This window comes from Streptomyces sp. NPDC046860 (assembly GCF_040645115.1).
Taxonomy (GTDB): Bacteria; Actinomycetota; Actinomycetes; order Streptomycetales; family Streptomycetaceae; genus Streptomyces.
This window is the reverse complement of the sequence record NZ_JBEYXQ010000030.1, coordinates 1-53,498: the sequence shown is the minus strand read 5'-3', so window position 1 is coordinate 53,498 and position 53,498 is coordinate 1. Positions and strand designations below refer to the sequence as shown.

49 protein-coding genes and 1 pseudogene are annotated in these 53,498 nt (G+C 73.0%); 25 read left to right on the top strand and 25 right to left on the bottom strand.

What is annotated here, in order from left to right; genetic code table 11:
• The 6 genes and pseudogenes from ABZ898_RS28615 to ABZ898_RS28590 all read left to right on the top strand — a co-directional run.
• Positions 1 to 111: pseudogene (locus tag ABZ898_RS28615) on the top strand (sulfate adenylyltransferase small subunit); the annotation flags it as partial.
• Positions 112 to 113: 2 nt separating this feature from the next.
• Positions 114 to 1,445, top strand: a complete 1,332-nt coding sequence (locus ABZ898_RS28610) for a GTP-binding protein (protein WP_361665001.1) — start codon at positions 114 to 116, stop codon at positions 1,443 to 1,445.
• A gap of 254 nt (positions 1,446 to 1,699) precedes the next feature.
• Positions 1,700 to 2,812: an aliphatic sulfonate ABC transporter substrate-binding protein gene (locus ABZ898_RS28605; RefSeq protein ID WP_361664998.1), complete on the top strand. Its 1,113-nt coding sequence runs from the start codon at positions 1,700 to 1,702 to the stop codon at positions 2,810 to 2,812.
• A 37-nt stretch (positions 2,813 to 2,849) separates the two neighbouring features.
• Positions 2,850 to 3,629 (top strand): ABC transporter ATP-binding protein, encoded by a 780-nt coding sequence (locus ABZ898_RS28600; RefSeq protein ID WP_361664995.1) that lies wholly within the window; start codon positions 2,850 to 2,852, stop codon positions 3,627 to 3,629.
• A complete protein-coding gene (locus tag ABZ898_RS28595) occupies positions 3,616 to 4,500 on the top strand; it encodes an ABC transporter permease (protein WP_361664992.1) in 885 nt (294 codons plus the stop codon). The genes ABZ898_RS28600 and ABZ898_RS28595 overlap by 14 nt, the downstream gene beginning before the upstream one ends.
• A gap of 6 nt (positions 4,501 to 4,506) precedes the next feature.
• A complete protein-coding gene (locus tag ABZ898_RS28590) occupies positions 4,507 to 5,247 on the top strand; it encodes a sirohydrochlorin chelatase (protein WP_361664989.1) in 741 nt (246 codons plus the stop codon).
• A 25-nt stretch (positions 5,248 to 5,272) separates the two neighbouring features.
• Here ABZ898_RS28590 and ABZ898_RS28585 read toward each other — a convergent pair whose 3' ends face one another.
• The 6 genes from ABZ898_RS28585 to ABZ898_RS28560 all read right to left on the bottom strand — a co-directional run bounded on the left by ABZ898_RS28585 (position 5,273) and on the right by ABZ898_RS28560 (position 10,738).
• Positions 5,273 to 5,575 (bottom strand): hypothetical protein, encoded by a 303-nt coding sequence (locus tag ABZ898_RS28585; protein WP_361664986.1) that lies wholly within the window; start codon positions 5,573 to 5,575, stop codon positions 5,273 to 5,275.
• 175 nt (positions 5,576 to 5,750) lie between these two features.
• The gene (locus tag ABZ898_RS28580; protein ID WP_361664983.1) at positions 5,751 to 6,296 is read right to left on the bottom strand and encodes a DUF1697 domain-containing protein; all 546 of its coding nucleotides are present in this window, start codon (positions 6,294 to 6,296) and stop codon (positions 5,751 to 5,753) included.
• Between the two features lie 156 nt (positions 6,297 to 6,452).
• The gene (mgt, locus tag ABZ898_RS28575; protein WP_361664981.1) at positions 6,453 to 7,655 is read right to left on the bottom strand and encodes a macrolide-inactivating glycosyltransferase; all 1,203 of its coding nucleotides are present in this window, start codon (positions 7,653 to 7,655) and stop codon (positions 6,453 to 6,455) included.
• A gap of 55 nt (positions 7,656 to 7,710) precedes the next feature.
• Entirely contained in the window at positions 7,711 to 8,991 is a 1,281-nt protein-coding gene (locus ABZ898_RS28570) for an extracellular solute-binding protein (protein ID WP_361664978.1), read from the bottom strand.
• Positions 8,991 to 9,824 carry a carbohydrate ABC transporter permease gene (locus tag ABZ898_RS28565; RefSeq protein WP_361664975.1) on the bottom strand — a complete coding sequence of 278 codons (834 nt, stop codon included), beginning with the start codon at positions 9,822 to 9,824 and terminating at the stop codon, positions 8,991 to 8,993. The genes ABZ898_RS28570 and ABZ898_RS28565 overlap by 1 nt, the downstream gene beginning before the upstream one ends.
• A complete protein-coding gene (locus ABZ898_RS28560; protein ID WP_361664972.1) occupies positions 9,821 to 10,738 on the bottom strand; it encodes a sugar ABC transporter permease in 918 nt (305 codons plus the stop codon). The genes ABZ898_RS28565 and ABZ898_RS28560 overlap by 4 nt, the downstream gene beginning before the upstream one ends.
• Positions 10,739 to 10,895: 157 nt before the next feature.
• Between ABZ898_RS28560 and ABZ898_RS28555 the strand changes: the two genes are divergently transcribed.
• Entirely contained in the window at positions 10,896 to 11,756 is an 861-nt protein-coding gene (locus ABZ898_RS28555) for an aminoglycoside phosphotransferase family protein (RefSeq protein ID WP_361664970.1), read from the top strand.
• On the opposite strand, the gene ABZ898_RS28550 is transcribed toward ABZ898_RS28555, so the two are convergent.
• Complete coding sequence (locus ABZ898_RS28550) at positions 11,716 to 12,516, bottom strand: exonuclease domain-containing protein (RefSeq protein WP_361664967.1); 801 nt, start codon at positions 12,514 to 12,516, stop codon at positions 11,716 to 11,718. The genes ABZ898_RS28555 and ABZ898_RS28550 overlap by 41 nt on opposite strands.
• A 95-nt stretch (positions 12,517 to 12,611) precedes the next feature.
• On the bottom strand, positions 12,612 to 13,853 hold the full coding sequence (locus ABZ898_RS28545) for an SAV2148 family HEPN domain-containing protein (RefSeq protein WP_361664964.1): 1,242 nt from the start codon (positions 13,851 to 13,853) through the stop codon (positions 12,612 to 12,614).
• Positions 13,854 to 14,286: 433 nt separating this feature from the next.
• Between ABZ898_RS28545 and glgX the strand changes: the two genes are divergently transcribed.
• Both glgX and treY read left to right on the top strand, forming a co-directional pair.
• Positions 14,287 to 16,404: a glycogen debranching protein GlgX gene (glgX, locus tag ABZ898_RS28540; RefSeq protein WP_361664961.1), complete on the top strand. Its 2,118-nt coding sequence runs from the start codon at positions 14,287 to 14,289 to the stop codon at positions 16,402 to 16,404.
• Positions 16,405 to 16,514: 110 nt separating this feature from the next.
• Positions 16,515 to 18,869 carry a malto-oligosyltrehalose synthase gene (gene treY, locus ABZ898_RS28535; RefSeq protein WP_361664959.1) on the top strand — a complete coding sequence of 785 codons (2,355 nt, stop codon included), beginning with the start codon at positions 16,515 to 16,517 and terminating at the stop codon, positions 18,867 to 18,869.
• A gap of 48 nt (positions 18,870 to 18,917) precedes the next feature.
• Here treY and ABZ898_RS28530 read toward each other — a convergent pair whose 3' ends face one another.
• Both ABZ898_RS28530 and ABZ898_RS28525 read right to left on the bottom strand, forming a co-directional pair.
• Complete coding sequence (locus ABZ898_RS28530; protein WP_361664956.1) at positions 18,918 to 19,325, bottom strand: SSI family serine proteinase inhibitor; 408 nt, start codon at positions 19,323 to 19,325, stop codon at positions 18,918 to 18,920.
• Between the two features lie 97 nt (positions 19,326 to 19,422).
• Positions 19,423 to 19,974 carry a DUF1707 and FHA domain-containing protein gene (locus ABZ898_RS28525; protein ID WP_361664953.1) on the bottom strand — a complete coding sequence of 184 codons (552 nt, stop codon included), beginning with the start codon at positions 19,972 to 19,974 and terminating at the stop codon, positions 19,423 to 19,425.
• 173 nt (positions 19,975 to 20,147) lie between these two features.
• Here ABZ898_RS28525 and treZ point away from each other — a divergent pair, with 173 nt between their 5' ends.
• Complete coding sequence (gene treZ, locus ABZ898_RS28520) at positions 20,148 to 21,896, top strand: malto-oligosyltrehalose trehalohydrolase (protein ID WP_361664950.1); 1,749 nt, start codon at positions 20,148 to 20,150, stop codon at positions 21,894 to 21,896.
• 64 nt (positions 21,897 to 21,960) lie between these two features.
• Here the strand turns inward: treZ and ABZ898_RS28515 are convergent, their stop codons facing one another.
• The 3 genes from ABZ898_RS28515 to cyc2 all read right to left on the bottom strand — a co-directional run bounded on the left by ABZ898_RS28515 (position 21,961) and on the right by cyc2 (position 26,392).
• Positions 21,961 to 22,866: an aminoglycoside phosphotransferase family protein gene (locus tag ABZ898_RS28515; RefSeq protein WP_361664948.1), complete on the bottom strand. Its 906-nt coding sequence runs from the start codon at positions 22,864 to 22,866 to the stop codon at positions 21,961 to 21,963.
• A gap of 55 nt (positions 22,867 to 22,921) precedes the next feature.
• Positions 22,922 to 24,049 (bottom strand): aminopeptidase P family protein, encoded by a 1,128-nt coding sequence (locus ABZ898_RS28510; protein ID WP_361664945.1) that lies wholly within the window; start codon positions 24,047 to 24,049, stop codon positions 22,922 to 22,924.
• 183 nt (positions 24,050 to 24,232) lie between these two features.
• Positions 24,233 to 26,392, bottom strand: coding sequence for a germacradienol/geosmin synthase Cyc2 (gene cyc2 / locus ABZ898_RS28505; RefSeq protein ID WP_361664942.1), 2,160 nt, complete (start codon positions 26,390 to 26,392; stop codon positions 24,233 to 24,235).
• 235 nt (positions 26,393 to 26,627) lie between these two features.
• Between cyc2 and ABZ898_RS28500 the strand changes: the two genes are divergently transcribed.
• Positions 26,628 to 27,728 (top strand): cytochrome P450, encoded by a 1,101-nt coding sequence (locus ABZ898_RS28500; RefSeq protein ID WP_361664939.1) that lies wholly within the window; start codon positions 26,628 to 26,630, stop codon positions 27,726 to 27,728.
• Here ABZ898_RS28500 and ABZ898_RS28495 read toward each other — a convergent pair.
• Positions 27,705 to 28,907 (bottom strand): damage-control phosphatase ARMT1 family protein, encoded by a 1,203-nt coding sequence (locus tag ABZ898_RS28495; RefSeq protein ID WP_361664935.1) that lies wholly within the window; start codon positions 28,905 to 28,907, stop codon positions 27,705 to 27,707. The two genes, ABZ898_RS28500 and ABZ898_RS28495, sit on opposite strands and share 24 nt — an antisense overlap.
• Positions 28,908 to 28,928: 21 nt before the next feature.
• A complete protein-coding gene (locus tag ABZ898_RS28490) occupies positions 28,929 to 29,576 on the bottom strand; it encodes a ScbR family autoregulator-binding transcription factor (protein ID WP_361664932.1) in 648 nt (215 codons plus the stop codon).
• 368 nt (positions 29,577 to 29,944) lie between these two features.
• On the opposite strand from ABZ898_RS28490, the gene ABZ898_RS28485 reads away from it, so the two are divergent.
• Positions 29,945 to 30,904 (top strand): lytic polysaccharide monooxygenase, encoded by a 960-nt coding sequence (locus ABZ898_RS28485; protein ID WP_361664929.1) that lies wholly within the window; start codon positions 29,945 to 29,947, stop codon positions 30,902 to 30,904.
• 18 nt (positions 30,905 to 30,922) lie between these two features.
• On the opposite strand, the gene ABZ898_RS28480 is transcribed toward ABZ898_RS28485, so the two are convergent.
• On the bottom strand, positions 30,923 to 31,570 hold the full coding sequence (locus ABZ898_RS28480; RefSeq protein ID WP_361664926.1) for a Tat pathway signal sequence domain protein: 648 nt from the start codon (positions 31,568 to 31,570) through the stop codon (positions 30,923 to 30,925).
• 364 nt (positions 31,571 to 31,934) lie between these two features.
• Here ABZ898_RS28480 and ABZ898_RS28475 point away from each other — a divergent pair, with 364 nt between their 5' ends.
• The 3 genes from ABZ898_RS28475 to ABZ898_RS28465 all read left to right on the top strand — a co-directional run bounded on the left by ABZ898_RS28475 (position 31,935) and on the right by ABZ898_RS28465 (position 34,777).
• Positions 31,935 to 32,609, top strand: a complete 675-nt coding sequence (locus ABZ898_RS28475; RefSeq protein ID WP_361664923.1) for a DUF6230 family protein — start codon at positions 31,935 to 31,937, stop codon at positions 32,607 to 32,609.
• Between the two features lie 4 nt (positions 32,610 to 32,613).
• A complete protein-coding gene (locus ABZ898_RS28470) occupies positions 32,614 to 33,027 on the top strand; it encodes a DUF6114 domain-containing protein (protein ID WP_361664920.1) in 414 nt (137 codons plus the stop codon).
• A gap of 196 nt (positions 33,028 to 33,223) precedes the next feature.
• Positions 33,224 to 34,777: an LCP family protein gene (locus ABZ898_RS28465; RefSeq protein WP_361664917.1), complete on the top strand. Its 1,554-nt coding sequence runs from the start codon at positions 33,224 to 33,226 to the stop codon at positions 34,775 to 34,777.
• Positions 34,778 to 34,783: 6 nt separating this feature from the next.
• Here ABZ898_RS28465 and ABZ898_RS28460 read toward each other — a convergent pair whose 3' ends face one another.
• The 9 genes from ABZ898_RS28460 to ABZ898_RS28420 form a co-directional block, all read right to left on the bottom strand.
• Positions 34,784 to 35,146 (bottom strand): metalloregulator ArsR/SmtB family transcription factor, encoded by a 363-nt coding sequence (locus tag ABZ898_RS28460; RefSeq protein WP_361664914.1) that lies wholly within the window; start codon positions 35,144 to 35,146, stop codon positions 34,784 to 34,786.
• A 136-nt stretch (positions 35,147 to 35,282) separates the two neighbouring features.
• On the bottom strand, positions 35,283 to 36,242 hold the full coding sequence (locus tag ABZ898_RS28455; RefSeq protein WP_361664911.1) for an ABC transporter substrate-binding protein: 960 nt from the start codon (positions 36,240 to 36,242) through the stop codon (positions 35,283 to 35,285).
• Between the two features lie 109 nt (positions 36,243 to 36,351).
• Positions 36,352 to 37,020 carry an ABC transporter permease gene (locus ABZ898_RS28450; RefSeq protein ID WP_361664908.1) on the bottom strand — a complete coding sequence of 223 codons (669 nt, stop codon included), beginning with the start codon at positions 37,018 to 37,020 and terminating at the stop codon, positions 36,352 to 36,354.
• A complete protein-coding gene (locus tag ABZ898_RS28445; RefSeq protein ID WP_361664905.1) occupies positions 37,017 to 37,670 on the bottom strand; it encodes an ABC transporter permease subunit in 654 nt (217 codons plus the stop codon). Before ABZ898_RS28445 ends, ABZ898_RS28450 begins: the two co-directional genes overlap by 4 nt.
• Positions 37,667 to 38,791 carry an ABC transporter ATP-binding protein gene (locus ABZ898_RS28440; RefSeq protein WP_361664902.1) on the bottom strand — a complete coding sequence of 375 codons (1,125 nt, stop codon included), beginning with the start codon at positions 38,789 to 38,791 and terminating at the stop codon, positions 37,667 to 37,669. The genes ABZ898_RS28445 and ABZ898_RS28440 overlap by 4 nt, the downstream gene beginning before the upstream one ends.
• A gap of 254 nt (positions 38,792 to 39,045) precedes the next feature.
• Positions 39,046 to 39,453, bottom strand: a complete 408-nt coding sequence (gene msrB, locus ABZ898_RS28435; protein WP_361664899.1) for a peptide-methionine (R)-S-oxide reductase MsrB — start codon at positions 39,451 to 39,453, stop codon at positions 39,046 to 39,048.
• Between the two features lie 13 nt (positions 39,454 to 39,466).
• Positions 39,467 to 40,858, bottom strand: coding sequence for a UDP-N-acetylmuramate--L-alanine ligase (gene murC, locus ABZ898_RS28430; RefSeq protein WP_361664896.1), 1,392 nt, complete (start codon positions 40,856 to 40,858; stop codon positions 39,467 to 39,469).
• A gap of 260 nt (positions 40,859 to 41,118) precedes the next feature.
• Complete coding sequence (locus ABZ898_RS28425; RefSeq protein WP_361664893.1) at positions 41,119 to 41,574, bottom strand: indole-3-glycerol phosphate synthase; 456 nt, start codon at positions 41,572 to 41,574, stop codon at positions 41,119 to 41,121.
• Positions 41,575 to 41,748: 174 nt separating this feature from the next.
• Positions 41,749 to 42,555: a pyrimidine reductase family protein gene (locus tag ABZ898_RS28420; protein WP_361664890.1), complete on the bottom strand. Its 807-nt coding sequence runs from the start codon at positions 42,553 to 42,555 to the stop codon at positions 41,749 to 41,751.
• A gap of 36 nt (positions 42,556 to 42,591) precedes the next feature.
• On the opposite strand from ABZ898_RS28420, the gene zapE reads away from it, so the two are divergent.
• The 10 genes from zapE (at position 42,592) to ABZ898_RS28370 (ending at position 53,358) form a co-directional block, all read left to right on the top strand.
• On the top strand, positions 42,592 to 43,686 hold the full coding sequence (zapE, locus tag ABZ898_RS28415; protein WP_361664887.1) for a cell division protein ZapE: 1,095 nt from the start codon (positions 42,592 to 42,594) through the stop codon (positions 43,684 to 43,686).
• Positions 43,687 to 43,895: 209 nt separating this feature from the next.
• Positions 43,896 to 44,294, top strand: coding sequence for a hypothetical protein (locus ABZ898_RS28410; RefSeq protein WP_361664884.1), 399 nt, complete (start codon positions 43,896 to 43,898; stop codon positions 44,292 to 44,294).
• Between the two features lie 78 nt (positions 44,295 to 44,372).
• Positions 44,373 to 44,951: a carbonic anhydrase gene (locus ABZ898_RS28405; protein ID WP_361664882.1), complete on the top strand. Its 579-nt coding sequence runs from the start codon at positions 44,373 to 44,375 to the stop codon at positions 44,949 to 44,951.
• A gap of 8 nt (positions 44,952 to 44,959) precedes the next feature.
• Complete coding sequence (locus ABZ898_RS28400) at positions 44,960 to 46,456, top strand: SulP family inorganic anion transporter (RefSeq protein ID WP_361664879.1); 1,497 nt, start codon at positions 44,960 to 44,962, stop codon at positions 46,454 to 46,456.
• A gap of 146 nt (positions 46,457 to 46,602) precedes the next feature.
• A complete protein-coding gene (locus tag ABZ898_RS28395; RefSeq protein ID WP_361664877.1) occupies positions 46,603 to 47,589 on the top strand; it encodes a slipin family protein in 987 nt (328 codons plus the stop codon).
• Between the two features lie 113 nt (positions 47,590 to 47,702).
• Positions 47,703 to 48,563: a polysaccharide deacetylase family protein gene (locus ABZ898_RS28390; RefSeq protein WP_361664874.1), complete on the top strand. Its 861-nt coding sequence runs from the start codon at positions 47,703 to 47,705 to the stop codon at positions 48,561 to 48,563.
• A gap of 44 nt (positions 48,564 to 48,607) precedes the next feature.
• Positions 48,608 to 49,324, top strand: coding sequence for a peptidyl-tRNA hydrolase (locus ABZ898_RS28385; RefSeq protein WP_361664871.1), 717 nt, complete (start codon positions 48,608 to 48,610; stop codon positions 49,322 to 49,324).
• 109 nt (positions 49,325 to 49,433) lie between these two features.
• Entirely contained in the window at positions 49,434 to 50,723 is a 1,290-nt protein-coding gene (locus ABZ898_RS28380) for a DUF692 domain-containing protein (RefSeq protein WP_361664868.1), read from the top strand.
• Between the two features lie 109 nt (positions 50,724 to 50,832).
• A complete protein-coding gene (locus ABZ898_RS28375) occupies positions 50,833 to 51,627 on the top strand; it encodes a TIGR04222 domain-containing membrane protein (RefSeq protein ID WP_361664865.1) in 795 nt (264 codons plus the stop codon).
• A 117-nt stretch (positions 51,628 to 51,744) separates the two neighbouring features.
• Positions 51,745 to 53,358 (top strand): alpha/beta hydrolase, encoded by a 1,614-nt coding sequence (locus tag ABZ898_RS28370; protein WP_361664862.1) that lies wholly within the window; start codon positions 51,745 to 51,747, stop codon positions 53,356 to 53,358.
• Positions 53,359 to 53,498 lie beyond the last annotated feature (140 nt).

Here is a 53,498-nt window from a genome sequence, read left to right as displayed (position 1 = left end):
GTCATCACCGAGATCGCCGCCTCCCGCCTCACCGAACGCGGCGCCACCCGCGCCGACGACAAGCTCTCCGAGGCCGCCATGGAAGACCGCAAGCGCGAGGGGTACTTCTGACCATGAGCACGATCACCGCCGAGGCGCTGTCGGCCACCACCCTGCTCCGGTTCGCCACCGCGGGCTCCGTCGACGACGGCAAGTCCACCCTGGTCGGACGGCTGCTGCACGACTCCAAGTCGGTCCTGGTGGACCAGTTGGAGGCCGTGGAGCGGGCGTCGGCGAGCCGGGGCCAGGAGGCGCCGGACCTGGCGCTGCTCACCGACGGCCTGCGGGCCGAGCGGGAGCAGGGCATCACGATCGACGTGGCCTACCGCTACTTCGCCACCCCGCGCCGCCGCTTCATCCTGGCCGACACCCCGGGGCATGTGCAGTACACCCGGAACATGGTCACCGGCGCCTCCACCGCCGAACTGACCGTGGTCCTGGTCGACGCCCGCAACGGCGTGGTCGAGCAGACCCGCCGCCACGCGGCCATCGCCGCCCTGCTCCGCGTCCCGCACGTCGTCCTCGCCGTGAACAAGATGGACCTGGTCGGCTACGAGGAGAGCGTCTTCGCCGCCATCGCCGAGGAGTTCACGGCGTACGCGACGGAGCTGGGCGTCCCCGAGGTCACCGCGATCCCGATCTCGGCGCTCGCCGGGGACAACGTGGTCGACGCCTCCGCCCGCATGGACTGGTACGGCGGCCCGACCGTGCTGGAGCACCTGGAGACGGTTCCGGTCAGCCACGACCTGTCGCACTGCCACGCCCGGCTGCCCGTGCAGTACGTCATCCGCCCGCAGACCGCCGAACTCCCCGACTACCGCGGGTACGCCGGGCAGATCGCGGCCGGCTCCTTCCGGGTCGGCGAGGAGGTCACGGTGCTGCCGTCCGGCCGCACCAGCCGGATCGCCGGGATCGACCTGCTGGGCGAGCCGGTGGACGTCGCCTGGACCACCCAGTCGGTGACCGTGCTGCTGGCCGACGACGTGGACGTCTCGCGCGGCGACCTGATCGTGCCGAGCAAGGACGCGCCCGCGACCACGCAGGACGTGGAGGCGACCGTCTGCCATGTCGCCGACCAGCCGCTGACCGTCGGCCACCGGGTGCTGCTCAAGCACGGCACCCGCACGGTGAAGGCGATCGTCAAGGACATCCCGTCCCGGCTCACCCTGGACGACCTGTCCCTGCACCCGCATCCGGGCACGCTGGCCGCCAACGACATCGGCCGGGTGAAGATCCGCACCGCCGAGCCGCTGCCGGTCGACTCCTACGCCGACTCGCGCCGCACCGGTTCCTTCATCCTGATCGATCCCGGCGACGGCACCACCCTCACCGCGGGCATGGTCGGCGAGTCCTTCGCCGCGCCCGAGCCCGTGACGGAGGCCGACGACGACGGGTGGGACTTCTGACCATGCGGACCACCGAGGTCTTCTCGACGTTCGCCAAGGAGGGCGGCCGCATCGGCAGCGGCGCGCTGGGCTCCGGACAGGGCGGGGTCGCACGATGTGCGCGCTGACGTACGCGCACCGCTCGCGCGCCCCGTACCCCCACGCGACGCCCTCCCCCCACCCGACGACGTCCCGGTTGCGACGACGAAGACCCATCGACCTCCCGGCCACGGCCTGATCCGTGACCGCCGGGCCGACGAGAGGAAACGCCTCCCGTGTCTGCCACCCGATCGCCGCTGCCGCGCCGCGGCCTCAGCGTCCTCGCCGTACTCCCGCTGCTGGCCCTCGCGGCCTGCGGTTACGGGTCCGAGGCCAAGAACGACGCCGCCAACCAGAAGGTCGCCGCCGGGGCGAAGAAGATCGACGGCCTGGACTCCGTCAAGATCGGCTACTTCGGCAACCTCACCCACGCCACCGCGCTCGTCGGCCGCGAACAGGGCCTGTTCCAGAAGGAACTGGGCGCCACGAAGGCCGACTACGCCACCTTCAACGCGGGCCCCTCCGAGATCGAGGCGCTCAACTCCGGCTCCATCGACATCGGCTGGATCGGCCCCTCCCCCGCGATCAACGGATACACCAAGTCCGGCGGCCGCAGCCTGAAGATCATCGGCGGTTCGGCGTCCGGCGGGGTCAAGCTCGTCGTGAACCCGAAGAAGATCAAGTCCGTCGGGGACGTGAAGGGCAAACGGATCGCCACGCCCCAGCTCGGCAACACCCAGGACGTCGCCTTCCTCAACTGGGCGGCGGAGCGTGGCTGGAAGGTCGACGCGCAGAGCGGCAAGGGGGATGTCACGGTCGTCCGCAGCGACAACAAGGTGACCCCGGACGCCTTCAAGGCCGGTTCCGTGGACGGCGCCTGGGTTCCGGAGCCGACCGCGTCCAAGCTGGTCGCCGAGGGCGGCAAGGTGCTGCTGGACGAGGCCGGCCTGTGGCCGGACAAGAAGTTCGTGATCACCAACGTGATCGTGTCGCAGAAGTTCCTCAAGGAGCACCCGAAGGCCGTCGAGGCGGTCCTGCGGGCCTCGGTGCGCACCAACAAGTGGATCAAGGCCAACCCGGAGGAGGCGAAGGCGTCGGCGAACAAGCAGCTCCGGGCCGACTCCGGCAAGGCGCTGCCCCCCGCCGTGCTGGACCCGGCGTGGAAGTCGATCCAGACCACCGACGACCCGCTGGCCGCGACGCTGAACACCGAGGCCGCGCACGCGGTCAAGGCGGGCCTGCTGGCCGAGCCCGACCTCAAGGGCATCTACGACCTGACCCTGCTCAACAAGGTCCTCGGCTCCGAGGGCGCTCCCGAGGTCGACGCCGCCGGGCTCGGCACCGACTGACCGACGCGAACGATTGAGTCCCCAGGAGGTGACGACCATGGCCACCACCCTCGCCGAGGCCGGCCCGGCGGTCGACTACGCCGCCCGCCTCGACCACGTCTCGAAGTCCTTTCCGGGACCGGGCGGGCAGCAGCTCGTGCTGGACGACATCAGCCTCGATGTCGCGCCCGGCGAGTTCGTCACCCTCCTGGGGGCCTCGGGCTGCGGCAAGTCGACCCTGCTCAACCTGGTGGCCGGCCTGGAACGGCCGACCACCGGGTCGATCGGCACCGACGGCCGCCCGGCCCTGATGTTCCAGGAGCACGCCCTCTTCCCGTGGCTGACCGCGGGCAAGAACATCGAACTCGCCCTGCGGCTGCGGGGCGTGCCGAAGGCCGACCGCCGCGAGAAGACCGAGTCCCTGCTCGAACTGGTCCGGCTGAAGGGCGCGTACGGGAAGCGGGTGCACGAACTGTCCGGCGGCATGCGGCAGCGGGTGGCGCTGGCCCGCGCGCTGGCCCAGGAGAGCGGACTGCTGCTGATGGACGAGCCGTTCGCGGCACTGGACGCCATCACGCGGGACGTGCTGCACGACGAACTGACCCGGGTGTGGGCGGAGACCGGCCTGTCCGTGCTGTTCGTGACGCACAACGTGCGCGAAGCCGTGCGGCTGGCCCAGCGGGTCGTGCTGCTGTCCTCCCGGCCGGGCAAGGTGGCGCACGAGTGGGCGGTGGACATCCCGCAGCCGCGCCGCATCGAGGACGCGCCGGTGGCGGAACTGTCCCTGGAGATCACCGAGGCGCTGCGAGGGGAGATCCGCCGCCATGGCCAGCACTGAGACGAAACCGGCCGCCGACACGGGGAGCGTGGAGGCGGGCCTCGACGCCCTGGAGACCCGGGGCGGCACCCGGGCGCCGCTGAGGCAGACCCTGGTCACCAAGGTCGTGCCGCCCGTCGTCGCGGTCCTGGTGGTGCTGCTGGTCTGGCAGGCCCTGGTGTCCTTCGGGGTGGTCTCCGACCCCACCAAGCTGCCCGCGCCGAAGGCGGTGTGGGAGGCGGTCCGGCGCGACTGGCTGGAGGGCCGGCTCCTCGGCTACATCTGGACCAGCGTCTCGCGCGGCCTGCTCGGCTTCGGGCTGGCGCTGCTCATCGGCACCCCGCTGGGGCTGCTGGTGGCGCGGGTGCGCTTCGTGCGGGCGGCCATCGGCCCGATCCTGTCCGGCCTGCAGTCGCTGCCCTCGGTGGCGTGGGTGCCCCCGGCGGTGATCTGGCTGGGGCTGAACAACTCGATGATGTACGCGGTGATCCTGCTCGGCGCGGTGCCGTCCATCGCCAACGGCCTGGTGTCCGGCATCGACCAGGTGCCGCCGCTGTTCCTGCGGGCGGGCCGCACCATGGGCGCCCACGGGCTGCGCGGGGTCTGGCACATCACGCTGCCGGCCGCGCTGCCCGGCTACGTGGCCGGCATGAAGCAGGGCTGGGCGTTCGCCTGGCGGTCGCTGATGGCTGCGGAGATCATCGCGTCCTTCCCCGATCTGGGCGTCGGTCTCGGCCAGTTGCTGGAGAACGGCCGCAACGCCCTGGACATGGCGATGGTGTTCGAGGCCATCTTGCTGATCCTGTTCGTCGGCATCGCGGTCGACCTGCTGATCTTCAGTCCGCTGGAGCGGTGGGTGCTGCGCAGCCGGGGCCTCATGGTGAAGAGCTGAACCGCCATGTCCCACGCACCCGTTCTCCTGGTAGTCGCCCACGGCAGCCGTGATCCCCGGCATGCCGCGACGGTGCACGCCCTGGTCGCCCGGGTCCGGTCGATGCGGCCGGACCTGCGGGTGGTGACCGGCTTCCTCGACTTCAACGTGCCCTCGGTGAGCGGGGTGCTCCGGTCGCTGGCCGCCGACGGCGTGCGGGAGGTGGTGGCCCAGCCGCTGCTGCTGACCCGCGCCTTCCACGCCAAGGCGGACGTCCCGGCCGTGCTGCGGGAGGCGCCGCGCGGGATGCGCATCCGGCAGGCGGAGGTGCTCGGCCCGTCGCCGCTGCTGGTCTCGGCGCTGGAACGGCGTCTGTACGAGGCGGGGCTGGACCCCGCCGACAAGTCCTCGACCGGGGTCGTGCTGGCCTCGGCGGGGTCCTCCGACCCGGAGGCGATCGCGGTGATCGCCGACATCGCGCGGGAGTGGTGGCGTACCGGTTGGTGCGCCGTGCGGCCCGCGTTCGCCTCCGCCTCGCTCCCGCGCACCGAGGACGCCGTGCGGGAGCTGCGCGACCAGGGCTGCGAGCGGGTGGCCGTCGCGCCGTACGTGCTGGCGCCGGGCTTCCTGCCGGACCGGATCGCGCGGGGCGCGGCCGGGGCGGACGTCCTGGCCGGTGTCCTGGGCCCGGCGCCGGAGGTGGCGCGGGTGCTGCTGGACCGTTACGCCGAGGCGCTGCGCTCGGTCCCGGTGGCCGTGGGCGCCTGAGCCGGCGTAACCGGCGAGACACCCGCTACAGCTTGAGCGCGGTGGTCAGGCGCCGGGTGTATTCGAGGGTGCCGGTACCGGCGGCGGCGCCGATGCAGAGGTCGTCGAGCTGGTGGCGGATGCGGCCGCGGTTGGGCGGGAAGCCGTCGTCGGCGGCGAGGGCCAGCTCGGCCGCGATGATCTCGCCGTGCGGGAGGAGCACCGGGTACTCCGCGTGCAGCGCCGCGACGAGCCCGTCAGAGAGCTGGATCAAGGTCTCCAGATCGGTTCCGTCGCCGCCGGGTACCGGGCGGCCGGAGGTGCTGCCGGGGTGGTTGTACGCGTTCACGTCTGTGTCCTCACTCCTGATCCGGGGGGCCTGACGGGGCCGGGCTGCGGCGAGGGAAGCGTGCCGGGCGGCTCGGTCGGCGACCTTACCCACGAGACGGCGGACGGCACCAGCAATCAACCCCTTTGGAGTGAACGGGGGTTGACATTCCCCGCCGGTCCGGTAGAGGGCCCCTTCAGCCGGTCAGCTCGACCAGTTTGCGCACGGTGTTCCAGTTCCGGGTCGTCGCGATCAGGCCCTTGGTGACGCGCGGGCGGCTCAGCTCCTCGGCGAGCCTGGAGCGGCCGAGCCCGTCGGGTGCGTAGAGGTACAGGCACCGGTCGCCGAGGCGGAACTCCTCCGGGAGACGGGCGGCGGTGTCGATCCCGGCGAAGCGCCCGGCGTCCGCGGGCGCGGAGAAGTAGGTGATGTGCACCTGCTTGGGCTCCAGCGTGTCGGCAGGGAAGGGGCACGCCTGCGCGACCGCCGTCAGATAGGCGTGGTCGCGCACGATCACGTCGACGGCGAAGCCGAACCGCTCCTCGATGGCCGCGCTCAACTCCCCCGCCAGCACGCCCTCGTCGCCCTGTGCGGCGGTGAACACGGCCTGGCCGCTCTGGAGATGGGTGCGCACGTCGCCATGGCCCAGCCCGGTCAGGAAGGTGCGCAGGTCGGCCATCGGGAGCTTCCTGGCCCCGCCCACGTTGATCCCGCGCAGCAGCGCCGCGTACGTCGTCGTCATCCGCCCACGATAGAACGGCCGTCGTGCCCCGTGGGGGCGGGCACGACGGCCGTACCGGGCGGTACGCCCGCTGCGGGAAACTCTGTCGGATGGAACGGGCGCCCGGCAACTCCTCCACGATCTTGTGACTGGTTCACCAACGTTTCTCCACCGGGGTCAGCGCCCCGGCAGCTCCGCCTCGATCAGATCGGCGGCCTGCGTCGTGCCTCCCTCGCGCGCCATGCCGGCCTGGATCTCCCGCAGTACGCGGGCCACCTCGGGGTCGTCGACCAGGCGCAGCGCGGTCTCGCGGAGGCGGTCGGCGGTGGCGTCCTCGGTGAGCAGGGTGCGGGCCGCACCGATCGCCTGGAGCATGTCGGCGTTGCCGAACTGGTCGGCGGCCTGGGGGACGGCGATCATCGGGGTGGCGGTGGCCAGCCCTTCCTGGCTGCCGCCCGCGCCCGCGTGGGTGACGAACAGGTCGGCCTGCCGGAGCACCGCCAACTGGGGTACCCAGGAGTGCACTTCGACGTTGTCAGGCAGCTCGCCGAGTCCGGCCGGGTCCACGTGGCGTCCGATCTGCAGGACGAGGTGCCAGCCGGGCAGGCCGCCGAAGGCGCGCACGCACTCGGCGTAGAAGGCGGGCTGCTTGGTGAAGGCGGAGCCGAGGGAGACCAGGACCACCTTCCCGGCGCCGGGCGGCCGCTGCCAGGTGCCCTGGTCCGCGCGATCGCCCTGGCAGGCGCCCACGAAGGTGTACACGCGCTCGTCCACCCGGTCGGCGTTCGGCTGGAGCGCCTTCGGGATGAGCACCAGGGAGCGGGCGGGGCGGCCGACGAACGGGTCGGGATGCCGGGTGATGCCGTTGTCCGCGAGCCACGCCGCGAACCGGGCGTAGTACGCCTGGCCGCGCTCGGTCTTCAGGGGCTCCTCCCACATGGGCTCCCCGACCTCCTTCTCGTAGCCCTCCCAGGCCACGAGGCTCGGGGAGAGGGAGACGGCGGGCACGCCCCAGCGGTGGGCCAGGACGCGGGCGGGGTAGGAGGCGATGTCGTGCAGGACGAGGTCGGGTTCGTCGCCCTCGTACGCCTCGGCCAGCTGCGGCAGCGCCTGCACGGCGTCGGCGAGGAAGGGCTCGACGTTGTCCAGCAGCGTGTCTCCCCAGGCCGAGGGGTCCTCGTCGGGACCGGGCAGGGTGGAGGTGTAGGGCACGGGGACGGCACCCGTGGCGGCGACCTTCTCGGCGAAGACCGGCGGGACGGCGTAGGTGACGCGGTGGCCGCGGGCGACGAGTTCCCTGATCACCTCCAGGCTGGGGTTCACATGGCCGTGCGCGGCGATGGAGAACATGGCGATGTGTGCGGGGTCGCGGGGGGTCATGGTCTTGAGGCTAGGTGCCGCCGGACGGCCCGCTCCAGCGAATTTCCCCGTGCGCTCAGCGCTGGTAGCGGGCGAGCACCAGGTTTCCGTCCTTCTCCAGGCGCGTGCGCAGTTCGCCGAGTCCGATGGCACCGCTGTAGTACGCCTGGAAGGCCGGGGTGGCGATCTTGTCCTTCCATTCCGGGTAGCCGCGCACCGACTGGGCGGGCGCCGGTCGGAGGCTGCCGGCCAGGGCGGTGCCGGTGGCCCAGCCGTACTCGGCGGTGTGCAGGGCCGGGTCGGCGAGGGCGCGGGTCCCGGTGGGCAGCATCCAGTCGCCGAGGGCGAGCCGGACCATGTTGCCGGGCCGGAGCAGGAAGTCGATGAACGCGGCGGCCTCCTTCTTGTGCGGGCAGTCCTCGGCGATGGAGAGCGTCTGCGGGCTGACGCCCTGGGTGAGCCCGTCGGCGCCGGCCGGGGCGGGCAGTACCTCCCACTCGAAGCCCTCGGGGGCCTGCTGCTCGATCTGCTGGCGGTAGGAGAAGCCCAGCGGGACCATCGCGTACCGCCCGCCGAAGAAGCCGGGCAGGGTGTCCGAGCCTCCGCTGCCGAGGGTCGAGGCGGGCGCGCTGCGGTCGCGGGCGACCTGGTCGTGCACGGTGCGCGGTACGACGGCGTCGGCGGCCCCGAACCGCACGCTCACCTTGCCGTCGCTCCCCCGCTGGAAGAGCGTGCCGCCCGCGGAGAGCCCGAGGTTGAGGGTGACCGACACGGGCTCCTTCAGCGGCCAGGCCACGCCGAACCTGCCGTCGCCGCTGAGCTGCCGGGTGATCCGCCTGAACTCCGCCCAGCTCCACGGGTGCGCGGGCGTCGGGATGCGCACGTGGGCCTTACGCAGCCAGGCGGAGTTGGCGACGAGCACGCGGGGTTCCTGGAGGAAGGGCACGCCGTAGACGCCCTTGCCGAAGGTGGTGGCCTGCCAACTGGATTGCGGTATATCGGACTTGAGGCGGGCGGGCAGCAGGCCGGTCAGGTCGGCGAGGTCGCCGCCGTAGGCGAAGTCGGCCAGGTCGTCGGAGGCGTCGTGGATGACGTCGGGGGCCTCACCGCCCTCGAAGGAGGTGAGCAGCTGGTCGTGCACCCCGTCCCAGTTGCCCTGCACGTACTCGACCTTGACGTCGTCGTGGGCGGCGTTCCACTCCCGCACGAGTTCCTTGTTGGCGGCGACGGACTCCTGCTGCCAGGCCAGGGACTGGAAGCGCAGGGTGACGGGGCCGCCGTCGTCATGGCCGCCCGCGGAGCAGCCCGCGAGGAGCAGCAGGAGGGCGGCGACCGCCGTGGTGGCCTTGGTCCGCATCAGCTCTTCACCGCTCCGGCGATCAGGCCCCCGGTGATGCGCCGCTGGAGGAGGGCGAACACCACGAGGGAGGGCAGGGTGGCGAGGAAGGCGGCCGCGGCCAGCGGGCCGAGGTCGGCGACGCCCTCGGCGCCGATGAAATGGGTGAGGACGACCGGCAGGGTCTGGTGGCCGGGGCTCTTGAGCAGCACGAGCGCGAAGAAGAACTCGTTCCACGCCGTGACGAAGGCGAACAGCGCGGTCGCCGCGATGCCCGGCGCGAGCAGCGGCGCCGTCACCGACACCAGGGTCCGCAGCCTGCCCGCCCCGTCGACGGCGGCCGCCTCCTCCAGTTCGGCGGGGACCGCCCGGACGTACCCGACCAGCATCCAGAGCGCGAACGGCAGCGACCACACCACGTAGACCAGGGTGAGCCCTGCCAGGGAGTCGATCAGCCGGAGCCGTTTCAGCACCAGGAACAGCGGGATGATCACCAGCACGAACGGGAACGCCTGGCTCACCACGACCCAGCCGCCCGCCGCCCGCGCGAGCCGGGTGCGGTGCCGGGCCATGACGTAGGCCATGGGGGTGGCGATCAGCACGGCGATCACGGCCGCGCCGAGCGCCGCGAGCAGGGAGTTGAGGGCGGCGTGCAGGAGGGGCTGTTCGTCGAACGCCTGGCGGAAGTTGGCGAGGGTGGGGTGGCGCGGTATCCAGGTGGGGTGGAGGCTGCCGAGTTCGCGGGGCGGTTTGAACGCGGTGGACAGCAGCCACAGGAACGGGAACGCCAGGAACACCAGATAGGCCAGCAGGGCGGCGTACTGCCCCGCACGGGCCGCGGGCCGGGTCCTCACGCGTCCTCGCCTCCCCGCAGCCGGCCCGCGAGGAACACCGCGAGCACGATCGAGATCACCGCGACCATCACACAGCCCATCGCGGCCGCGTAACCGAACTGGCCGTAGCGGAATGCCTCTTCGTAGGCGAACAGCATGGGCAGCCGGGTCTTTCCGCCGGGTCCGCCGCTGGTGAGCACGTACACCAGGGCGAAGGAGTTGAAGTTCCAGATCAGGTTGAGCGCGGTGATGGAGAGGGCCACGGGTCTGAGCGCGGGCCAGGTGACCGTACGGAACCGGCGCCAGGCGCCCGCGCCGTCCATGGCGGCCGCCTCGTGGAGTTCGCGCGGGGTGTTCTGGAGCCCGGCGAGCAGGGCGACCGTGGTCTGCGGCATCCCGGCCCAGATGCCGACCACGACGACGGCGGGCAGCGCGGTGGCCAGTCCGCTCAGCCAGTCCCGGCCGTCGCCGAGGCCGAGGTCGCGCAGGGTCTCGTTGAGGATGCCCGCGTCCGGGTTGTAGACCAGGCGCCACATGATGCCGACGACCACCTCGGGCATGGCCCAGGGGACGATGGCGAGGGCGCGGGCGAGCCAGCGCAGCCTCAGGTCCTGGTCGAGCAGCAGGGCCAGCCCGAGCGCCAGCAGGAACTGGGGCACGGTGACGCCGACCGCCCACACCAGGCCGATCCGGAACGACTCCCAGAACAGCGTGTCGTGCAGCAGGTCCTGGAAGTTCAGGGCGCCGATCCAGCGGGTGGGCGCGGTGCGGCCGGACTGGGCGTCGGTGAAGGACAGCAGGACGCCGTAGAGCAGCGGGCCCACGCTGAGCACGAGGATCGGGATCAGGGCGGGCAGCACCAGGAACCAGACGGTGTGGTCGCGGCCGCCGCCGGTGCGCGCGGCCGGGCGCCGCACTTCGACCGGCGTCGTCATGGAATCAGCCCCTTCGCCTGGCGCGGTTGGCGTGCTCATGGTCGTGAACGCGGCGCGCTCCGTCAAGGGACCTCACACACCGTCCGACCTGTGCGAATGCGAGACTGACCCGGAGCGGGGCCACTCGGCGCCGGAAGCGGGGCACGGAGGCGGGACGATGGACGAGGCACGGGCGCGAGCGGTACTGGCCCGGTCGGAGGCGCTCCCCCTCACCGCGGACGCGCGTCTGCTCTCGCTGGGCGAGAACGCGGTGTTCGCGGCCGGGGACCTGGTGGTCAAGGTGGGCCGGCACGCCGAGCTGCTGGAGAGGGCCCGCCGCGAGCTGGCCGTGGCCTCCTGGCTGGCCGAGTCCGGGGTGCCCGCCGTGCGCGCGGCGGAGCCCGAGCCGCTGCTCGTGGACGGCCACCCGGTGACCGTGTGGCACCGGCTGCCCGAGTCCTCGCGCCCCGCCGGACCCGGCGATCTGGCCGGACTGCTCCGGCTGGTGCACGCCCTGCCCGCTCCCCCGGTGCCGCTGCCGCCCCGCGAACTGCTGGGCGGGGTGGAGCGCTGGCTGCGGCTGGCGGGCGACGCGATCGACCCCGGGGACGCGGCCTACCTGCGCGCCCGCCGCGACGGCTTCGCCTCGGCGGCCGCCGCGCTGACGCCCCACCTGCCGCCGGGCACGATCCACGGGGACGCGCTGCCCCGCAACGTGCTCATCGGCCCGGACGGGCCGGTCCTGGTGGATCTGGAGACCTTCTCCACCGATCTGCGCGAGCACGACCTCGTGGTGATGGCCCTCTCCCGCGACCGCTACGGCCTGCCGGCCGAGGCGTACGACGACTTCACCTCGGCCTACGGCTGGGACGTGCGCGAGTGGGAGGGCTGCTCGGTGCTGCGCGGCGCCCGCGAGACGGCGAGCTGCGCCTGGGTCGCCCAGCACGCACCGGCCAACCCCAAGGCGCTTGCCGAGTTCGAGCGCCGGGTGGCGTCCCTCAGGGACGGGGACGAGTCGGTGCGCTGGTACCCGTTCTGACCGCGTCCGGCAGCGGCCGGGCCGGGCCGCCCGAGGGCACGGGCACCTCGTCGCTCAGCTCACGCAGCGGCCAGACGCGGTCGATCACCGCTTCCGTCTCCCCCTTGCGCCGCAGGAACGCCTCGAAACCGGCGGCCCATTCGGCGTACCACTCGATCTGGCCGCGGTGCAGCTCCGCCAGACCGAGCCCGGCTATCTTCGGGTACCGCTCGGCTATCGCGGTGGCGAGGCGGGCGGCGGCCAGGGCGTCGGCCGCGGCGTCGTGGGCCGCGTCCAGCACCACGCCGTACTCGGCGCAGACGGCCTCCAGGTTCCGCTTGCCCTTGCGGTAGCGGTCGACCTTGCGGTCGATGGTGTACGGGTCGACGACCGGAGCCGGAGCGCGACCGCCCAGCCGGTCCGCGAGCGAGGGCAGGCCGTACCTGCGCAGCTCGGCGGAGAGCAGGGTGAGGTCGAAGGCGGCGTTGTAGGCGACGACCGGCATGCCCGCCTCCCAGGCGGAGACCAGCGCGGCGGCCAGGGCGTCGGCGACCTGGTCGGCCGGGCGGCCCTCGGCCGCGGCGCGTTCGTTGCTGATGCCGTGCACGGCGACCGCGTCGGCGGGTATCTCCACGCCCGGATCGGCCAGCCACTCCCGGCGTGCCACGGGCTCGCCGGCCCTGACCTCCAGCACGGCTCCCGTGACGATGCGCGAGTGACGCGGGTCGGTCCCGGTCGTCTCCAGGTCGAAGCCGATCAGCGGCTCCCGGTGCCAGCCCATGGGCGGCCCCCCTTCTTGGTGGTGCGTTCCCCCAGTGGCCTCCACCATGACACGGGGCACTGACAACGCATCCGGCCGCCCGCCGCGGGCGTCCCTCAGGACACCGGGCGCGAGTCCGCCCAGGTCAGCTCGAACTCCTCCCGATAGGTGGGGAAGAGTCCCGATTCGCCCACTTGGTCCGTCTTGACCACCCGGCTGCCGCCCCGCAGCACCAGCACCGGCGACTCCATGCCGCGCGCCCCGCGCAGATAGGACTGCACCACGCCGATGCCGTCGGCCCCGTCGCCGTCCACCAGGTAGGCGGTGAAGCGCGGCGTCTCGTCGTACACCTGGATCTCGAAGGCGCCCGGGTCGCGCAGCCGGGAGCGCACCCGGCGCATGTGCAGGATGTTCATCTCGACCGATCGGGCCAACTCACCCCGCCTCATACCGAGTTCGCGCTCGCGGCGCTTGACCGCGCTGGAGGCGGGGTTGAGGAAGAGCAGCCGGACCCGGCAGCCGGACTCGGCCAGGCGGACCAGGCGGCGGCCGGAGAAGTTCTGCACCAGCAGGTTGAGCCCGATGCCGATGGCGTCCAGGCGGCGGGCCCCGCCGAACATGTCCTCGGCCGGGAACTGCCCCATCAGCCGCACCCGGTCGGAGTGCACGGCGACCACGTCCGCGTACCGGGCGCCGACGAGGTCCTCGACCGCGTCGACCGGGAGCCGGCCCGCCGAGGGCACGTCACCGGCCGCACCGAGCAGGTCCAGCAGCCGCGCGGAGGCGCGCTCGGCCTGGTTGAGCACCGCCTCGGACAGCGCCCGGTTGCGGGAGACGACGTTCCGGGTCACCTCCAGCTCGTCCAGGGCGAGTTCGAGGTCCCGGCGCTCGTCGAAGTACGGCTCGAAGCACGGCCAGTGCTGCACCATCAGCTCGCGCAGCTGGGGCAGCGTGAGGAAGCTGAGCACGTTGTCGTCGGCCGGGTCGAGCAAGTAGCCCTTGCGGCGGCTGACTTCGCGCACCGCCACGGCCCGCTGCACCCATTCCTGACCGGCCGGCCCGGCGGCGGCCACCACCCAGTCGTCACCGTGGACGGGTTCGTAGACGGGGCGCAGCACGGCGGCCACGACCGCGCGCAGCCGCTGCTCGACGAGGTTGAGCCAGATGTAGGCGCGGCCCGCCCGCTGGGCCCGGGTGCGCACCTCCAGCCAGGCGCCCGCGTCCCAGTCCAGTTCCGGTCCGATCGACCCCGCGCCCATCGGACGTGCCAGGGACACCGCGCCGGGCGGGACCTCCGTGGAACCGCTCCCCTCGTGACCCTCGCCACCAGGGGGCAACTCCAGCCCTCCCGAGCCCACCCTGCACCGCCTTCCGTCCCCCGGACCTTCCCCGTCCCAACGATCAAGGAAGGGTACTCCGGGAGCGGTCGGCGGTGCAGCCGGATGGACAGGTCGGTTTCCCAACTTGCCTGCGGTCACGGGGCTTTTGGGGCCCTCGGGGGCGGAGCGAGTGAGCGGAGTCATAGCGGCGCTCGTCCCGCCCCGGACGCCGCGCCGCTGGTGAGCGGCCCCGCGCCCCGGCTCCGCCCGCCCGTGCCGCCGGGAACGGCCGGGAAGAGGTGCGGCCGGCCGGGCCCGGCGCGGCTTCCCTCCTTCGGGTGCGGGTAGAGGTCATCCGTGACCACGGGTCGGCCGGCAGCAGAGGGCGGTAGGCGTCAGGTGCCCTCACTTTCGGGGAGACTCGCCGCCAACGCGCCCCCACCGGGGCCCCGCACCTGGAAGAGTCGAGTGCATGCAGGTCTGGCCTGGAGAGGCGTATCCCCTCGGCGCCACCTATGACGGTGCCGGTACCAACTTCGCGGTCTTCACGGAGGCCGCGGACCGAGTGGAGCTGTGTCTGCTGCACGACGACGGCTCCGAGACGGCGGTGGAACTGCGCGAGAGCGACGCGTTCGTCCGGCACGCGTACCTGCCCGGCGTGATGCCGGGACAGCGGTACGGGTTCCGGGTGCACGGCCCCTTCGCACCGGAGCGGGGGCTGCGCTGCAACTCGGCGAAGCTGCTGCTGGACCCGTACGCGAAGGCGGTCAGCGGGTCGGTCGTGTGGGGCGAGGAGGTGTACGGCTACCACTTCGGCGCCCCCGACCGGCGCAACGACCTGGACTCCGCGCCGCACACCATGAGTTCCGTGGTGATCAACCCCTACTTCGACTGGGGCGACGACCGCCCGCCGCGCACCGACTACCACCGCACGGTGATCTACGAGGCCCATGTGAAGGGCCTGACCATGAGCCATCCGGGGCTGCCGGAGGAGCTGCGCGGGACCTACGCGGGGCTGGCCCACCCGGCGGTCATCGAGCACCTGACCCGGCTGGGGGTGACGGCGCTGGAGCTGATGCCGGTCCACCAGTTCGTCAACGACCACCGGCTGGTCGACATGGGTCTGAACAACTACTGGGGCTACAACACCATCGGCTTCTTCGCCCCGCACAACACGTACGCCTCCTGGGGCGACCGGGGCCAGCAGGTGCTGGAGTTCAAGTCCGCCGTGCGGGCGCTGCACGAGGCGGGGATCGAGGTGATCCTCGACGTGGTCTACAACCACACCGCCGAGGGCAACCACCTGGGTCCGACCCTGTCGTTCAAGGGCATCGACAACGCGTCGTACTACCGGCTGACCGACGATCCGCGCTACTACATGGACACCACCGGCACCGGCAACAGCCTGCTGATGCGCTCGCCGCACGTCCTGCAGCTCATCATGGACTCGCTGCGGTACTGGGTCACCGAGATGCACGTCGACGGGTTCCGTTTCGACCTCGCGGCCACCCTGGCCCGGCAGTTCCACGAGGTGGACCGGCTGTCGTCGTTCTTCGACCTGGTCCAGCAGGACCCGGTGGTCTCGCAGGTGAAGCTGATCGCGGAGCCGTGGGACGTGGGCGAGGGCGGCTACCAGGTGGGCAACTTCCCGCCGTTGTGGACCGAGTGGAACGGCAAGTACCGGGACACCGTGCGGGACCTGTGGCGCGGGGAGCCGCGCGCGCTGGCGGAGTTCGCGTCCCGGCTCACCGGGTCCTCCGACCTCTACCAGGACGACGGCCGCCGCCCGCTGGCCTCCATCAACTTCGTCACCTGCCACGACGGCTTCACCCTGCGCGACCTCGTGTCGTACAACGACAAGCGCAACGCGGCCAACGGCGAGGACAACCGGGACGGCGAGAGCCACAACCGGTCCTGGAACTGCGGGGTGGAGGGCGAGACCGACGACCCGGACGTGCTCGGACTGCGCGCACGGCAGACGCGCAACTTCATCGCCACGCTGATGCTCTCCCAGGGCGTGCCGATGATCAGCCACGGCGACGAACTCGCCCGCACCCAGCGGGGCAACAACAACGCCTACTGCCAGGACAACGAACTGTCCTGGGTGGACTGGCCGCAGACCGGCGAGGACGGCGGCGACCTGCTGGAGTTCACCCGGGCGATGGTGGGACTGCGCAGCGAGCACCCGGTGTTCCGCCGCCGCCGCTTCCTGCACGGGCGTCCGGTGGAGGGCACCCAGGACGAGCTGTCCGACATCGCGTGGTTCACCCCGGAGGGCGAACAGATGACGCAGGGGGACTGGGACTCGGCGCCCGCCTCCGCGCTGGCCGTGTTCCTGAACGGCAACGCCATCTCCGAGCCCGGCCCGCGCGGGGAGCGGATCGCGGACGACTCGTTCCTGCTGATGTTCAACGCCTCGCACGAGACGCTGGACTTCCTGGTGCCGGTGGACCACGGCAGGCAGTGGCAGGTGGTCGTGGACACCGCGCGGCCCGAGGGGGTGCCGCCCGGTACGGGTCCCAAGGTGGCGGCCGGTGAGCGTCTGACCCTGCCGGACCGCAGCCTGACCGTGCTCCAGCGCCCCGCGTGAGGCATCCCGGCCGGGGACACGCCCGGTGTCCCCGGCCGGTGTCCTGTTCGCGTGGGCCGGATGCCCGCGCGGATGACACGAAGAGCGGTGTGCGGGGTACGTAGCTCTGCATGACTTCAGTGCGACCCGGACCAGGGGTGCCCACGGCCACCTACCGCCTGCAGCTCCAGCCCTCCTTCCCCTTCGCCGCCGCCGAGGCGGCCGTGCCCTATCTGGCGTCGCTGGGCGTCTCGCACCTGCATCTGTCCCCCGTTCTGGAAGCCGTCCCCGGCTCCACGCACGGCTACGACGTCGTGGACCCCGCGCGCGTGCGCGGGGAGCTGGGCGGCGAGGACGGCCTGCGGGCGCTGTCGCGCACCGCGCGGGAACACGGGCTCGGCCTGGTGGCCGACATCGTGCCGAACCACATGGCGATGGCCCCCCGGTACAACCGCGCCCTGTGGGAGGTGCTGCGCGAGGGTCCCGAGTCGCCGTACGCGCGCTGGTTCGACATCGACTGGGCGTCGCGCGGCGGGCAGGTGCTGCTGCCGGTGCTCGGCGGTCCCGCCGGCGCCGAGCGGGAGCACCTGGTCGTCGACGGCGACATGCTGCGCTACCACGACCACGTCTTCCCGCTGCGCTCCGGCACCGAGGGCCTGCCGCTGCCCGAGCTGCTGGACGCCCAGTGGTACCGCCCGGTGTGGTGGCGGCTGGCCCGCACCGAGCTGAACTACCGGCGCTTCTTCAGCATCTCCGAGCTGATCGGGGTGCGGGTGGAGGACCCGGAGGTCTTCGACGCCACCCACGGCAAGATCCTCCAGCTCCTGGCGGAGGACGTGATCGACGGCCTGCGCATCGACCACCCGGACGGCCTGGCCGACCCGGACGCCTATCTCGCCCGGCTGGACGAGGCGACCGGGGGCCGCTGGACGGTGGTGGAGAAGATCCTCGCCGACGACGAGCGGCTGCCCGACTCCTGGCCCGTCGCCGGCACCACCGGGTACGACGCGCTGCGCCGCATCGACGGCGTGTTCACCGGACCGGCCGGAGCCGCCGAACTCGAAGCGCACTACCGGGCGTTCGCGGCCCCGCAGACCGATCGGGGCGGCGACTGGGACGCCACCGTGCGCAGGGCCGCGTACAAGGTGCTCACCCACGAGCTGGCCGCCGAGGCCGACCGGCTCACCCGCTCGGCGGTCCGGCTGTGCGCCGCCTCCCCGGACCTGGCGCTGCGCGACCGCGCGCCCTGGGCGCTGCGCACGGCCCTGGAGGAGCTGCTGGTCCGCATGCCGGTGTACAGGCCCTACAGCTCGCGGGACGCGGCCGACGTCGTCACCGAGGCGGCCGCGGCCGAGGCCCGTACCGTGTTCGCGGTGCCCGAGGAGGCGGAGGCCGTCGATCTGGTGCGCGGGCTGCTCACCGGCCCGGACGACGGATCGCTGCCCGAACGCACCGAGTTCCGGGCCAGGTTCGCCCAGACGGCGTCGGCGCTGCGCGCCAAGTCGGTGGAGGACACGGCCTTCTACCGCTATGTGCCGCTGCTGTCGGCGACGGAGGTGGGCGGCGATCCGGGCAGAGCGGGAGTGTCCCCGGCGGAGTTCCACGCCTACTGCGCCCGGATCGCGCGGGACTGGCCGGACACCGGCACGGTGGTCACCACGCACGACACCAAGCGCAGCGCGGACGTACGGGCGGCGCTGAACGTGCTCACCGAGTGCCCGGGCCGCTGGGCGAAGCTGCTCGCCGAGCTGGGCCGGGCCGGGGAGGTGGTCCCCGACGGCCAGCTGGCCTGGGCCGCCTGGCAGACGGTGTTCGGCCTCGGTCCGGCCGAGGAGGAGCGGGTCCGCGAGGCGCTGCTGAAGCACGTCCGCGAGGCGGGCATGTACACGAGCTGGACCGAGCAGGAGCCGCCGTACGAGGACGCGGTGGCCGCGTTCGTCGCGGCCGGGCCGTGCGGGGCGTCCGGGGAGCGGGTGGCGGCCTTCCGCAAGGCGCTGGAGCCGCACATCCGGGCCAACGTGCTGGGCGCGGCGCTGGTCCATCTGACGATGCCGGGCGTGCCGGACGTGTACCAGGGCACCGAGAGCGAGTACCGGGCCCTGGTGGACCCCGACAACCGGCGTCCGGTCCCCTTCCCGCCCTCGTCGCCCGGCGAGAAGGACGCGCTGACCAGGGCGGCGCTGCACCTCCGGGCGCGCCGGCCGGAGCTGTTCGGCACGGCGGGGTCGTACGCCCCGCTCCTCGCCGAGGGGCCGTCGGCCGAGCATGTGCTGGCGTTCTCCCGCTCCGGTGAGGTGATCACGGCGGTGACCCGCCTCTCCGTCCACCTCGCCGAGGCGGGCGGCTGGCACGACACCCACCTGCCGCTGCCTCCGGGCCGCTGGCGGGATCTGCTGACCGGGGAGCGGGAGTTCACCGGGGAGGTGCGCGCGGAGGAGCTGTTCTCGGCCCTGCCCGCGGCGCTGCTGGAGCGGGTGGAGGAGTGAGCGCGGGCGGGCCGGGTGGCTCAGGGACACCACCCGGTCCGCGGGCGGTCAGTCGTCCAGGGCGAACACGGCGCCCGTCGCGGCGCGCAGCTCGCACGCGTTGCCGTACGTCCGCTCGAAGTCGGCCGGATGGCCGTTCCAGCGGCCGTGGGCGCGCGCGGTGACGGGCGCGTAGATCAGCGGGCAGATGGCCGCCGGGTCGGCCAGGCGGCTGAAGTCGCCTTCAGCGGCGTCCAGTTCGGCGCACGCCTGGGGGGCCTTCGGGTGGCCCTGCGGGGGGTCGCACAGCAGCAGGGCGGCCCGGGTGCCGCCGCCGGTGGTGCCGGGGCGGGTGACGGTGAGGGAGAGCCAGTCGGCCGCGCCGGGCGGCGCGGCGTGGGCCGGAGCGCCGGGGGTGAGCAGACAGGTGGCCATCAGGGCGGCGGCGAGCGCGGCCGTACGCGTGAGACGGTTCATGTCCGGTGCATCGGCACGACGGCCGGGCGGCGCCAGCCCGCCTCACCCGAACGGGCGGCATGGCGCCGGTCGCGGTGGCCGGTCCGGGTCCGGTGTCTCAGTCCACCGCGAGCCGGTAGGTGATCGTGCCGAAGCCGACGAGGTCGCCCTCCCGCACCGCCACGGCGCCGAGGACGCGGCGGCCGTTGACGGTGGTGCCGTTGGTGGAGCCGAGGTCGCGCAGGACCCACGTGCCGTCCTGGTGCCGCAGTTCCGCGTGCACGCGGGAGACGGTGTCGTGGTTGAGCCGCAGCCCGTTGGCCGGGTCGCGGCCGATGCGCAGGGGGTGGCCGTGCGTGGGGTGGGGCAGCAGCAGCTTGGGCAGCCGCTCGGCGTGCCAGGCCCGGCGCAGCCGGACGGTGAACCCCGAGACCGCCTCCACGGTGCCGAACAGCGCGCGGCTCAGCCGGTTGCCGTCGCGCAGGTCGGCGGTGAGCACGGCGAGTTCGCGGGGGCTGCGCGCGGCGAGGGCCAGCTCCATGCGGTGCACGAACGTGTCGTGCGACAGCCGGCCCATGGCGACGCCGTCCCGCAGTACCCGCAGTGCCTTGTCGCGTTCCGCGTCGGAGACCCGTACGGGATACACGGGGAATTCGAAGGACGACGTCACGTTCGTGATTGTCGGGCAGCGCACCCCGGGGTGTCCAGAAGCGGCAACCGGCGCCCCGCACGCCCGACTTCCGCGACACCCGGCCACAAAGCCCGGATTCCGGAGCGGATTGATCGAATTCGCGGCACGATGGGCGGACTGCATCACGGTGAGCAGACGAAGGGGAACCGTCCGTGAAGTTCGAGGTGTGGGCACCACAGGCAGAACGGGTAGCGCTCGATCGCGAGGGCGTCACGCACGCGATGGCACGCGATCCGCGGCGGGCGGGCTGGTGGCACGCGGAGGCGGACGCGGAGGACGGCACCCGCTACGGCTTCGCGCTGGACGGCGGGCCCGTGCTGGCCGACCCGCGCTCGCGCCGTCTGCCGGACGGGCCGGACGGACTGGGCGCGGTCGTGGACCAGGACCGGTACGAGTGGCGTGCCGACTGGCCGGGGCGCGGGCTGCCGGGCGCGGTGCTGTACGAGCTGCACGTGGGCACGTACACCCCCGAGGGCACGCTGGACGCGGCCGCCGCCCGCCTGGACCACCTCGCGGAACTCGGCGTCACACACGTCGAGTTGATGCCCCTGTGCCCCTTCCCCGGCCGGCACGGCTGGGGGTACGACGGCGTGGCGCCGTGGGCCGTGCACGAGCCGTACGGCGGGCCGGAGGCGCTGAAGCGGTTCGTGGACCGGGCGCACGGACTGGGCCTCGGTGTCGTCCTGGACGTGGTGCACAACCACCTGGGCCCCTCCGGCAACCGGCTTCCCTCCTTCGGGCCGTACTTCACGGACACGCACCAGACCCCGTGGGGCGCCGCGGTGAACCTGGACGCGCCGGGCTCGGACGAGGTGCGCGCCTACTTCCGGGACAGCGCGCTGGCCTGGCTGCGGGACTACCGGCTGGACGGGCTGCGGCTGGACGCGGTCCACGCCCTGGTCGACACCCGTGCGCGGCACTTCCTGGAGGAGCTGTCGGAGGCGGTGGACGCCCTGGGCGAGGAGGTGGGCCGCCCGCTGTTCCTGATCGCGGAGTCCGACCTGAACGACCCCCGGATGATCACGCCGCGCGCGGAGCACGGCCTCGGCCTGCACGCCCAGTGGAACGACGACTTCCACCACTGCCTGCACACCGCCCTGACCGGCGAGTCCCAGGGCTACTACGAGGACTTCGCCCGCGCCCCGCTGGCCGCGCTCGCCAAGACCCTGACCGGCGGCTACTTCCACGACGGCACGTACTCCAGCTTCCGGGGCCGGGCCCACGGCCGCCCGCTGGACCGGGCCCGGCTGAGCGGGCACCGGCTGCTGGGCTACAGCCAGACCCACGACCAGGTCGGCAACCGCGCCCAGGGCGACCGGCTGGCCGCCGGCCTCTCCCCCGGCCTGCTGGCCTGCGCGGCCACGCTGACCCTGACCTCGCCGCTCACCCCGATGCTGTTCATGGGCGAGGAGTGGGCGGCCGGCACACCCTGGCAGTACTTCACCGACCACACCGACCCGGAGCTGGCCGAGGCCGTACGGCAGGGCAGGCGGCGGGAGTTCGCGGGCCACGGCTGGGCCGAGGAGGACGTGCCCGACCCGCAGGACCCGGCCACCCGCGACCGCTCCTGCCTCGACTGGTCGGAACCGGAGCGCGAGCCGCACGCCCGCGTCCTGGCCTGGTACCGCCGTCTGATCGCCCTGCGCCACGAGCGGCCCGACCTCACCGTTCCCGACCTCGCCGACACCAAGGTCGCCTTCGACGAGGCGGCCCACTGGCTGGCCTTCCGCCGCGGCGATGTGCGCGTCGCGGTCAACTTCGGCAAGGAGCCGGCCTCGATCCCGCTCGGTACCGGCCAACTGGAGATCCTGGCCGCGTGGGACGAGTCGGTGGAGCCGCCCGGGCCGGACGGGATGCTCCAGATGCCGGGCGAGTCCTGCGTGGTGCTGTCGCAGCCGTGAGAGGGCGCGGGGCGCCGATTCGGCTCCGGTGGGCGCGCTCCCCGTCCTTCGGCCCCGTGGGCGCCTACTCGTCGTCCTTCAGCTCCGTGACCCGCTCCAGCATGATCGGCTCCCAGGCCCGGAGCAGGGCGGGGCGCAGGGGTGCCGCGTCCGGGGTGCCCGGGTGTCCGGCCAGCGCGATCACCGTGTCGCAGCGGGCGAGCCAGAGGCCGCGCAGGCAGGGGCGGGGACCGTACCCGGCGAGGGTGGCGGCGCGGACGGCGGCGGGGGCGCCGACCGAGGCGGCGAGCGCGGCGATGTCCTCGGCCGGGTCCCCCAGACCGGCGCCGGTCCAGTCCAGGACGCCGCGGACCCGGCCGTCGCCGCTGATCAGCACGTGGTCGCCGGTGAGGCGGCGGTGGGTGAGCACGGCGGCGGCGGTCTGCGCGGCGAGCTGGGCGGCCCCGGCGGGGGTGAGCTGCCGCAGCCGGTCGACGTCGGGCTCGTCGGCGAGGGCGGGCTGTTCGGCCGCGTGCGCGGCGATGCGGCGCAGCGCCTCCAGGGAGCGCGGCGGCACGCGCGGCACGCCGAGCGTCTCCGCCTGGCGCGCGGGGACCGCGCGGAGCCCGGTGAACAGACCGGCGAGGTCGGCCTCGCCGAGCGCGGACACCTCGTGACCCGGTTCGCCGGGCAGCCGCGCGTCGAGCGTGCAGGCGAGGCCGGGCGACCACTCCCCGTACGCGACGGCGGACGGGAGGGCGACCGGCAGGTGCGGCCGGACCAGGTCGCGCACGCGTGCCTCCCGGCGCAGCCGGACGGACGCCTCCCGGTCGGGGGCGAGCCGCAGCACCTGACCGGTCCCCACCCACCAGGTGTACGGCCGGCCCGCCTCGACGGGCCGTACCTCGGGCCCCTGCGCCGCGCCGCTTCTGAGCAGGGAGCGGACCAGTGCGCGCACGGTGTCCGGGGTGGGGATCGGGGGCCGGGTCATGGGTCGTGTCTCGCCGTTCCGGAGGGTGGTCGTGGAGGTCGCCGCCTGGGTGTTCTCAGTCCACCACGACCATCTCACGCGTGGTGTCGTTCAGGCGGCGTCCGCCGTCCCGCGTCACCGTCACGATGTCCTCGATGCGGACCCCGAACCGGCCGGGCAGGTAGATGCCGGGCTCGACGGAGAAGCACATGCCGGGCACGAGCGGCTGCTCCTCGCCCTCGATCATGTACGGCGGCTCGTGCGTGGTCACGCCGATGCCGTGCCCGGTGCGGTGGATGAAGTACTGCCCGTACCCGGCGTCCTCGATCACCGCGCGGGCGGCCCGGTCGACGTCCTGGCAGGTGGCGCCGGGCCGGACGGCCCGGAACCCGGCCTCCTGCGCGGCCCGCACCACGTCGTGGACCCGCCGCTCCTCCTCGGTCGGCTCCCCCACGTGGACCGTGCGCGTGGTGTCGGAGCCGTAGCCGTCCTTGAGGCCGCCGAAGTCCAGGACGACCATGTCGCCCCGCTGGATGACCCGGTCCCCCACCTCGTGGTGCGGGTCGGCGCCGTTGGGGCCGGAGCCGACGATGGTGAAGTCGACCTGGGAGTGCCCGAAGCGGCGCAGCAGCCCGGCGAGGTCGCGCCCCACCTCGTCCTCGCGGCGCCCGGCGAAGGGCAGCTTGCGGATCTCCTCGAAGGCCGAGTCGGCCGCGGCCCCGGCGGCGGCCAGCAGTTCGAGTTCGGCCGGGTCCTTGACGGCGCGCAGCATGGGCAGGGCGTCGGTGAGCGCGGCGCAGGAGATGTCCGGCAGGGCGCGCTGGAGGTTCAGCAGGTGCAGCGCCCAGGCGTTGTCGCTGACGCCGAGGCCGCCCTTGGGGTCGAGCAGGGCGGCGGTGAGGGCGTAGGGGTCCTCGCCGTCGGTCCACCGGCGCAGGGTGAGCGCGGGCGCGCCCACCGCCCGCTCGGCGTCGGCGGCCTCCAGCGCGGGGACGACGAGCACGGGTTCGCGGCCGGGGACGAGGACGAGCAGGGTGAGCCGTTCGGTGACGGCCGGGGGTGTGTACCCGGTGAGCCACACCAGGTCCGGCCCGGGCGCGACGAGCAGTCCGGCGAGCCCCGCGTCGGCGGCGGCACCGGCCGCGCGCGCCATACGGGCGCGGTAGTCGTCGACGGTGAAGATCGCGGGCGTGCTGCCGGTCATCCGGGCCTCCGGGGGTGGTCGTGGCGGGGCGTGGGGCGAGGCCATCATGGCGCGCGGGGCAGGTGTCGACCACCGGGTTTCCGGAGGCGGGTTTCCGGAGGTGGCGGCCGCTGTCGAGCACGGCCGGGCGGGCCGGGGCGTGTGCTCCCCCGGCCCGCCCCGCCCGGCCCGCCGGCCGTCCCGTCAGCCGGTCGGCTGGAGCGGGGCCGGGGTCTGCCCCGGAACGAAGCCGTGCGCCCGGCCGCCCAGCCACTCGGCCTTGTAACGGTCCACCTCGCGGTGCCAGTTGAGGATGCCGGAGAGCCAGTTCTGCAGGTCGAGGACGTAGTCGCCCATCGCCGCGCGCGCTTCCCCGGAGAGCTGGAAGTCGTCGTAGAGCACGGGCAGTTCATGCGCGATCACGTGCTCGAACTGCTCCATGCGCCGGGTCATCAGGTCGTGGACGATGTCGAGAGCGGCCGGGTAGCCGATGCCGAAGAAGTTCTGCACGACGAGGATCGCGTTGTGGACCTCGCCCTCGTACTCGATCTCCTTCTGGTACGAGAAGACGTCATTGAGCAGGCAGGCGTAGTCGACGGCCGCGTTCTCCAGGGAGCGCACCGGCCCGCTGCGGTACACCTCGGGCGGGATCGCCGGGCCCCGGCCCATCCGGCACATGCTCAGGGTGAGGTCGGAGCCGAAGGTGGCGCGCCGCATCTCCAGGTAGTCGACCGGGTCGGGGACGCGGTGCTGGAGCTGGTTGGACAGCTCCCACACCCAGCTCTCGGTCATCACGTCGACGGCGGCCTTCAGGGTGCGCCGCTGTTCGTCCGTCATCCGCGCCGTGGTCAGCGCCCACAGGTCGGTGAGCCCGCGCTCCATGGCGTTCGCGGGGACCACACCCGGTTCGCCGTCCACGGGCATGCACCCGGACAGCCGGGCCGTGGTCAGCCGGGCGGCGGCCAGGTCGCGGCGGTGGCCGTGGATCAGGGGGTAGTAGTCGTCGCCGTACGTGCCCCAGGCGAGCCACCGCGCGCTCAGACCGAGGGCCTCGGGCGTGGCGTCGGGGTCGATTCCGGCGGAGCACAGCGCGAGGTCGTAGGCGGCCAGCTTGTCCTCGTCCCAGACGCCTTCGCCGAGGATGCCCATGCCGTGGCACCAGGTGACGAGGTCGCGCCGGGCGGCGTCGAGGTGCGGGCTCAGTTCCAGCGGGAAGGGCATGCGGAACTCGGGCAGCAGCGACGGCCCGACCTTCCGGTACGGCACGTGCGTGTAGGCGCGCAGCCGCTCGGCGCCCGCCGAGGCGAGTACGGAACGGATGTCGGCGGCCGAGGTGCCTGGCCCGCTCGGCTGCTGCCAGGGCGCCTCGGAGCGCGCGCCCTGGTTCATGTAGCGGCTGGAGCGCAGATGCCATTCGTGGCCGCCGGACTGCCAGTCCTGGAGCCCCTTGGTGTACGCGGCCACCGCCGCGACCTCGTCGGGGCGCAGTCCCTTCTCCAGCGCGACGGCGGGCACCTCGGTGAGCGCGGTGTGCTCGAACTGGTGCAGCCGTGAGGTGAGGACGTCGTTGACGGTCCGGGCGGCCTCCTGGGTGGAGCAGCCGAAGAACTTCTCCAGCACCAGCACGCCGTTGCTGTTCTCGCCCTCCTCCTCCACCTCCCGCTGGTAGGAGAACAGGTCGTTGCGCAGGTGGACGCCGTCGGAGAAGGTCTCCATCAGCACCCTCAGCGGCCGGGTGCCGGCGACCTGGGCGGGCACCTCCGCCGTCGCGTACTCCACGAGCCCCGCCGACCAGGGCGCGCCGCCCACCTTCCGGCGCATCTCGATGTACTCGACCGGGTTGGCGATCCGCCCCTCGTTGATGTTGGACAGCTCCCACATCGACTCGTTGAGCAGGTGCTCGGTCGCCACGGCGAAGCGGCTCCGCCAGTCGGCGGACATCGCCGGGACCGTGCGCGCCCACAGGTCGGCGAGCCCCGCCTCGACGGGGTTCTCCGGTGCGGGCACCGGGGTGGCGGGGTCGAGCGGCATGAACAGCGGCAGCCGGTCCAGGTGCGCCTTGCCGGCCGCCCGGTCCTGGGTGCGCTTGAACATGTCGAGGAAGTGGTCGTCGAAGAAGAACACCCACACGTACCAGTCGGTGATCAGTGAGAGCGCCGGCCCGTCGCAGTCGGGGTGGGTGTAGGCGCACAGCAGGCCGTAGTCGTGCGCCTCCAGGTCGGCCTGGTCCCAGACCCCGGAGCCCTCCAGCATGCCCATCTCGCGCGCCCAGGCGGTGGAGTGGGCGCGCGCTTCGTCGAGATGCGCGTTGAGCCGCGCGGGATACGGCATGTAGAAGTGCGGGAGTTCGAACGGCTGCGTCATGGCCGGGCCCTACCCGTGGGACGAACGGGCCATCCGCGGCGAAGGGGATGATCACACCATCGCGTGAACCGACTCCGAAACCGGGAACTCGCTCCGCTTCTTGTGGCGTTGACCGTCCCAGCACCGTTCTGCCCGGAGGCCGTTTCCGCGCCGTGCCGACGACATCCGGACAGCCTGCCGCCGGAGGCTGTCCCTCCCCTTGTCCGGCCCCCGCGCCGGGGACACGGTAGGGCCCATGATCCCCCTCCCGCCTCCCCGGCGCCGATTACCGCACCCGGCGGGCCCCGTGTCCTGGCAGGACGAACCCGGCACGGCGGAGGGGCCGGCCGGTCCCGGATTCTGGGCGGTGATGGGGCACGCCGAGGCGCTCCGGGTACTCCGGGACCCCGCGGCGTTCTCGTCCCACCGGGCGGGCGAACTCCCGCCGTCGAGCGCGATGCTGGACCGGCTGGACCCGCCGCGGCACACCCGGCTGCGCGGCCGGGCCACCCGCGCGCTCACCCCCGTACGCGTCGCGCGGTTCACGGCGACCGCGCGCGAGCGGGCCCGCACCCTGCTCGCCGGGGCGCTGGCCGCGGCCCGCGCGGCCGACGGCGTCCTCGACCTCGCCGCCGACGTGTCGGAGCCGTACACCTCGCTCAACCTGGCCGACCTCGTGGGCGTCCCGCACGCCGACCGGCGCCGCCTGCCCCGGCTGTCGGAGACCGAGGCCGTGGCGGACAGCGTGGAGTACGCGCGCGGGCTCGTCGTCCACCGCCGCCGCTATCCGGACGACGACCTGACGACGGCGCTCGCCCACGACGCCCAACTGACCTCGGCCGAGCTGGAGATGCTCGTCCCGCTCCTGCTGACCACCGGCCTCGCCCCCATGCGGGACGCGGCGGCGGGCGGCCTGCGGGTCCTGGCCTCGCATCCCGGGGCGTACCGAAGGCTGCGCGAGGGGACGGCCGCGCCGGAGCCCGCGGTGGAGGAGTTGCTGCGGCTGTGTCCGCCCCTGCTCACCGTGCGCCGCACGGCCGCAGCGGACACCGTGCTGTCCGGCCGGCGCGTCCGGCACGGTGACGCGGTCGTCGTGTTCCTCGCCGCCGCCAACCACGACGAGCGGGTCTTCACCGCTCCCGGCCGGCCCGACCTGGCCCGTACGCCCAACCCGCACCTGTCCCTCGGCGCCGGACCGCATCTGTGCCTGGGCGCCGACTTCGCCCGGCTGCAACTGCGCGTCCTGTACGAGGAGGTGGCGCGGGCGCTGCCCGCCCTGCGGCTCGCCGGGCCGGTGGTGCCGTCCGCGTCCGGAGTCGCCGACGGGATCGCGTCACTGCCCGTCCGGGCCGGGTGACGGGTTGACCTGGATGAGTGCGTGCGTGCCGTCGGTGCGCCACTTCTGCCCCTCCGCCGCGGTCAGAGCGGCCTCGGTGTCCGGGGTGAGCCCCGTGACCACCTCGGACTTGAGGATGCGCAGCGCGGCCACCGGGCCGGGGAAGTACGCGGTCACCTCGTCGAAGGGCGTGGTGGGCGGCCAGTACCGGTCGCCCGCCAGCCGCCGGTAGTTGAGGTCGCCCTTGAACAGGGTGAGGCCGGCGTCCGCGAAGTCGGCGCGGAGGTCGTCCGGCATGTCGGCGTAGGGCAGCGGGGAGCAGGAGAAGGGGTGGGCGCGGACCGTGAGACGGCCGTCGCCCATGGCCGACCACAGCGTCTCGCCGTACTCCGCGGCCAGGCCGGAGGCGGAGCGCAGCCGGTCCAGCGCGTCGATCACGTCGGCGGTGGTGGCGTCGGAGACGTAGTACGGGTCCGGCTTGACGTGCAGCACCGCCCGCCCGACGCGGCCCTCGGTGAGGAACTGGGCGATGAGCAGCAGGTCGGGGACGAGTTCACGGCCGGCGTTGTCCGCTACCAGGCACAGGGTGCCGTTACCGGCGGGCGGGAGCAGCGACAGCAGGAGGTCGCTGTCGTCGGCGACCAGTCCGGGAGCGGGTGCGCGGTCCTGGCCGCCCTCCGAGGAGAGCCGGAAGCTGAGGTCGGCGCGGTTGCCCCACAGCGCGCCGCTCAGCAGCGCCCGGTCGCGCTCCTCGGCCGGGGAGTCGCGCAGTTCGTCGAGCGCGGCCAGTTCGCCGTCGGTCGCCACGGAGTGGAGTTCGGAGGTCTTGGACGGGCGGAACGGGTCGACACCCCGCCAGGCGCCGGGCCCGAAGTAGCCGACGGCACCGAGCAGTCGGCGGTAGAAGTAGCTCTCGGACCACAGCCACGGCACGTCGAACCAGGACTGCCCGACGTGGCTGTCCAGGCCCCAGGCGCGCCAGCGTTCGCGGTCGGGCGCGTCGGCGGGGAGGGGTTCGATCACTCCGCCGGTGGAGTTCTCCAGCAGGTCGTCCAGCGCGCGTCGCTGTGCGGGTCCGTAGGGGAGGGCGTCGCGGACCTGGCGGATGATCGCGGGGTGCCGGTCGGCCAGGGTGCTGTGGGGGAAGGAGCCGGGTGTTGCGGCGCGGATGACGGGCGCGGTGGGGGCGGCGTCGGACATGCCGTCACCGTACCCCGCGGGTCAGCCGGTCCTGGTCTCCCGCTCCAGCTGCGCCGCGAGGGCGAGATAGCGGGGCCGGCGGTGCACCGGGACCAGGCTGCGGAGCATGAGGTACCACATCTCGGCGACCCTGCGGGGCAGCCGGGAGGGCGGTTCCAGGGTGCGTCCGGCGACGCGGGTGCCGACGAAGAAGCAGACGAGGGAGTGGGCGACGATCCCGGCGTCCAGGTCGGCGTGCACATCGCAGTCCCTGACCGCGCCGCCCAGCTTGCGGGAGGCGAACTCCAGCCATTCGGTGAAGGGATGGCGCAGCGGTGGCCGTACCGCCAGGTTGGTGGTGACCAGGCGGAGCCCGGCGCGGGGCACCGGGTCGTGCACGGCGAGGCGGGCGAGGGCGAACGTGGCGCGCATCAGCGCCTCCAGCGAGGAGCAGCCCCGGCTCTCGACCTCGGCGACCACCTGCCGGGCGGCCGCCGACTGGAGTTCGAGGATGGCGTGGGCCAGGTCCTCCTTGGCGGCGAAGTGGAAGTACAGGGCGCCCTTGGTGACGTTGGCGTGCCCGACGATGTCGCTGAGGCTGGTGGACTCGTATCCCTGCCGGTCGAACAGGTCGGCGGCGGCCGTGATGATCGTCGTCCGGGTCTGTTCAGCGCGCAGCTGCCTCGCCATCGGCCGACCCCTCTCCTGCACGAACGGGACACGCGGTTTGTTTTGACCCCTCGCATACGATAACTCACCGCATGGCAACGGGAGTCATGTGGGATGCACCAAGATTCACGGCTGTTCCACACACCCTCCCCTGCCCTTTCGGGGTGAAGTGGGCCTTCCGCTTTTATCCGCTTCCGGTGACTTCCGGGTGCACCACGTCGCTTACGCGAAGATTCGTGGGCCGGCGCGAGCGGACCGGAAACAGCCGAAGCGGTCGGTGAATCGGCTCCGGCGTCCCGACCGCGCGGTGAACGCCCCGCCGCCGCCGTGCGTATGGGGGACCGCAGTCCCCTTCACGCCGTACCCGCCCCGCCGAGGAGACGTCCCGGATGACTCGGATGACCGCCCGCCTGAGCACTCTGGCGGCCGCCGCCGCGACCCCGCTCCTGCTGCTGCCGTGGACGGCGGGGCCCGCCCAGGCACACGGCGCCCCGACCGATCCGGTCAGCCGGGTCTACGCCTGCTCCCCCCAGGGGAGTGCCCGGGGTACGGCCGCCTGCCGGGCCGCGATCGCGGCGAACGGCGCGCCCTTCACCGCGTGGGACAACCTGCGGGTGCCCGGCGTCGCCGGCCGCGACCGGCAGGTGATTCCGGACGGCAGGCTGTGCAGCGGGAACCTGCCCGCCTACCGGGGCCTCGACCTGGCCCGCGCCGACTGGCCGTCCACCCGGCTCACCTCCGGCGGCCGGCTGACGCTGACGTACGCCTCGACGATCGCCCACGAGGGCTCGTTCCGGCTGTACCTGACCAAGCCGGGCTACGACCCGTCGAAGCCGCTGAAGTGGTCGGACCTGCCGGACCGCCCCTTCGCCGAGATCAAGAACCCGCCGCTGAGCAACGGGGCGTACCACCTCGGGGCGACGCTCCCGGCGGACCGGACGGGCCGTCAGATGCTGTACACGATCTGGCAGAACACGAGCACGCCGGACACCTACTACTCCTGCTCCGACGTGGTCCTCACGGGCAAGGGCACGGCAGCGGGCGGCGGTACGGGCGGCTCACGGCCCGGGCCCACGAAGAAGCCGGCCGCCCGGAAGCCGGCCGCGTCGCCCTCCGCGCACTCCGCGCATTCGTCGCACTCCGCGTCCGCGCGGCCGTCGGCCGCGAGCGCGACGCCGGAGCCGCGCAAGGACTCCTCGTACGCCGCGGTGCCGGACGACGGCAGGCCGGTGGCCGAGGCGACCCGCGCGAAGTCGGGCCCCTCGGCTCCGCTGCTGGCGGGCGGAGCGGCCGCGGTGCTGGTGCTCACCGCGGCCGCCGCCCTCGTCCCGCGCCTGCGCCGACGCTGAACGAGTACTGAAAGGGCGCTAGTTGACGAACACCGGTGCGCCCGCGTCGGTGACCGGGGCGTACTTGGCGCTGAAGTAGCCGCTGGCGAAGCAGAGCGACGAGCCGGACACCTTGGTGAACTGCTGGTCGTCGAAGGTGATGCTGTTGTCGGCGTTGTCCGCCTTCCCGGTCAGACTCGGCGCCTGGTAGACGCAGTTGATCGAGCCGAGCAGGGTGCGCAGCTTGACCGTGGTCTGGATGGTCGAGCCGCTCGCCGGGGCGACGGAGAGGGTGCCGTCGGAGGCGACCGAGGCGGTGTAGGGCAGATGGTCGACCGTGATGCCGCTGACGCCGAGGACGCCGGTGACGTTGCTGGTGCAGCTCGCGCTGTCGAAGGTGTGGCCGGTGACCGACTCGGTGGCGGCGCCCGGGGCGTCCGGGTTGCCGGTGACCTGGGCGGTGAACTGGGAGGCCGTGCAGGTGACTCCGCTGGTGCCGGTCGCGCTGGAGTACAGGGTGGCGGAGGTGCCGGCGGCGAGCGGCGCGGTGAGGGTGTCACCGACGGCGACGGCGGTGCCGCCGGTACCGCCCGTGGTCAGTACCGCGCCGCCGTCGGCGGCCGCGGGGACGGCCACGGCGACGGTGAGCGCGGTGGCGGTCGCGGCGAGAGCGAGGAAGGTGCGCATGCGGGTGCCTCTCTTCCGAGGTGGGGGGAGAGCGGGGTGCGCCGGGATGCGAGGGAGGTGCTTCGTATACGGGCCGGCCGCCCGGAGAAGCCGGGAAATCGGCGCGGGCCGTGCGTCGGGCCCGGCGCCACGGTCCCGAGGAGATCAGGCAGATTTGTAGACCTGATGTGCCGTCAACGTCAATACATCGCAAGGGAGTTGGCGTTCACCGCAACCGTCTGCGCAGGGTCGGCACCTACTTTTCACAACTCCCTTGACCCTCCGATGTAACCGGCGGTAACTTCCGAGAAGGCTACCGCCGCGTAACCGGCGGTCGCCGTTGTCCGCGCCAGGACAAAGCGCCACCTGAGACCCGCATGGATCTATGCCCATGGGAGCAGACATGGCCTCGTCCCCGGACCTCCCGTCCACCGACCCCACCTCCGGGCCCGAACCGGCCGGCGGCGAACGGCGCGGACGGGTCCGCTACCGCCGGGCCGCCGTGCTGGCGGTGCCCGCCACCCTGGTCGCCGCCGCCCTGGCGGTCCTGACCGCCGAAGGCGCGCTGGGCGTGCAGTTCGCCATCTCCGGCATGCCGTTCACCGTCACCGCGACCGAGCTGAACGGCACCGGCTTCGAGCAGTTCGGCGGGCTGGACAACATGGCGGAGGGCAGCCCGAACGCCGGTGACACCGGCGGCCAGGTGCTCGTCGTCACCTCCGCGATCAAGAACGCCACGCTCACCAAGCTCTGCCAGAGCGTCGACCTGGGCGGCACCAACCTGCTGATCAAGGCGGGCCAGGGCGAGAAGAAGGTGACGGCGACCGATCTGACCACCGACTCCACCGAGCTGTCGGGTGACGCCGCGTTCGACAACATCGAGATCGGCAACGACGCCAGCACCCTGGACAAGGCCAACGCCAAGGGCCCGATCGGCGTCTTCTCCCAGCAGGCCGACACCGTGCACATCGCCAACCTGCGCCAGACCAACTACGCCACCACGGCGGCGGTGTTCAAGCTTCCCGGGCTGAAGCTGGGCTTCAGCGACTCGGGCTGCTGAGCCGGTGCCGGAGCGTGTGCGCCCGGGCGCGCGGGCGGCCTTCCGCGCCTGGCGGGGGCGCCGGCCCTTCTGGGGCGGGCTGCTGCTCGCCCTGGGCGGGGCCGAGATCCTGCTGACCGAGAAGGCATCGCTGAAGGTCGTCATGCACATCGGCATGCAGGGGCTGGCCGGTTACCTGCTGCCCACCCTGATGGTGCTGCTCGGGCTGCTCGTCCTCTTCAACCCCGCCCAGCGGCTGTTCTATTCACTCACCGGCGTCCTGGCCTCGCTGGGCACCTGGCTCACGTCCAACCTGGGCGGCTTCTTCATCGGCCTGCTGCTGGGCGTCGTCGGAAGCTGCCTCACCTTCGGCTGGCTGCCCGACCAGGAGGCCCGCGTCTCCCGGCGGCAACGGCGGCGGGAGCGCGCCCGCGCCTGACCCGTGGCCGCGCACGAGAACCCGGTGGCACCCTGCCGCCGGGTTCTCCCTCTTTCAGGTGATACGGGAACTCCGCCCCCGGTGTGCCGAGTTCACCGGGCGAGGGGGCAAGGGCTGACACCTCTCGGGTCCGCTCAGCGATGATTGCTACATTGCGCAACCGTACAACCCAGTCAGAGGCACACGAGGGCGGCCGATGAGCATCACGAGCAACCGGGGAACGCCACCGCCACGGCGACGCGACGGCGGCCGGGGCACCCCGGACGACGAGGGCGGGACCAGATCCGCGGCGCGGGACCGGCGCCGTCCTGGCGGGCGCGGTGCCCGGACGGCCTTCGTCGTCTGCCTGTCGCTGGTGGTGCTCGGCGGCGCCGGCGCGGGCTGGGTGTACCTCAAGCTCAACGGCAACATCCAGACCTTCGACTCCGGCGGCCTCTCGGACAACCGCCCGGCGGACTCCTCCAAGGGCGAGAACGTCCTGGTGATCGGCTCGGACGCGCGCACCGACGGCAACGCGGCGCTCGGCGGGGGCGACAAGGACGGCGTCGGCCGCTCCGACACCACGCTCCTGCTGCACATATACGCCGACCGCAAGCACGCTCTGGCCGTGTCCATACCGCGCGACACCCTGGTGACGATCCCTCCCTGCAAGCTGCCCGACGGCGGCTGGACCCAGGCCCGGCCGAACACCATGTTCAACGCGGCCTTCTCCGTCGGCGAGACGGACAAGGGCAACCCGGCCTGCACCCAGAACACGGTGGAGCGGCTCACGGGCCTGCGGATGGACCACACCGTGGTCGTGGACTTCAAGGGCTTCGCCGCGCTGACCGAGGTCGTCGGCGGGGTGAAGGTGTGCCTGCCCAACGACGTCTACCAGAAGGACCTGAACCCCAACCGGGCCACCCGGGGCACGCTGCTGTTCCGTCAGGGCGAGCAGACGGTCGCGGGCCGCCGGGCGCTGGACTACGTCCGCCTGCGGCACGGCATCGGCGACGGCTCCGACATAGGACGCATCAAACGCCAGCAGGCTTTCGTGGGCAGCCTGTTGAAGGAGGTCAAGGACAAGGGGTTCACCCCGACCAAGCTGCTGCCGCTGGCCGACGCCGCGACCAGGTCGATGACCGTCGACGACGGGCTGGGCAGCGCCGACAAACTGCTGTCCTTCGCCACGTCGCTCAAGGGCGTCGACCTGCACGACACCAAGTTCGTCACGGTCCCCTGGCGGTACGAGGGTCCGCGGGTGGCGGTCGTGGAGCCCGACGCGGGTGAGCTGTGGGCGGCGCTGAAGGCGGACCGGACGATCGACGGCGCCGACGCCAGCGGCGGGAAGGGCCGTGCGGCGAAGAAGCCCGGACCGGCCGCCCCCTCCCCCGCCCCGGTCTCCGGCAAGGGCATCTCCGTGGCGGTCTACAACGGCACCACGGTGACCGGCCTCGCCGCCAAGGGCTCGGCCGCGCTCACCGCGTCCGGTTTCACCGTCACCGGCACGGCCACCGCGCTCTCCCAGAACCACCTGGCGACGGTCGTCCAGTACGGCCCCGGCATGGAGGACCGCGCCCGGACGGTGGCCAAGGTGTTCCCCGGCGCCCAGCTGCAGCCGATCGGCGCGGCCCGTATCAACGTGGTCCTCGGCCAGGCGTACGCGACCGATCCGGCGCCGTCCTCGACTTCGGCCTCGGTGCCCAGCGAGGTGGCCAACGGGGCCCGGTCGGCGGACGACAACCCCTGCGCCAACCTCACCTACGGCTGACGCCGGTCACAGCCCGCGCAGGCGGCGGACCGGTGCCGGGGCGGTCTCCTCGGCGAGACGGCCGACGAGGAGGCGGACGACGTCGACCAGCGCGGCCTGTTCGTCGGCGTCGACGAAGTAGACCTGGCGCCGGCCCTCGCGGCGGGAGCGGACGAGTCCGGCGAGCTTCAGCTTGGTGAGGTGCTGGCTGACGGCGGGCAGCGCGCCGCCGACCCGTTCGGCGAGCCCGGTGACATCGCTCTCGCCCTGGGCCAGCGCCCACACCAGGTGGAGCCGGGCCGGGGAGGCGAGGAGTCCGAAGGCGGCGGCCGCTTCGGTGAGTACCTGCGGGGAGGGGTCCGGGCGGCCGGTGCCGGGCGCTGTCGCCACTGTCGTCCTCCTGGCCGGGTACGGCCGCGTTCCGCTGCTCTGGACCAGCCAGTCTAGGTGCCGTGGCCGCAACCCCGGACCGCCCGGCGACGCGGTGCGTCGGCCGGGCGGTCCGGGGTTGCGGGGCGGGGCGGGGTCAGCCGAGGCCGTTGGCCTTCAGCCACTCCTTCGCCACGTCCAGCGGGTCCTTGTGCTGGACCTGCACCTGGGTGTCCAGGTCGAGCAGGGTCTTGGTGTCCAGCTTGGCGGAGACCGCGTCGAGCGCGTCCACACCCTTCTGCGGCACCGCGTCCTTGCGCACGAGGGGCTGGACGTTCTGGAAGCCGAAGAGGTTCTTCGGGTCGCTCAGGACGACGAACTTCTCCTTGGCGATCACCGGGTCGGTGGTGAAGAGGTCGGCGGCCTGCACGGAGTTCTTCTTCAGCGCCGCCTGGGTGAGCGGGCCGCCCGCGTCCAGGGACTTGAAGGACTTGAACTCCAGGCCGTAGAGCGACTTCAGCCCGCTCAGGCCCTGGTGGCGGGTCTGGAACTCCGGCGAGCCGCCGATGACCAGGTCCTTGGCGATGCCCTTGAGGTCGCCGATCGAGGACTTGGCGGTGAGGTTGTACTTCTTGGCGGTGGCCGCGTTGACGGTGACCGAGTCCTTGTCCTCCGCCGGGGAGGGGTCGAGGAGGGTCAGCTTGGAGTCCAGCTTGGCCTCGATGGCCTTGGTGGTCTCCTCGGCCGACTTCGGGGCGGCCTTCTGGTCGAGGTAGGCCAGCAGCGCGCCGTTGTACTCGGGCAGCACCGTCACGGAGCCGTTCTTCAGCAGACCGTAGGTGGTCTCGCGGCTGCCGATGTTGGGCTGGTACTTGACCTTGACGCCCTTGGCCTTGAGGGCCTCGCCGTAGATGTCGGCGAGCAGGATGCTCTCGGCGAAGTTGTTGGAGCCGACGACGACGGTGTCGCCGCTCGCCGCTCCTCCGGCCAGGGGGTTGTCGGACGTGCCGTCGGAGGAGCCACAGCCCGCAAGCAGCGTCGTCGCCGCCGCGAGGGCGACCAGCGCCGCCCCTCGGTTCCCCCGGATGGACCTGCTGATGCGGTTGTCGTAAGTCACCTGTTGATCCAAGCCAGTTCGTGATTTGTCAGTCAAGGGGGACGAGGTCACCGATTGGCCTCGAAACGCGCCCGTTCGTGTCGGCGGTGTGAACGCGCCGGTCAGGCGGTCAGTCACCGCGCCGTACCCCCGGGGAGACGGCGAACCGCGACAGCGCCCAGAACACCAGGAGGGTGACCACGGCGAGTCCGGCGACCAGGGAGGCGCCGCCGACGACCTTCTCGTAGTCCTTCTGGTACAGCCCGTCGATGATGTACCGGCCCAGTCCGCCGAAGCTGACGTACGCGGCGATCGTCGCCGTGGACACGATCTGGACGGCGGCGGTGCGCAGTCCGCCGAGGATCACCGGGAGGGCGACCGGGAGTTCCACCCGGAACAGGATGCGCGGCTCGGTCATGCCCATTCCGCGTGCCGCGTCCACCGGTGAGGGGTCGACGGTGCGGATCGCCTCGTAGGTGGTGACGAGGATCGGGGGCACGGCGAGCACGACGAGCGGCACCATCACGGGCAGCGTGCCGATGCCGAACCAGATGAACAGCAGCACGAGCAGACCGAAGCTGGGCAGCGCCCGGCCGGCCGTGGCGATCATCGACAGGGCGTTGCCGCCGCGCCCGAGGTGCCCGGCGACCAGGCCGACGGGCAGCGCGATGAGCGCGGCCAGGGCGAGGGCCTCCAGGGAGTAGCCGATGTGCTCCAGCAGGCGGGTGGGGATGCCGTCGTAGCCGTGCCAGTGGGCGGTGTCGGCGAAGAAGGAGTGCGCGAAGTCCAGGACGTTCACCGGGCGGCACCCTTCTTCGGCATCCACGGGGTCAGCAGGGTGCGCGTGAGCACGAGGGCCGCGTCGACGAGGATCGCCAGCACGGCCGTGGTGATGACGGAGTTCACCGCGAGTTCGGGGCGGTGGTAGAGGTTGGCGTCGTTCAGCATGTTGCCGAGGGCGCCCTGGTTGCCGATGAGCATGCCGACGCTGACCAGCGAGATGCTGGACACGGTGGCGACCCTGAGGCCCGCGATGATGGCGGGTACGGCGATGGGCAACTGCACCTGGAGGTAGCGCCGTACGGCGCCGAGCCCCATCGCCTCGGCCGCGGCCAGGGTCTCCGGCGGCACCGAGCGGACGCCGTCCACGATGGCGGGGACCAGCACGACCAGGCTGTACACGGTCAGCGGGATCATCACCGTCAGCTCGCTGAGGCCGGTGTAGTCGATGAGGATGACGAAGAACGCCAGCGACGGGATCGCGTACAGCACCGTGGTGACGCCGAGGACCGGCGGGTACAGCCAGCGGAAGCGGGCGCAGAGCTGGGCGACGGGCAGCGACAGCAGGAGTCCGGCGAGCACCGGGATCAGCGCTTCGCGCAGGTGCAGGCCGATCAGGCCGGCCCAGGTGTGCTGGAGGTCGCTCGGGAGGTCGAAGAAGCCGTTCATCCGGCCGCCGTCACCTCCGGACGGTCCTCGGTGTGCGCGGCGCGAATCGCCTCGCCGATCGCGGTCTGCGAGACCACGCCGACCGCGCGTCCCTCGCCGTCGACGGCAACGGCCCAGCCGGTCGGCGAGAGCACGGCACCGTCGAGCGCGGTGCGCAGCGAGTCCTTGCCCGGGCGGAACGGCCGGCCGCAGGGCAGCAGCCGGGCGGTGTCGATGGAGCCCGCGGTGAGCGACGCCGGTTCGCCCCAGCCGAGGGGCAGGCCGTCGGCGTCGGTGACGAGCAGGTACGGCGCGTCGCCGCGCGCGGAGAGCAGGGCGGCGTCGGCGTCGACGGGGACGACCGGGCCGGTCTCCAGCTCCAGCGCGTCGGAGGGGAAGAAGGAGAGCCGTCGGATGCCGCGGTCGGCGCCGAGGAAGTCCTCCACGAAGGGGTCGGCGGGCGCGGTGAGCAGTTCGGAGGGCGGCGCGAACTGGGCGAGCCGTCCGCCGGTGCGCAGCACGGCGACCTTGGTGCCGAGCTTCACGGCCTCGTCGATGTCGTGGGTGACGAAGACGATGGTCTTGCCCAGCTCGTCCTGGATGCGCAGCAGTTCGTCCTGGAGCCCCTTGCGGACCACGGGGTCGACGGCGGAGAAGGGCTCGTCCATGAGCAGGACCGGCGGGTCGGCGGCGAGTGCCCGGGCCACGCCGACGCGCTGCTGCTGGCCGCCGGAGAGCTGGTACGGGTACCGCTTGGCGAGCGAGCTGTCGAGCCCGACCCGCTCCATGAGTTCGGCCGCGCGCTCGCGTGCCTTGCCCTTGCTCCAGCCGAGGAGGCGGGGCACGGTGGTGATGTTGTCCAGGATGGTGCGGTGCTGGAAGAGGCCCGCGTTCTGGATGACGTAACCCATCGAGCGGCGCAGGGAGTTGACGGGCTGCTGCCGGATGTCGGCGCCGTCCAGGAGGATGCTGCCCTCGCTCGGGTCCACCATCCGGTTGATCATCCGCAGCGTGGTCGTCTTGCCGCAGCCGGAGGGGCCGACGAGGACGGTGATCGCGCGGTCCGGTATGTCGAGCGACAGCCGGTCGACCGCGACCGTGCCGTCCGGGTATCGCTTGGTGACTGAATCTATCCGTATCAAAACGCCGCGCGCCCTTCGGTTGGCAGGAGTGCCTGGACCAGTGCCGGCCGAGTCTAGACGGCACGAGCCACGCCACCCGGGGAGCGCGAAAGGGCGACCGGACCGGGTGCGGGCGCGCGCACCCGTGGTCGTGCCACGGCCGGACGGTCCCATGAATCGGGAGGCTGCTACCCCGTCACGGCCGCCCCAATCAGCCGATCATGTGACGATTCCCACCCGTCGGGTACGGCGGGTGGGAATCGTGGGGGTGCGCGTCAGCCCTCTTCGGGCGTGAGCCGCAGCGAGACGCTGTTGATGCAGTACCGCTGGTCGGTGGGCGTGGGGTAGCCCTCGCCCTCGAAGACGTGCCCGAGGTGCGAACCGCAGCGGGCGCAGCGCACCTCGGTGCGGACCATCCCGTGCGAGCGGTCCTCGATCAGCTCGACCGCGTCGGTGTCCTTCGGATCGAAGAAGGACGGCCAGCCGCAGTGCGAGGCGAACTTGGTGCCGGAGGTGAACAGGTCGGCGCCGCAGGCCCGGCAGGAGTAGACACCCTCGGTCTTGGTGTCCGTGTACTCACCGGTGAAGGCCGGTTCGGTGCCCGCCTGGCGCAGCACCGTGTACTCGGCCGGGCTCAGCTCCGCCCGCCACTGCTCGTCCGGCTTCTCGACGTCGTACGCCATGAGGATCAGCCCCTTACTTCCGCGACAGGCGGTCCAGGATCAGCGGGCCCAGGTCGGTGACGTCACCCGCGCCCATGGTGAGAACGAGATCGCCGGGCTTCGCCATTCCCGCGACGACCTCGGGGATGTCCCCCTTGTCGTGCACGGCGGTGACGGCGGCGCCCGCGGCCTGGGCGGCCTCGATGATCAGGGCGCTGGTGATGCCGGGGATCGGGTCCTCGCGGGCCGGGTAGATGTCGAGCACCACGGAGGCGTCGGCGAGGGCGAGCGCCTGGCCCATCTCCTTGCCCAGCTCCTGGGTGCGGGAGAACAGGTGCGGCTGGAAGACGACGAGGATGCGGCGGCCGTCCCCGGCGGCGCCGCGCATGGCCTCCAGGTCGGCGGTCATCTCGGTCGGGTGGTGGGCGTAGGAGTCGATCACCTGCACGCCCGCCTCCTCGCCCTTGAGCTGAAGGCGCCGCTTCACGCCGGTGTACGCGGCGAGGGCGGGGGCCAGCTCCTCGGCGGGGATGCCGAGGGCGGCGCCGGCGGCGAGCGCTGCGACGGCGTTGAGCGCGTAGTGGCGGCCGGGGACGGAGACGGCGAAGGTCAGCTCACGGCCGTCCATGAGGACGGTGACCTGGCTCTTCAGCCCCTGAGGAACGATCTTCAGGACGCGTACGTCGGCGTCGTCGGCCTCGCCGTACGTGACGGTCCGCACACCGCTCACCCGGCGGGTCAGCTCGCGGGCGCCCTCGTGGTCGGCGGAGATCACCAGGGTGCCGCCGGGGACGATCTTCCCCGCGAAGGTCTCGAAGGACTCGTAGATCTCGTCCATCGAGGCGTAGTTGGCGTGGTGGTCCAGCTCGACGTTGAGGACGATGGCGACCTCGGGGGCGTACTTGTGGAAGCTGCGGTCGCTTTCGTCCGCCTCCGCCACGAAGATCTCGCCCTCGCCGTGCAGGGCGTTGGAACCGGGCGCGTCCAGGTCGCCGCCGATCGCGTACGACGGGCGGGCGCCCAGCTCGGTCAGGGAGACCGCGAGCATCGAGGTGGTGGTGGTCTTGCCGTGCGTACCGGCCACCGCGATCGGCCGCAGGCCCTCCATCAGCGCGGCGAGCGCGTCGGAGCGGTGCACCACGGGGATGCCCAGCTCGGCGGCGCGGGCCAGCTCGGGGTTGTCCTGCCGGATGGCGGAGGAGACGACGACGCAGCTCGCGTCGTCGGCGAGGTGGTCCGCGGCGTGCCCGATGTGCACGGTGGCGCCGTGCGCCCGCAGTGCCTCGGCGGTCGCGGACTCCTTGGCATCACTGCCCGCCACCCGCGCGCCGCGCTGGGCGAGGATCTTGGCGATCCCCGACATCCCGGCGCCGCCGATGCCGATGAAGTGCGGTCGGTCCATGGCGGTAGGAAGGCCGGGTGCCATGCGTTCTTCTCCCAGGTACGAGCGAGCCAGAGACTCCCCACCCTATGCGCTGCCCCACCCCCACCCCCACCCCGGCCGACGACGCGCCGGAGAAGGGGGACGCGAAACCGGAAGCTGATCTCGCCGCCGCACCCCGGGCGGGGTGCGCCTGGGTGGCGTCGTGGGATGACGGGCACCGCCAGGAAGGGTGGACACCGGCGGGCGGGTCGGCGGCCCGCCGGGGGTGCCGGGCCGGAATGCCCCGCCGAAGCCCCGCAGGGCTACGCCTTGCTGTGGGAGAACAGCTTCAGCACCGGTACGCCGACCTTGTGACGGGCGCGGGAGGCCCAGTCGCGGTGGAAGAACTCCTCCACGTAGTGGGGGTCGGTCAGGACGATGACCTCGTCGGCGTCGACCTCGGAGACCAGCTCCTTGAGCGCGTCCAGCGGGTGGTTCTCCACGAGCCTCCCCTCCGCCCGGCTCCCGGCGGCGCGCAGCGCCTGGAGGGACACCTCCAGCGCCTTCTCCCCCACGCTGCGGGCGTCCGAGCCCTCGGGCGTCCCGCCCTCGTGGACGGCCTCGTCCAGCTCGCCGAGCGCGATGTCGTCGATGGCCCGCAGCAGGCGGTCCGCCTGGTCACCGCGCGGCTGGAGCAGCACGTGGAAGAAGACCGGCTCGTCGCCGTGCAAGGTCGTCACGAACTCCACGTCGGCCGACGTCAGGGCTTTCTCGATCATCAGAACGCTTGTGAACACCAGCCGCCTCTTCTCCCTCGAGGGCCCTGGTGACCCTCTGTCCTCCGTTGGCCCGAAAAGGCCCTGCGGAAACCATCCTGCCCCGTTACCGCACGGGGAGTACCGGGAGTAAGTGTGCCCCCAGGAAGCTAAACGGAACGGTAGATTCCGCTGTTTTCAGGGACGGCGGTACCGCCCGAACAGAAATCCGTCCTCCTCCAGCAGGGACGCGAGCGCGAAGCGGTGCGGCACCGCGACTCCGGGACCGCCCGCGATGCGCTGCGCGTCCCCCGCCGTGAGCATGGGCGACAGCGTCAGGCACAGTTCGTCCAGCACCCCGGCCGCGACCAGCTGCCCGAGCAGCCGCGGGCCGCCCTCGGTGAGCTGGCGGGTGAGGCCGAGCCCGGCCAGGGCGCGCACGGCGCGGGCGGGATCGACCCGGCGCCCCTCCCCCGCGACGACCACGCGCACCCCGGCCCGCTCGGCGGCGGCCACCCGGCCGGCGGGCGCGTCCGTACCGGTGAGGACGATCGTGGGGACCAGCGGGGCGGTGTAGAGCGGAAGCGAGAAGTCCAGGTCGAGCCCGCCGGACACGACGGCGACGGCCGGGGCCGGCCCCTGCCCGGCCGCCTCGCGCGCCGACGCGAACTCGGCACGGGCTCGGGCGGGCCGGTACCCCTCCTGCCGAACCGTCTCCGCGCCGACGAGGACGACGTCCGCGAGGGCCCGCAGCGTGCCGAAGACGCGCATGTCGGCGGGGCAGGAGATGGGCTGGGAGCGGCCGTCGTGCTGGGCGGCGCCGTCGAGGGTCGAGACCATGTTGGCCCGCAGCCAGGTGCGGGGACCGCCGTCGTCCCCGGTGGGATACGCGTAGGCGGCGGCGAGTTCGGCGAGACTCCACTCACCGCTCACGTCCCCCTCCTCACGCCCTCCGGAGGCGGCCCGAGCTGCTGTTTCGTCGGTCACAGGGAACAGGCGTCGCATTCGTGCAGTGTGACATGGCGATTAGCATGGGTAACCGTGTCCTCCACCGCAGCCTCCGGCTCCAGCCCGCTGACCGAAGCGGGTCCGCTGTCCCTGTGCGCCCGCGAGCCGCACGTCCCGGCCGACCGTCTGGTCGCCGAGATGGTGCCGCCGCCCCGCTTCGACTCGGTGCGTTTCGCCACCTACATCCCGGACCCGAACCAGCCCAGCCAGACCGACGCCGTGGGCGTGCTGGAGGGCTTCGCGGCGGGCCTCGGCGGGGCCCGGCCCGGCGAGGCCAAGCGGGGCCTGTTCGGCTTCGGCCGCGCGAAGGCCAAGGCCCCGGCCGGCCCGCGCGGCGTCTACCTGGACGGCGGCTACGGCGTCGGCAAGACCCACCTGCTCGCCTCGCTCTGGCACGCCACCCCGGCCGAGCCCTCCCGCAAGGCGTTCGGCACCTTCGTGGAGCTGACCAACCTGGTGGGCGCCCTCGGCTTCCAGCAGACGGTGCGGACCCTGTCCGGCCACGCCCTGCTGTGCATCGACGAGTTCGAGCTGGACGACCCCGGCGACACGGTGCTCGTCTCCAGCCTGCTCGGCAAGCTGGTCGAGGCGGGCGTGGCGCTGGCCGCCACCTCCAACACGCTGCCGGGCAAGCTGGGCGAGGGCCGGTTCGCGGCGGCCGACTTCCTGCGCGAGATCCAGGGCCTGTCCGCCCACTTCCGCGCCCTGCGCATCGACGGCGAGGACTACCGCCACCGCGGTCTGCCCGAGGCCCCGGCGCCGTACGCCGACGAGCAGGTGACCAAGGCCGCGTACCGCACCGAGGGCGCCTCGCTGGACGCCTTCCCGCAGCTGCTGGAGCACCTGGCGAAGGTGCACCCGAGCCGGTACGGCGCGCTGACCGACGACCTGCGCGCGGTGTGCCTCACCGATGTGCGGCCGGTGCCGGACCAGTCGACGGCACTGCGTCTGGTGGTGCTCGCGGACCGGCTCTACGACCGCGAGGTCCCGGTGCTGGCCTCGGGGCAGCCCTTCGACCGCCTCTTCAGCGAGGAGATGCTGAACGGCGGTTACCGCAAGAAGTACTTCCGCGCGATCTCCCGGCTGACCGCGCTGGCGCGCGACGCGAAGGTGCTCGTGGCCGAGTAACCGACCGGCCGCCCTGTTTCTGATATCTCATCACTTCAGGCGGGTCAAGGGCTGATTTCAGTCACTTGACCCGCTTTTTTCACGCTTCCTGCGGCGCGTAACCCGCCGTTAACCCTGCAAAGCATCTAGCCGGGTTAACGTGATTCTTGACCATCCATTGACCAATGCTTGGCGCATACAAGAGACGCGGGTTCCGCAAGGGGGTGCGCATGTCCCGAGGCAGGACGCCCGGTGCGCTGCTCGCCCTGTTCGCCGTCGCGCTGCTCGCCCTCCAACTCTTCGCGCCCTACGGACCGTTCGCCACCGCACACACGCTCGGTGAGGCGGGGGCCAACGACGCGCCGGGGATCGTCCTCGTCGCCGAACCCGCGGGCGAGGGCACGGACACCGTCCGCGAGCCCCGTCACCCCAAGACCCCGCCCGCGGCCACCCACGCCGACCGGCACCGCCAGCGCGGTGCCGCGCCCACCCAGGCGCTGGAGCGCCCGCCCATATCCAGGCGGGCGGCCGAAGCCGAGCCGCCCCGGCCGTCCGGCTCCCCGGACGGCCACGTCGAGAGATCCTCCGGAGCCCACACCCCGGCAGTCCTTCAGGTCTTCCGCTGCTGAGGGGCGGGCTCGCTCCCCCCACCACAGTCGTGCAAGCCCGACGCGCCATCGAGGCGCGCCAGGAGGAGTCCAGACATCATGCAGCCCCTCATCGACAACGCGCGTACGTTCGGACAGCGCCCTGAGGAGTTCGCCAAGCTCGCCGAAGGCCAGTCCCCGCAGGTCCTGTTCATCACCTGCTCGGACTCACGGGTCGTCCCGGCACTGATCACGGGCGCCCGCCCCGGCGAGCTCTTCGAGCTGCGCACCGCGGGGAACATCGTCCCGCCGCACAGCTCGCAGCACCCCACCAGCGAGGCCGCCACCATCGAGTACGCCGTGGAGGTCCTCGGTGTCCGTGACATCGTCGTCTGCGGCCACTCGCACTGCGGCGCCGTCGGCGCGCTGGTGCGCGGCGACGACCTGACCGCCGTACCCGCCGTCCGCGACTGGCTGGCGCACGCCGCCCCGCGTCCGGCCGGCGCCCCCGAGGACCCGGAGGTCGCCGAGGGCGTGCAGTGCCACGCCCTGACCCAGGTGCTGCGCCTGCGGTCCTACCCCTGCGTCGAACGCGGGCTGGCTCAGGGCACGCTCGCCCTGCACGCCTGGTACTACGAGGTGCACACCGGGGCCGTGCGCACGCACCGCCCCGACACCGACACCTTCGAAGCCCTGTGAACGCGCCGGTGACCGGACGCGGGCTCATATCCCGCGCTCCGTACGCGCGGCAGGACTTCGCCGCCTCCCTCGTCGTCTTCCTGGTCGCGCTCCCGCTGTGCGTGGGCGTGGCCGTGGCCTCCGGGGTCCCGGCCGAACTGGGGCTCGTCACCGGCATCGTGGGCGGTCTCGTCACCGGGACGATGCGCGGCAGCAGCCTGCAGGTGTCCGGTCCGGCGGCCGGGCTGACCGTGCTCGTCTTCGAGGCGGTCAAGGAGTTCGGGCTGCCGGTGCTGGGTGCGATCGTGCTCGCCACCGGTCTGCTCCAGATCGCGATGGGGGTGCTGCGGCTCGGTCGGTACTTCCGGGCGATATCCCTGGCGGTCGTGGAGGGCATGCTGGCCGGAATCGGTCTGGTCCTGGTGGCTGGGCAGTTGTATCCGGCCATGGCGGCCAAGGCTCCGGACGCCGGGCTGGACAAGATGCTCGGTCTGCCGCGCGGTCTGGCGGGGGCGGTCGGTGACGGCGGGGCGCTCGCCTCGCTGGCGCTGTGCGCGGGCACCGTCGCCGTCATGGTGCTGTGGAAGCACCTCCCGGCGAAGGTGCGCGCGGTGCCCGGCCCGCTGGCCGCGGTCGGGCTGGCCACGCTCGCGGCGCTGGTGTTCGGGTTGCCGGTGGCGATGGTGGAGGTGCAGGGGCTGCTGGGGTCCGTCCAGCCGCCGCCGCTGAGCGCCTTCGCCGAGTTCGCCGATGTCGCGGTGCTCGGCACGATCCTGGCGTTCACCCTGATCGCGTCCGCCGAGTCGTTGTTCAGCGCGGCGGCCGTGGACCGGCTGCACGACGGGCCGCGCACCGAGTACGACCGCGAGCTGACCGCCCAGGGCGTCGGCAACACGCTCTGCGGAGTGCTCGGCGCGCTGCCGCTGACGGCGGTGATCGTGCGCAGCGCGGCCAATGTGCAGGCGGGCGCGCGGACCAAGGCGTCCCGGGTGATGCACGGTGTCTGGCTGCTGCTGTTCGCGGCGCTGCTGCCGGGCGTCCTCTCCTACATCCCGCTCCCGTCGCTGGCGGGCGTCCTGATCTACTCCGGGGCCAAGCTGGTGCCGGTCAAGTCGCTCGCGGGGCTGTGGCGCGAGCAGCGGGGCGAGGCGCTGGTGCTGGCCGTCACGGCGGTCTCCATCGTGGCCGTCGGCATGTTCGAGGGCGTGCTCCTCGGGCTGGCGCTGGCGATCGTCAAGGCCGCGTGGGAGGCGTCGCACATCAAGGTCACGGTCCTGGACAAGGGCGCGGGCCCGGTCGACGCCCAGCTGTCGGGCAACGCGACCTTCCTGCGGCTGCCGAAGATACTGGACAGCCTGGAGGCGCTGCCCAAGGACCGCCCGGTGCGGCTGGACCTCTCGGGCCTGCTGCACCTGGACCACGCCTGCCGCACCGCCCTGGAGAACTGGGCCGAGCGGCACAGCGCGGCCGGTACGGAACCGGTGCGGCTGACGTCGTCGGAGAAGGTCGGCATTCCGGCCGGCTGACCTGCCGGGACCGCTGACGGGGCCGGGCCGGGGGATCACTCCCTCCGTCCCGGCCCCGTCGGCGTGCACAGCCCCTGGTCTGTCCCGACATACCGGACGTACTGTTGAGTACGGTACTTAACGGACCTCCGGTGAGGGGGGCGGCCATGCTGGAAATCGTGATCACGCTCATAGCGGTGTTCGGCGCGCTCGGTCTCGTCTGTCTGGCCGCGGCCATGCGCATCGTCAAGCAGTACGAACGGGGCGTCCTGTTCCGGCTCGGACGGATCACCGGGGAGCCGCGGCAGCCCGGACTGACGCTGATCATCCCGTTCGTGGACCGGCTGCACAAAATGAACATGCAGATCGTGACGCTGCCCATCCCGGCGCAGGAGGGCATCACACGGGACAACGTCACCGTGCGGGTGGACGCGGTGGTGTACTTCCGGGTCGTCGAGCCGACGGACGCGCTGGTGCGGGTGGAGGACTACCGGTTCGCCGTCTCGCAGATGGCGCAGACCTCGCTCAGGTCGATCATCGGCAAGAGTGATCTGGACGACCTGCTGTCCAACAGGGAGAAGCTCAACGAGGGCCTGGAGCTGATGATCGACAGCCCGGCCGTGGGCTGGGGCGTGCAGATCGACCGCGTGGAGATCAAGGACGTCTCCCTGCCGGACACCATGAAGCGGTCGATGGCCCGCCAGGCCGAGGCCGACCGGGAGCGCCGGGCCCGGATCATCAACGCGGACGCGGAGTACCAGGCGTCGAAGAAGCTCGCCCAGGCCGCCCAGCAGATGGCGGACACCCCGACCGCCCTCCAGCTCCGCCTGCTCCAGACGGTGATGGCGGTGTCGGCCGAGAAGAACTCGACCCTGGTCCTGCCGATCCCGGTGGAACTGCTCCACTTCCTGGAACGGGGCGCCCGCGACCCGGCGTCCGCCGCCGTCCGGAAGGCGGACCAGTCCGGCCAGCCGGAGGCACCCGCCACCCCCGCCGCTCCGATCGAGCCGGTCCCCCTCGCCGGAGCCCCGGGCCTCGACCTGTCCGGAACACCGGACCTGGACGCCCTCACCAAGACCCCGGAACTCGGCGCCATCCTCGACCAGCCCCCGGAACGGCTCGGCAACCCCGACGTCCCCCCGGGCCCGCGCTAGGCGCTGTTCTCTCCGGACACTGTCCGGATGCGAAGACTCCGCGCGGGTGACCGTGGCGCCGCGTCGGTGGGGTGATGAGCAGATGAACTGCTAGGCAGTCCTATTTTCATACAGTGATTGCACTCGCACGCCGTATCACCGCCCTCTGCGCCCTGGGCGCGACCCTCGCCGCCTGCGGTGGCGCGGACCCCGCCAAGCCGCCGCGCCCGGCCCACGCCGAGCCCCACGCCTCCGCCTCCCTCTCCCCGTCCCCGGCCGGTACGCCCACCGTGGCGGCGGGTCCGGGCGGGCTCACCCCCGTGTTCGAGCACGGGCCGCGCGACAAGGGCAAGACCGTCGCGCTGACCTTCGACGCCGACATGACCGCCGACGAGGGGGCCCGCGCCGCCGCCGGTGAGCGTTTCGACAACCCCGGCCTGATCAGCGCGCTGCGCACGCTGAAGGTCCCGGCGACCGTCTTCATGACCGGCCGCTGGGCCGAGGAGTACCCGGACCAGGCCCGCTCCCTCGGGCACGACGCCCGGTTCGAGGTGGCCAACCACTCCTACAGCCACTACGCGTTCACCGGGGACTGCTACGGCCTGCCGACCGTCGCGAAGGACGGCAAGCTGGCCGAGGTCCAGCGCACGTACAGCGCCCTGCGCAAGGCGGGCGTACCGAACCCGATGCCGTACTTCCGCTTCCCCGGCGGCTGCTACGACCGTGACACGCTGCGCGCCATCAGCGGCGCGGGGGTCACCGCCGTCCAGTGGGACGTGATCAGCGGCGACGCCTTCGCCACGGACGCCGACGCGGTCGTGCGCCAGGTGCTGGACGGGGTGAAGCCCGGTTCGGTGGTCGTCATGCACTGCACCCGCAGTGCCGCCCCGACGACCGAGAAGGTGGTCCGCTCGGTGGTGCCGGAGCTGCGCAGGCAGGGCTACCGGTTCGTGAAGGTCTCGGAGCTGATCCGGGAGTCCGGCGCCCGGCGCTGACCGGCGTTCCGGGCCGCGCCGGAGTGCTCGTAGGGTTGACCGACGTGAGCCATGTTTCAGCCGCCCCCGGCGACAGCCCCTTCCAGACCGAGCCCACCCCGCGCGACGAGGCCCCGCAGTTCGTGCTGCCCCTCGTCGTACGGATCGAGAAGAGCGCGCCGCCCGCCCGGACCGACGCGCTTCAGACCGCCGCGCGTGCCGTGCTCGTCCTGCTCGGGGACGAGCGGGCGCGCGACGAGGGCGAGTGGGCCGAGGCGGTACGGAACTGGGAGGACGCCCGCATCCGCAAGGTGGTGCGGCGGGCGCGGGGCGCGGAGTGGCGCCGGGCGGAGGAGCTGCCCGGCATCACGGTGACCGGCGCCTCGGCCGAGGTCCGGGTCTTCCCGCCGATCCCGCTGGACGGCTGGCCCAAGGAGCTGGCCAAGCTCCAGGTCTCCGGCACCGAGCTGGACGACGCCGAGCCGCCCGTCGGCGCCGACCCCGGCACCCCCGTGCTGTGGCTGAACCCGGAGCTGGAGATGTCGGCCGGCAAGGAGATGGCCCAGGTCGGCCACGGCGCCCAGCTCGCCTGGTGGGCCCTGTCCGACGCGGCACGCGAGAGCTGGCGCACCGCCGGGTACCCCCTGGCCGTCCGCGCCGCCACGCCCGCCCAGTGGCGCGAACTCACCGTCAGCGGGCTGCCGCTGGTCCGCGACGCGGGCTTCACGGAGATCGCGCCGGGCTCGGCCACGGTGATCGCCGACCATCCGGCGCTGCGCTGACCGGCGCCCCGGTCCGCGAACCTCAAATATTGCTCTGAACCCGTTCCCCGGGCGGTTCACGCCCGCCCGCCGGGGCCATACCCCCGGCAGACGGAAGAGGGGGGCGGACATGGTGCGGCTGGGGACGGGGATCGGGTGGCGGCCGGAGATCGCCGAGACGGTGGCGGGCATGCCGGGAATCGACTGGGTGGAGGTCGTGGCCGAGAACGTCTGCCCCGGCCACCTCCCGGAGCCGCTGGCGCGGCTGCGCGAGCGCGGGGTGACCGTGATCCCGCACGGGGTCTCCCTCGGCCTCGGCGGCGCGGACCGGCCGGACGAGGGGCGGCTGCGGGCGCTGGCCGAGCGGGCCGGGGCGCTGGGGGCGCCGCTGGTCACCGAGCACATCGCGTTCGTCCGCGCGGGCGGCCCGCTGACCGCGTCGGCGCCGCTGGAGGCGGGCCATCTGCTGCCCGTACCGCGCACGCGGGACGCCCTGGACGTGCTGTGCGAGAACGTGCGCATCGCGCAGGAGGCGCTGCCGGTGCCGCTGGCTCTGGAGAACATCGCCGCCCTGTTCTCCTGGCCGGGCGAGGAGATGAGCGAGGGCGAGTTCCTGGCCGAGCTGGTGGAGCGGACCGGCGTACGGCTGCTGATCGACGTGGCCAACCTGCACACCAACCACGTCAACCGGGGCGAGGACCCCGCCGAGGCGCTGGACCGGCTCCCGCTGGAGGCGCTGGCCTACGTGCATGTCGCGGGCGGTTTCGAGCGGGACGGGGTGTGGCACGACAGCCACGCGCACCCCGTGCCGCGCGCGGTGCTGGACGTCCTGACCGACCTGGCCTCCCGTGTCGCGCCGCCCGGGGTGCTGCTGGAGCGGGACGAGAACTTCCCCGGGCCGGACGAGTTCGTGCGGGAGCTGGCGGCCATCGGGGAGGCGGTGCGCAAGGGCGGCGCGAGCGCGCGGACCGCGGCGGGCCGGACCGTCCCCGCCCCGCCGGACGCCCCCGCCGGGGCCAGGCAGCGCGTCGCCGTCGCGCAGACGGCCGTCCTGTCGGCGCTGGTGGCGGGGACGCCGCTGCCGGAGGGGTTCGACCGGGGGCGGATGGGGGTGCAGGCGCGGGCGCTCGCGGCGAAGCGGGCGGACGTGGTGGCCAAGGTGGCGCCCGAGCTGCCGGTGATCCTGGGCGCCGGGTACCGGGAGGCGTTCCTCGGCTACGCGCGCACCCGGCCGATGCGCGGCGGATACCGGCAGGACGCGCTGGAGTTCGCCGCCCAGCTGGTCAAGACCGGCCGTCCCGGGGACGCGCGGGCCCGCAGGGAGCTGCGGGAGTGGTGGCTCGATCGCGCGGGCCCGGCACCCCGCGTTCCCGGCCCGGCCGCCCGGCTGGCCCGGCGGGTGCTGCCGGGGCGCCGCTGACCGCACCCTCTGACCAGGGCGGCAAACGGAACGTCACATACCGGGAACGCTCTGTCCGGATACTGAACAAGCCATGGTTTTTCGGGGGCCGTTGACATACAAACGGCTCATGTTCTGGGTCCTCCTCCTGCTTCCGGCCTGGGCCTTCGCCGCCGTCGCCTGCACCCGGCTGTGCCTGGCCGCCGTCCGCGCGGCCGGGGCGGACCGCGCGGCGCGCGCGGGCGGCCGGGACCGCGAACTGACGCTGTACGAGACGGCGTTCCTGTCCGGCGGCCCCTCGCGCGTCGCCGACCTGGCCATGGTCCGGATGGCCCGGCAGCGCCGGCTGCTGCTCGCGCACACCGGCTGGGCCACCGTGGTCGACCCGCGCGGGCGGGACGAGATGGAGCGGTCCGTCATCGGCGCGATCGGCCCGCAGGGGCAGTCGCGGATCGCCCCCGTGCGGGCGGCCACGGCCGGTGCGGAGGCCGTGCAGCGGCTCGCCGAGCGGCTGGTGGGCGCGGGGCTCGCGGTCCCCTTCGACACCGGGACGACCGTGGCCGCGGGGGTGCGCCAGGTGCGCGCGGCCGCCGTGGCCGTGCTCGCGCTGGGGGCTACGGCACTGCTCATGCCGGTACCGGCGGACCTGCCGCGCTTCCAGATCGCCATGTGGTTCGCGCTGCCCCTCGTCCTCGCGCTGAGCTGTCTGGCCATCGCCCGCGTCGAGGTGCACCCCTACCCCCGCTGGGCCTCCCCCACCGGGCAGCGGCTCCTGGGCGAGCTGGCCCGGCATCCGTCCGGGGAGGGCGACGAGGGCTCCTTCCTCTTCCGGCTCGCCATGCGCGGCGTACGCGCCCTGAACGAACCGGAGCTGCGGGCGGCGTTCACCCACCGCGACGCTCCGGGGGCGCACGGGGAGCACTGACGCCGACACCCGCGTGCCGGTGCTTGCCTTCCCCGGCACACCTTCCGAAACATCCCTTCTGTCACCGCCGGGCCATGGCAGCCGTGCCATCGCCGCCGTGTACCGAAGGGATGTCCGATGAGAGCTGCCGCCCTGTATCCGGCCGCCGGTGCCCTGCTGCTGGCCGGGCTCGCCGCGGCCCCGGCCGGCGGCACCCCCGGCGCCCCCGGCACCGCCGAATCGCGCGGCACCGCCGTCGCGGCGGCCCGGGCGCGCGCGGCCGGCCTCGACTTCGGCGCCTGCCCCGGCGAGACCCCGGCCCAAATGCGCTGCGCCACCGTGTCCGTCCCGCTGGACTACGCCCGCCCCGACGGCAGGCACATCGAGCTGACCGTCAGCCGGATGCCGGCCACTCGGCGCGATCCGGCCAACAGCAAGCGGAAGGTGCCCCGGCAGGGCGCCCTCGTCCACAACCCGGGCGGCCCCGGCGCCTCCGGCCTGAACTTCCCGATGATCGGCGTGGTGCCGGAGTGGAAGCGGATCGCGTCCGCGTACGACCTCGTCGGCTACGCCCCGCGAGGAGTGGCGCCCTCGGCCCCGCTGTCCTGCGTCGAGCCGGGAAAGTTCTTCAAGGCCCCCTCGCTCGCGCCGGTGCATCCCACCGAGGCGTACAAGCGGGAGCGGATCTCGCGCGCCAGGGCGTACGCGCGTGGCTGCGCCGAACGGTCGGGCGGCGGGCTGGAGTTCTTCAACTCGCTGAACAACGCCCGTGACCTGGACGTCCTGCGGGCCGCGCTCGGCGAGTCCCGGCTGACCTTCATGGGCGGCTCGTACGGCACCTACGTGGGCGCCCTGTACGCCACCCTCTTCCCCGGCCATGTGCGGCGGATGGTGCTGGACTCGGCGGTCGACCCGGACCCGGCGAAGGTCTGGTACCGCGCCAACCTGGACCAGTCGGCCGCGTTCGAGGACCGCTGGGCGGACTTCCGCGCCTGGGTGGCCCGCCACGACGCGGTGTACGGCCTCGGCACGACCCCGGCCGCCGTCCAGCGCTCCTACGACACCGCGGGCGACCGGCTCCGGGCGCACCCGGCCAACGGCACGGTGGGCCCGGGCCAGCTGCAGAACACGTTCCTGATGGCCGGGTACTACGACGACTTCTGGCCGAGCCGCGCCGCCGCCCTCTCCGCCTACCTGAAGGGCGACGCCGAACCGCTGGTCCGGCTGGCCGCGCCCAGCCCGGAGACGGCCGCCGAGGCGGAGAACGCGGGCGCGGTGTACGCGGCCGTCGAGTGCAACGACGCTCCCTGGCCGACCGACTTCCGGGTGTGGGACCGCGACCACACCCGCCTCGCCCGCACCGCGCCCTTCGAGACCTGGGACAACGCCTGGGCGAACCTGCCCTGCGCCTACTGGCCCGCGCCCCGGCAGCGTCCGCTGGACGTGCGCACCGGCCCCGGCCGGACCCCGCCGGCGCTGATCCTCGCCGCCGAACGGGACGCGGCCACCCCGTACGCGGGGGCCCTGGAGATGAACCGGCGGCTGGCCGGCTCCACCCTGGTCACCGAGCGCGGCGCGGGCACGCACGGCATCGGAGGCGGCCCCAACGCCTGCGTCAACGCCCACCTGGACGCCTATCTGCTCCAGGGCCGCCTGCCGGGCCGCCGCGCCGCCTGCGCCCCGCGCCCGGAGCCGCGCCCCACCGAGCCGGCCGGACGCGACACCCCGGACCGGGACGCGCTCAAGGGCTAGGGCCTGTCTTCCGGATCTTGCCGGGGTCGCGGGGTCTGGCACGCCCGTCTGCCGCGTTGTCGTCGGTTGCCGACGCTCCGCGTCGACGCCCTCCTCCGCCTTGCAGCCGCACGCACCAGACCCCGCTCGGGTCGGCCCGA

Excerpts from the sequence above, each read along its gene's own strand:
- ABZ898_RS28610 (WP_361665001.1), top strand. The coding sequence starts at position 114 with ATGAGCACGATCACCGCCGAGGCGCTGTCGGCCACCACCCTGCTCCGG.
- ABZ898_RS28600 (WP_361664995.1), top strand. The coding sequence starts at position 2,850 with ATGGCCACCACCCTCGCCGAGGCCGGCCCGGCGGTCGACTACGCCGCC.
- ABZ898_RS28595 (WP_361664992.1), top strand. The coding sequence starts at position 3,616 with ATGGCCAGCACTGAGACGAAACCGGCCGCCGACACGGGGAGCGTGGAG.
- ABZ898_RS28590 (WP_361664989.1), top strand. The coding sequence starts at position 4,507 with ATGTCCCACGCACCCGTTCTCCTGGTAGTCGCCCACGGCAGCCGTGAT.
- ABZ898_RS28580 (WP_361664983.1), bottom strand. The coding sequence starts at position 6,296 with ATGACGACGACGTACGCGGCGCTGCTGCGCGGGATCAACGTGGGCGGG.
- mgt (WP_361664981.1), bottom strand. The coding sequence starts at position 7,655 with ATGACCCCCCGCGACCCCGCACACATCGCCATGTTCTCCATCGCCGCG.
- ABZ898_RS28570 (WP_361664978.1), bottom strand. The coding sequence starts at position 8,991 with ATGCGGACCAAGGCCACCACGGCGGTCGCCGCCCTCCTGCTGCTCCTC.
- ABZ898_RS28560 (WP_361664972.1), bottom strand. The coding sequence starts at position 10,738 with ATGACGACGCCGGTCGAAGTGCGGCGCCCGGCCGCGCGCACCGGCGGC.
- ABZ898_RS28555 (WP_361664970.1), top strand. The coding sequence starts at position 10,896 with ATGGACGAGGCACGGGCGCGAGCGGTACTGGCCCGGTCGGAGGCGCTC.
- ABZ898_RS28550 (WP_361664967.1), bottom strand. The coding sequence starts at position 12,516 with ATGGGCTGGCACCGGGAGCCGCTGATCGGCTTCGACCTGGAGACGACC.
- glgX (WP_361664961.1), top strand. The coding sequence starts at position 14,287 with ATGCAGGTCTGGCCTGGAGAGGCGTATCCCCTCGGCGCCACCTATGAC.
- treY (WP_361664959.1), top strand. The coding sequence starts at position 16,515 with ATGACTTCAGTGCGACCCGGACCAGGGGTGCCCACGGCCACCTACCGC.
- ABZ898_RS28530 (WP_361664956.1), bottom strand. The coding sequence starts at position 19,325 with ATGAACCGTCTCACGCGTACGGCCGCGCTCGCCGCCGCCCTGATGGCC.
- ABZ898_RS28515 (WP_361664948.1), bottom strand. The coding sequence starts at position 22,866 with ATGACCCGGCCCCCGATCCCCACCCCGGACACCGTGCGCGCACTGGTC.
- ABZ898_RS28510 (WP_361664945.1), bottom strand. The coding sequence starts at position 24,049 with ATGACCGGCAGCACGCCCGCGATCTTCACCGTCGACGACTACCGCGCC.
- cyc2 (WP_361664942.1), bottom strand. The coding sequence starts at position 26,392 with ATGACGCAGCCGTTCGAACTCCCGCACTTCTACATGCCGTATCCCGCG.
- ABZ898_RS28500 (WP_361664939.1), top strand. The coding sequence starts at position 26,628 with ATGATCCCCCTCCCGCCTCCCCGGCGCCGATTACCGCACCCGGCGGGC.
- ABZ898_RS28495 (WP_361664935.1), bottom strand. The coding sequence starts at position 28,907 with ATGTCCGACGCCGCCCCCACCGCGCCCGTCATCCGCGCCGCAACACCC.
- ABZ898_RS28490 (WP_361664932.1), bottom strand. The coding sequence starts at position 29,576 with ATGGCGAGGCAGCTGCGCGCTGAACAGACCCGGACGACGATCATCACG.
- ABZ898_RS28485 (WP_361664929.1), top strand. The coding sequence starts at position 29,945 with ATGACTCGGATGACCGCCCGCCTGAGCACTCTGGCGGCCGCCGCCGCG.
- ABZ898_RS28480 (WP_361664926.1), bottom strand. The coding sequence starts at position 31,570 with ATGCGCACCTTCCTCGCTCTCGCCGCGACCGCCACCGCGCTCACCGTC.
- ABZ898_RS28475 (WP_361664923.1), top strand. The coding sequence starts at position 31,935 with ATGCCCATGGGAGCAGACATGGCCTCGTCCCCGGACCTCCCGTCCACC.
- ABZ898_RS28465 (WP_361664917.1), top strand. The coding sequence starts at position 33,224 with ATGAGCATCACGAGCAACCGGGGAACGCCACCGCCACGGCGACGCGAC.
- ABZ898_RS28445 (WP_361664905.1), bottom strand. The coding sequence starts at position 37,670 with ATGAACGGCTTCTTCGACCTCCCGAGCGACCTCCAGCACACCTGGGCC.
- msrB (WP_361664899.1), bottom strand. The coding sequence starts at position 39,453 with ATGGCGTACGACGTCGAGAAGCCGGACGAGCAGTGGCGGGCGGAGCTG.
- murC (WP_361664896.1), bottom strand. The coding sequence starts at position 40,858 with ATGGCACCCGGCCTTCCTACCGCCATGGACCGACCGCACTTCATCGGC.
- ABZ898_RS28425 (WP_361664893.1), bottom strand. The coding sequence starts at position 41,574 with ATGATCGAGAAAGCCCTGACGTCGGCCGACGTGGAGTTCGTGACGACC.
- ABZ898_RS28420 (WP_361664890.1), bottom strand. The coding sequence starts at position 42,555 with ATGCGACGCCTGTTCCCTGTGACCGACGAAACAGCAGCTCGGGCCGCC.
- ABZ898_RS28410 (WP_361664884.1), top strand. The coding sequence starts at position 43,896 with ATGTCCCGAGGCAGGACGCCCGGTGCGCTGCTCGCCCTGTTCGCCGTC.
- ABZ898_RS28405 (WP_361664882.1), top strand. The coding sequence starts at position 44,373 with ATGCAGCCCCTCATCGACAACGCGCGTACGTTCGGACAGCGCCCTGAG.
- ABZ898_RS28395 (WP_361664877.1), top strand. The coding sequence starts at position 46,603 with ATGCTGGAAATCGTGATCACGCTCATAGCGGTGTTCGGCGCGCTCGGT.
- ABZ898_RS28380 (WP_361664868.1), top strand. The coding sequence starts at position 49,434 with ATGGTGCGGCTGGGGACGGGGATCGGGTGGCGGCCGGAGATCGCCGAG.
- ABZ898_RS28375 (WP_361664865.1), top strand. The coding sequence starts at position 50,833 with ATGTTCTGGGTCCTCCTCCTGCTTCCGGCCTGGGCCTTCGCCGCCGTC.
- ABZ898_RS28370 (WP_361664862.1), top strand. The coding sequence starts at position 51,745 with ATGAGAGCTGCCGCCCTGTATCCGGCCGCCGGTGCCCTGCTGCTGGCC.